This is a genomic window from Arthrobacter sp. TMS2-4 (genome assembly GCF_054511075.1).
In genome coordinates this window covers 457392-506747 of the sequence record NZ_JBTNDI010000002.1, presented here as the reverse complement: position 1 = coordinate 506747, position 49356 = coordinate 457392, and the positions used below count along the sequence as shown (strand labels likewise).

General features: G+C 70.9%; 50 protein-coding genes (1 of these 50 cut by a window edge). 9 read left to right on the top strand and 41 right to left on the bottom strand.

Going from position 1 to position 49356, the window contains the following annotated elements; genetic code table 11:
• Positions 1-37: 37 nt before the first annotated feature.
• A complete protein-coding gene (locus ACX80F_RS05475; RefSeq protein WP_459335352.1) occupies positions 38-463 on the bottom strand; it encodes a LysM peptidoglycan-binding domain-containing protein in 426 nt (141 codons plus the stop codon).
• A gap of 386 nt (positions 464-849) precedes the next feature.
• Between ACX80F_RS05475 and lexA the strand changes: the two genes are divergently transcribed.
• Entirely contained in the window at positions 850-1560 is a 711-nt protein-coding gene (gene lexA, locus ACX80F_RS05470; protein WP_459335384.1) for a transcriptional repressor LexA, read from the top strand.
• Positions 1561-1585: 25 nt separating this feature from the next.
• Here lexA and ACX80F_RS05465 read toward each other — a convergent pair whose 3' ends face one another.
• Together ACX80F_RS05465 and hflX are read right to left on the bottom strand one after the other, a co-directional pair.
• A complete protein-coding gene (locus ACX80F_RS05465) occupies positions 1586-3658 on the bottom strand; it encodes an ATP-dependent DNA helicase (RefSeq protein ID WP_459335351.1) in 2073 nt (690 codons plus the stop codon).
• Entirely contained in the window at positions 3651-5234 is a 1584-nt protein-coding gene (gene hflX, locus ACX80F_RS05460) for a GTPase HflX (RefSeq protein ID WP_459335350.1), read from the bottom strand. Before hflX ends, ACX80F_RS05465 begins: the two co-directional genes overlap by 8 nt.
• Before the next feature lie 122 nt (positions 5235-5356).
• Between hflX and ACX80F_RS05455 the strand changes: the two genes are divergently transcribed.
• The gene (locus tag ACX80F_RS05455; RefSeq protein WP_459335349.1) at positions 5357-5965 is read left to right on the top strand and encodes a class I SAM-dependent methyltransferase; all 609 of its coding nucleotides are present in this window, start codon (positions 5357-5359) and stop codon (positions 5963-5965) included.
• A gap of 38 nt (positions 5966-6003) precedes the next feature.
• On the opposite strand, the gene dapF is transcribed toward ACX80F_RS05455, so the two are convergent.
• The 6 genes from dapF to ACX80F_RS05425 form a co-directional block, all read right to left on the bottom strand.
• Entirely contained in the window at positions 6004-6951 is a 948-nt protein-coding gene (gene dapF, locus ACX80F_RS05450) for a diaminopimelate epimerase (RefSeq protein ID WP_459335348.1), read from the bottom strand.
• On the bottom strand, positions 6948-7868 hold the full coding sequence (gene miaA, locus ACX80F_RS05445; RefSeq protein WP_459335347.1) for a tRNA (adenosine(37)-N6)-dimethylallyltransferase MiaA: 921 nt from the start codon (positions 7866-7868) through the stop codon (positions 6948-6950). Before miaA ends, dapF begins: the two co-directional genes overlap by 4 nt.
• Positions 7865-9427 (bottom strand): tRNA (N6-isopentenyl adenosine(37)-C2)-methylthiotransferase MiaB, encoded by a 1563-nt coding sequence (gene miaB, locus ACX80F_RS05440; protein ID WP_459335383.1) that lies wholly within the window; start codon positions 9425-9427, stop codon positions 7865-7867. Before miaB ends, miaA begins: the two co-directional genes overlap by 4 nt.
• A 63-nt stretch (positions 9428-9490) precedes the next feature.
• Positions 9491-10450: a regulatory protein RecX gene (locus ACX80F_RS05435; RefSeq protein WP_459335346.1), complete on the bottom strand. Its 960-nt coding sequence runs from the start codon at positions 10448-10450 to the stop codon at positions 9491-9493.
• A gap of 5 nt (positions 10451-10455) precedes the next feature.
• The gene (gene recA / locus ACX80F_RS05430; protein ID WP_459335345.1) at positions 10456-11499 is read right to left on the bottom strand and encodes a recombinase RecA; all 1044 of its coding nucleotides are present in this window, start codon (positions 11497-11499) and stop codon (positions 10456-10458) included.
• A gap of 209 nt (positions 11500-11708) precedes the next feature.
• Positions 11709-11927, bottom strand: a complete 219-nt coding sequence (locus tag ACX80F_RS05425; RefSeq protein ID WP_459335382.1) for a DUF3046 domain-containing protein — start codon at positions 11925-11927, stop codon at positions 11709-11711.
• A gap of 203 nt (positions 11928-12130) precedes the next feature.
• On the opposite strand from ACX80F_RS05425, the gene ACX80F_RS05420 reads away from it, so the two are divergent.
• The gene (locus ACX80F_RS05420) at positions 12131-12640 is read left to right on the top strand and encodes a MarR family winged helix-turn-helix transcriptional regulator (protein ID WP_459335344.1); all 510 of its coding nucleotides are present in this window, start codon (positions 12131-12133) and stop codon (positions 12638-12640) included.
• Positions 12641-12701: 61 nt separating this feature from the next.
• Here ACX80F_RS05420 and ACX80F_RS05415 read toward each other — a convergent pair whose 3' ends face one another.
• From ACX80F_RS05415 to dapA, 6 genes are all read right to left on the bottom strand, one after another.
• Positions 12702-13142: a helix-turn-helix domain-containing protein gene (locus ACX80F_RS05415; RefSeq protein WP_043447546.1), complete on the bottom strand. Its 441-nt coding sequence runs from the start codon at positions 13140-13142 to the stop codon at positions 12702-12704.
• 123 nt (positions 13143-13265) lie between these two features.
• Positions 13266-13763, bottom strand: a complete 498-nt coding sequence (locus tag ACX80F_RS05410; protein ID WP_459335343.1) for a CinA family protein — start codon at positions 13761-13763, stop codon at positions 13266-13268.
• Positions 13760-14347: a CDP-diacylglycerol--glycerol-3-phosphate 3-phosphatidyltransferase gene (gene pgsA, locus ACX80F_RS05405; RefSeq protein WP_459335342.1), complete on the bottom strand. Its 588-nt coding sequence runs from the start codon at positions 14345-14347 to the stop codon at positions 13760-13762. The genes ACX80F_RS05410 and pgsA overlap by 4 nt, the downstream gene beginning before the upstream one ends.
• A gap of 9 nt (positions 14348-14356) precedes the next feature.
• Entirely contained in the window at positions 14357-17248 is a 2892-nt protein-coding gene (locus tag ACX80F_RS05400) for an FtsK/SpoIIIE family DNA translocase (protein ID WP_459335341.1), read from the bottom strand.
• 75 nt (positions 17249-17323) lie between these two features.
• Entirely contained in the window at positions 17324-19024 is a 1701-nt protein-coding gene (locus ACX80F_RS05395; RefSeq protein ID WP_459335340.1) for a ribonuclease J, read from the bottom strand.
• Positions 19021-19959, bottom strand: coding sequence for a 4-hydroxy-tetrahydrodipicolinate synthase (dapA, locus tag ACX80F_RS05390; RefSeq protein WP_459335339.1), 939 nt, complete (start codon positions 19957-19959; stop codon positions 19021-19023). The genes ACX80F_RS05395 and dapA overlap by 4 nt, the downstream gene beginning before the upstream one ends.
• A gap of 133 nt (positions 19960-20092) precedes the next feature.
• On the opposite strand from dapA, the gene ACX80F_RS05385 reads away from it, so the two are divergent.
• Positions 20093-21274 carry a heparan-alpha-glucosaminide N-acetyltransferase domain-containing protein gene (locus ACX80F_RS05385; protein ID WP_459335338.1) on the top strand — a complete coding sequence of 394 codons (1182 nt, stop codon included), beginning with the start codon at positions 20093-20095 and terminating at the stop codon, positions 21272-21274.
• 10 nt (positions 21275-21284) lie between these two features.
• Here ACX80F_RS05385 and ACX80F_RS05380 read toward each other — a convergent pair whose 3' ends face one another.
• Genes ACX80F_RS05380 through ACX80F_RS05350 form a run of 7 tightly spaced genes read right to left on the bottom strand, consistent with a single transcriptional unit; the run spans position 21285 to position 26861 of the window.
• Positions 21285-21764: a hypothetical protein gene (locus ACX80F_RS05380; protein ID WP_459335381.1), complete on the bottom strand. Its 480-nt coding sequence runs from the start codon at positions 21762-21764 to the stop codon at positions 21285-21287.
• A 17-nt stretch (positions 21765-21781) separates the two neighbouring features.
• Positions 21782-22555: a 4-hydroxy-tetrahydrodipicolinate reductase gene (dapB, locus tag ACX80F_RS05375; protein WP_459335337.1), complete on the bottom strand. Its 774-nt coding sequence runs from the start codon at positions 22553-22555 to the stop codon at positions 21782-21784.
• A 10-nt stretch (positions 22556-22565) separates the two neighbouring features.
• Entirely contained in the window at positions 22566-23003 is a 438-nt protein-coding gene (locus ACX80F_RS05370; protein ID WP_459335336.1) for a molybdenum cofactor biosynthesis protein MoaE, read from the bottom strand.
• Entirely contained in the window at positions 22990-23475 is a 486-nt protein-coding gene (locus tag ACX80F_RS05365) for a MogA/MoaB family molybdenum cofactor biosynthesis protein (RefSeq protein ID WP_459335335.1), read from the bottom strand. The genes ACX80F_RS05370 and ACX80F_RS05365 overlap by 14 nt, the downstream gene beginning before the upstream one ends.
• Positions 23472-23957 carry a cyclic pyranopterin monophosphate synthase MoaC gene (gene moaC, locus ACX80F_RS05360; protein WP_459335334.1) on the bottom strand — a complete coding sequence of 162 codons (486 nt, stop codon included), beginning with the start codon at positions 23955-23957 and terminating at the stop codon, positions 23472-23474. The genes ACX80F_RS05365 and moaC overlap by 4 nt, the downstream gene beginning before the upstream one ends.
• On the bottom strand, positions 23954-25267 hold the full coding sequence (locus ACX80F_RS05355) for a molybdopterin molybdotransferase MoeA (protein ID WP_459335333.1): 1314 nt from the start codon (positions 25265-25267) through the stop codon (positions 23954-23956). Before ACX80F_RS05355 ends, moaC begins: the two co-directional genes overlap by 4 nt.
• 46 nt (positions 25268-25313) lie before the next feature.
• On the bottom strand, positions 25314-26861 hold the full coding sequence (locus tag ACX80F_RS05350) for a molybdopterin-dependent oxidoreductase (protein WP_459335380.1): 1548 nt from the start codon (positions 26859-26861) through the stop codon (positions 25314-25316).
• 197 nt (positions 26862-27058) lie between these two features.
• Here ACX80F_RS05350 and moaA point away from each other — a divergent pair, with 197 nt between their 5' ends.
• Both moaA and ACX80F_RS05340 read left to right on the top strand, forming a co-directional pair.
• On the top strand, positions 27059-28129 hold the full coding sequence (moaA, locus tag ACX80F_RS05345) for a GTP 3',8-cyclase MoaA (protein ID WP_459335332.1): 1071 nt from the start codon (positions 27059-27061) through the stop codon (positions 28127-28129).
• A 1-nt stretch (position 28130) separates the two neighbouring features.
• The gene (locus tag ACX80F_RS05340) at positions 28131-28382 is read left to right on the top strand and encodes a MoaD/ThiS family protein (protein WP_459335379.1); all 252 of its coding nucleotides are present in this window, start codon (positions 28131-28133) and stop codon (positions 28380-28382) included.
• Here ACX80F_RS05340 and ACX80F_RS05335 read toward each other — a convergent pair.
• From ACX80F_RS05335 to truB, 14 genes are all read right to left on the bottom strand, one after another.
• The gene (locus ACX80F_RS05335) at positions 28379-28702 is read right to left on the bottom strand and encodes a hypothetical protein (RefSeq protein ID WP_459335331.1); all 324 of its coding nucleotides are present in this window, start codon (positions 28700-28702) and stop codon (positions 28379-28381) included. The two genes, ACX80F_RS05340 and ACX80F_RS05335, sit on opposite strands and share 4 nt — an antisense overlap.
• Before the next feature lie 15 nt (positions 28703-28717).
• A complete protein-coding gene (locus tag ACX80F_RS05330; protein WP_459335330.1) occupies positions 28718-30235 on the bottom strand; it encodes a CYTH and CHAD domain-containing protein in 1518 nt (505 codons plus the stop codon).
• A 120-nt stretch (positions 30236-30355) separates the two neighbouring features.
• Positions 30356-30745, bottom strand: coding sequence for a DUF7793 family protein (locus tag ACX80F_RS05325; RefSeq protein WP_459335329.1), 390 nt, complete (start codon positions 30743-30745; stop codon positions 30356-30358).
• A gap of 60 nt (positions 30746-30805) precedes the next feature.
• The gene (locus ACX80F_RS05320) at positions 30806-31192 is read right to left on the bottom strand and encodes a DUF7793 family protein (RefSeq protein ID WP_459335328.1); all 387 of its coding nucleotides are present in this window, start codon (positions 31190-31192) and stop codon (positions 30806-30808) included.
• A 230-nt stretch (positions 31193-31422) separates the two neighbouring features.
• Positions 31423-32064, bottom strand: a complete 642-nt coding sequence (locus ACX80F_RS05315; RefSeq protein ID WP_459335378.1) for a vitamin K epoxide reductase family protein — start codon at positions 32062-32064, stop codon at positions 31423-31425.
• Positions 32061-32759, bottom strand: coding sequence for a DsbA family protein (locus ACX80F_RS05310; RefSeq protein ID WP_459335327.1), 699 nt, complete (start codon positions 32757-32759; stop codon positions 32061-32063). Before ACX80F_RS05310 ends, ACX80F_RS05315 begins: the two co-directional genes overlap by 4 nt.
• Before the next feature lie 5 nt (positions 32760-32764).
• On the bottom strand, positions 32765-34144 hold the full coding sequence (locus ACX80F_RS05305; protein WP_459335326.1) for a M16 family metallopeptidase: 1380 nt from the start codon (positions 34142-34144) through the stop codon (positions 32765-32767).
• Positions 34145-34258: 114 nt separating this feature from the next.
• On the bottom strand, positions 34259-36511 hold the full coding sequence (locus ACX80F_RS05300) for a polyribonucleotide nucleotidyltransferase (RefSeq protein WP_459335377.1): 2253 nt from the start codon (positions 36509-36511) through the stop codon (positions 34259-34261).
• A 242-nt stretch (positions 36512-36753) separates the two neighbouring features.
• Entirely contained in the window at positions 36754-37023 is a 270-nt protein-coding gene (rpsO, locus tag ACX80F_RS05295; protein WP_043447493.1) for a 30S ribosomal protein S15, read from the bottom strand.
• 103 nt (positions 37024-37126) lie between these two features.
• Complete coding sequence (locus tag ACX80F_RS05290) at positions 37127-38122, bottom strand: bifunctional riboflavin kinase/FAD synthetase (protein WP_459335325.1); 996 nt, start codon at positions 38120-38122, stop codon at positions 37127-37129.
• A 125-nt stretch (positions 38123-38247) separates the two neighbouring features.
• Positions 38248-38883 carry a DUF4345 domain-containing protein gene (locus ACX80F_RS05285; protein WP_459335324.1) on the bottom strand — a complete coding sequence of 212 codons (636 nt, stop codon included), beginning with the start codon at positions 38881-38883 and terminating at the stop codon, positions 38248-38250.
• Positions 38884-38928: 45 nt separating this feature from the next.
• Positions 38929-39294 (bottom strand): hypothetical protein, encoded by a 366-nt coding sequence (locus tag ACX80F_RS05280; protein ID WP_459335376.1) that lies wholly within the window; start codon positions 39292-39294, stop codon positions 38929-38931.
• An 86-nt stretch (positions 39295-39380) separates the two neighbouring features.
• On the bottom strand, positions 39381-39749 hold the full coding sequence (locus ACX80F_RS05275) for a hypothetical protein (RefSeq protein WP_459335323.1): 369 nt from the start codon (positions 39747-39749) through the stop codon (positions 39381-39383).
• Positions 39750-39751: 2 nt separating this feature from the next.
• On the bottom strand, positions 39752-40654 hold the full coding sequence (gene truB / locus ACX80F_RS05270) for a tRNA pseudouridine(55) synthase TruB (RefSeq protein WP_459335322.1): 903 nt from the start codon (positions 40652-40654) through the stop codon (positions 39752-39754).
• Between the two features lie 55 nt (positions 40655-40709).
• On the opposite strand from truB, the gene ACX80F_RS05265 reads away from it, so the two are divergent.
• The gene (locus ACX80F_RS05265) at positions 40710-41888 is read left to right on the top strand and encodes a pyridoxal phosphate-dependent aminotransferase (protein WP_459335321.1); all 1179 of its coding nucleotides are present in this window, start codon (positions 40710-40712) and stop codon (positions 41886-41888) included.
• Positions 41889-41966: 78 nt separating this feature from the next.
• Here the strand turns inward: ACX80F_RS05265 and rbfA are convergent, their stop codons facing one another.
• From rbfA to ACX80F_RS05240, 5 genes are all read right to left on the bottom strand, one after another.
• Positions 41967-42404 (bottom strand): 30S ribosome-binding factor RbfA, encoded by a 438-nt coding sequence (gene rbfA, locus ACX80F_RS05260; RefSeq protein ID WP_055772560.1) that lies wholly within the window; start codon positions 42402-42404, stop codon positions 41967-41969.
• A gap of 109 nt (positions 42405-42513) precedes the next feature.
• Positions 42514-45468, bottom strand: coding sequence for a translation initiation factor IF-2 (infB, locus tag ACX80F_RS05255; protein WP_459335320.1), 2955 nt, complete (start codon positions 45466-45468; stop codon positions 42514-42516).
• Positions 45469-45578: 110 nt separating this feature from the next.
• Complete coding sequence (locus ACX80F_RS05250; RefSeq protein ID WP_459335319.1) at positions 45579-45878, bottom strand: YlxR family protein; 300 nt, start codon at positions 45876-45878, stop codon at positions 45579-45581.
• Between the two features lie 168 nt (positions 45879-46046).
• Positions 46047-47036, bottom strand: coding sequence for a transcription termination factor NusA (gene nusA, locus ACX80F_RS05245; protein WP_459335318.1), 990 nt, complete (start codon positions 47034-47036; stop codon positions 46047-46049).
• Positions 47037-47046: 10 nt separating this feature from the next.
• Positions 47047-47718 (bottom strand): ribosome maturation factor RimP, encoded by a 672-nt coding sequence (locus ACX80F_RS05240; protein WP_459335317.1) that lies wholly within the window; start codon positions 47716-47718, stop codon positions 47047-47049.
• Positions 47719-47781: 63 nt separating this feature from the next.
• Here ACX80F_RS05240 and ACX80F_RS05235 point away from each other — a divergent pair, with 63 nt between their 5' ends.
• Together ACX80F_RS05235 and ACX80F_RS05230 are read left to right on the top strand one after the other, a co-directional pair.
• Positions 47782-48933 (top strand): DUF4439 domain-containing protein, encoded by a 1152-nt coding sequence (locus ACX80F_RS05235; protein ID WP_459335316.1) that lies wholly within the window; start codon positions 47782-47784, stop codon positions 48931-48933.
• Positions 48926-49356 carry the 5' end (the start) of an aminoglycoside phosphotransferase family protein gene (locus ACX80F_RS05230; RefSeq protein WP_459335315.1) on the top strand. Its footprint extends 619 nt past the window's final position, so 431 of the gene's 1050 nt are visible here — the first part of the coding sequence; the start codon lies at positions 48926-48928; its stop codon lies off the right edge, out of view. The genes ACX80F_RS05235 and ACX80F_RS05230 overlap by 8 nt, the downstream gene beginning before the upstream one ends.

Here is a 49356-nt window from a genome sequence, read left to right as displayed (position 1 = left end):
TTTCCTCTCTCTTTTCTCTTTTTTCCCGCTTTACCAGTCACCCCGCGGCGGGTACCGCGATGCTCTGCCCTGCCTGCACCACGGAGCTGCGCAGGTCGTTGAGCTCCACGATCTCCGCGACGACGTCGCGCGGATCGCGCTCCGGCGCGTAGTGCACGGCGAGGTCCCACAGGGTCTCCCCGGTAGCGACGCTCACCTCGACCGTGGCCGTGGAGGTCGGTGCCGACTCCCCTGCCTGCGCCTGGGAGGTCAGGAACGCCGCGAGGAGGATCAGGGCCGCGACGCCCAGGGCGATCGGCAGGCCGACCAGCAGCAGGCGCCCTCGCCGGGTCAGCGTCAGGGGTCGGTCCGCACTCCGCTGCGTGGAGGTACGGGCCGTGTCGGGCGTGGGGAGGAGCCTGAGGTGGGTTTCGGGCCGAGCGGGCGTCCACAGCGAGCTGCCATGCAGTGCGGGTGTAACCATTGCCGTTCCTCTTTCCTTCGAATGCCCTACCCGGAAATTCTGTCCGGTTCGAACACACGTTCTAATGAGCGTCTGCCTATTTCTAGCATCTACGAACGATCCGTGTCGAGACTCGGTCGAACATATGTTTGAAAAGTGCCCTCGACTGTCCTAGCGTGGAGAGATCAGGACATCGTCCGCGAATGCCGCCCCCTACGGGCGGTTCCGTGGCCGATACACCCCACACAACCAGCCGCCTCTGACATAACGGCTTCCCGTCCACGGAAGCGCACCGGCGGCGACAACCGGATCAGTGATCCAAGGCGAAAGGCGCACCAGTGGCGGAATCACCAGCCGCGGGCCGGCAGGAATCGAACACTGCCGACGTTCCGGCACCTGCCGTACCCATCTCCGCGGGCCGGGGCAGGCCGCGCGGGCGCTCCGCGTCCAAGGGACTGACCGCCCGGCAGCTGACGATCCTCGAGACGATCCAGCGGTCGATCGCCGACAAGGGCTACCCGCCGTCCATGCGGGAGATCGGCGACACGGTGGGCCTGGCCAGCCTCTCCAGCGTGACCCATCAGTTGTCGCAGCTCGAGCGTCTCGGCTACGTGCGCCGGGACCCCAAGCGTCCCCGCGCCATGGAGGTCCTGCTCCCGCTGACCCTGGCGCCGGACACCTCGGGCGCCCAGGCCGGACCGTCCGAGGACGGCAAGCCCGCCGTCGAGCACCGGATCGCGGTCGACACCGCCCTGGTACCGCTCGTGGGGCGCATTGCTGCCGGCGGGCCGATCCTCGCGGACCAGGTGGTCGAGGACGTCATGCCCCTTCCCCGCCAGCTCGTCGGGCACGGGGATCTGTTCATGCTCAGGGTCTCGGGGGACTCCATGGTGGATGCCGCCATCTGCGACGGCGACTGGGTGGTGGTTCGCCGGCAGCAGAGCGCCCAGAACGGCGACATCGTCGCGGCACTGCTCGACGAAGAGGCCACCGTCAAGACCTTCCGCCAGCGGGACGGCCACACCTGGCTCCTGCCGCAGAACACCCGCTACGAGCCCATCCTCGGTGACCATGCCAGCATCATGGGCAAGGTCGTCTCGGTGATGCGCGCGCTGTGACCGCCGCGTAGCCGGAACTGGAGCGTCAGCGCGCGGAGAGGCGCTCCAGGATCCCGGTGACGGTCGCGCGGTCCGTCGTGGCCCAGAAGGGCGGGAGGGCCGCCCGGAGGAAGCCGCCGTACCGTGCCGTGGCGAGGCGGCTGTCCAGGACGGCCACCACGCCTCTGTCCCCCGCCGCCCGGATCAGGCGCCCCGCGCCCTGCGCGAGCCGGACGGCCGCGTGCGTCGCGGACACGCTCATGAAGCCGTTGCCCCCGTTGCGGGCCACCGCCCTGGTGCGGGCGGTCATGAGCGGGTCGTCCGGGCGAGGGAACGGGATGCGGTCGATCACGACCAGTCGGCACGAGGACCCCGGTACGTCCACGCCCTGCCAGAGGGACATGGTGCCGAACAGGCAGGTATCCGGTTCGTCTGCGAACCGGGTGACCAGCGCATTGAGCGAGGAATCCCCCTGGCACAGGATCTCGAAGTCGACCTTCGGTCGCAGCGCCTCCGCCGCCTCCTCTGCGGCTCGCTTCGACGAGAACAGCCCCAGCGCGCCTCCTCGGGACGCCGTGAGCAGCCCCAGCAGTTCCTCGAGCTGCGCGTCGGAGGTCCCTCGCTCGGGCTTCGGCAGGTCCTTCGCCACGTAGAGCACTCCCTGCCGCGGATAGTCGAAGGGACTGCCGACGTCGACGCCTGTCCAGGCGGGCGCGCCTGGACCGCTGAGGCCCAGGGACCCGGCCACGGGACCGAACTCCGAGCCGATCGCCAGGGTCGCGGAGGTCAGGATCACGGTGTGGTCCTCGAACAGGCCTTCCCGCAGCCGGCCGGCGACGGACAGCGGCGCGACGTTCAGGGTCGCGGGTGCGCTCTCGTCGGGCTGCGCGTAGCCCGAGCCCGGCGTGAAGGCACTGGGACGCGACGCCCACACGACCTCGTTCAGGTCCGAGGCGGCGAGGATCCGCTCGGCGAGCTCGAAGATCAGCGTGGTGCGGGACCGCGCGACCTGCCGCCCGCCGTCGACGTCGGCCTCCGACTTTCCCTCCGTCTTCGTGTCCGACAGCGCGGCACGGGATGCGTCCCGGACCTGCACGAGGGCCTGCCCGAGATCCTCCGGGAGCCCTCCGGGCAACAGGCCCGAGGGGACGAGCTCGGCGGCCGCCTCGAAGGCGTCGGCGGCCGTGTCGAGGGCACCCGTGCTGATCGAGGCATGGCGGCGGAGCGCCGTGGCCGCCGCGGTGACCATCGAGGCGGAGAGCTGGCCGGACACGGCACCGGTGACCCGGTCGTGGAGTTCGTGGGCCTCGTCGATGACGACGACGTCGTACTCCGGCAGCACGGCGAGCCCCTCGAAGGCACTGATGGCGAGCATCGCGTGATTGGTGATGATGATGTCGGCGTCCGCTGCCGCGGCGCGTGCCTTCTCGCTGAAGCACTCGGAGGCCACGGGACAGCGGGCAGCGCCGAGACACTCCATGCTGGAGACGGACACCTGGCGCCAGGCGCGGTCGCTCACGCCGGGGACGAGGTCGTCGCGATCCCCGGTCGCGGTCTCCTCGGCCCACTCGCGCAGCCGGACGACGTCCCTGCCGAGCGCAGAGGACGGGCCGTCCGTCGCCGGGGCAGGGTGCGGGGCGGCATCCTCGCCGAGGCTGAACAGGGTGCCGGGCGCATCCTCCTCCGGGAATCCGCCGCCGGTCTCGTGGAGGCAGACGTAGTTCGACCGACCCTTGAGCAGGGCCACGTCGACGGGGCGCGTCAGCGCGGGCTTCACCGCGTCGAGCAGGCGCGGGAGGTCCCTGCCGACGATCTGCGCCTGAAGGGCGAGCGTCGCCGTCGAGACGACCGAGGGCCGGTCGCTGTCCATCGCGTGGGCGATCAGCGGGACGAGGTACGCGAGCGATTTCCCGGTGCCGGTGCCGGCCTGGACGAGCAGGTGCTCGCCCGAGCGGATCGACTCGCTGACCTGGCGGACCATCTCGTGCTGGCCGGACCGCATCTCGCCGCCCATCGCACCCACGGCGGCGTCGAGCAGCTCGAGGGCCTGCCGGGCTTCATCGGAGTGGCGGGACGCGTCCGGTGCCGCCACGGCGCCGGACCGCGTGCTCTCACTCATGCCGGACGTACGCCTCCAGTTCGGCGGCCAGGCCCTCCCGGACCATCACTTCGAGGCGCGTCCCCTCACCGACGTGCTCCATGCCGAGGATCTCTACGTCCTCGTCGTGGAGACGGCTGAGGATCTCCCCATGCTCGTACGGCACCATGAGGTCGAGCTTCACGCCCGGACGCGGGATGCTGGTGCTGATCAGCTGGCGCAGCTCGGTGAGCCCCGCACCTGTTCGCGCGGAGACGACGACGGTCCGGGGTTCGCGCTGCCGCAGCCGCTCGATGACGAAGGGGTCGGCGGCGTCGGCCTTGTTCAGCACAATGATCTCGGGCACCTTGCGGGCGTCGACCTCCGTCAGCACGGCGCGGACTGCAGCGATCTGCCCCTCGGGATCGGGGTGCGAGGCGTCCACGACGTGCAGGATCAGGTCGGAGTCGGCGACCTCCTCGAGGGTCGAGCGGAACGCCTCGATCAGCTGGGTGGGCAGCGAGCGGACGAACCCGACGGTGTCGGCGAGGGTGTAGCCGATGCCGTCCGGTGTCTCGGCCTTGCGGACCGTGGGGTCCAGCGTGGCGAACAGGGCGTTCTCGACGAGCACTCCGGCATCGGTGAGCCGGTTCAGCAGGGACGACTTGCCGGCGTTGGTGTACCCGGCGATGGCCACGGACGGCACCTGGTTCCGACGGCGGTTGGAGCGCTTCGTCTCCCGCGCCGGCTTCATCGCGGCGATCTCGCGGCGGAGCTTCGCCATGCGGGTGCGGATCTTCCGCCGGTCGAGTTCGATCTTCGTCTCACCCGGGCCGCGGGAGCCCATGCCGGCGCCGGCGCTGCCGACCTGGCCACCGGCCTGGCGGGACATCGATTCGCCCCACCCGCGGAGGCGCGGGAGCAGGTACTCGAGCTGGGCGAGTTCGACCTGCGCCTTGCCCTCGCGGCTCTTCGCGTGCTGGGCGAAGATGTCGAGGATCAGGGCGGTCCGGTCGATCACCTTGACCTTCACGATGTCCTCGAGGCCGCGGCGCTGTGACGGGGACAGTTCGCTGTCGACGATCACGGTGTCCGCTCCGGTCGCCTGGACGATGCCCTTCAGCTCCTGGGCCTTGCCCGAGCCGAGGAACGTGCCGGGGTCCGGCTTGAGGCGTCGCTGCACGATGCCGTCCAGCACCTCGGATCCGGCTGTCTCGGCCAGGGCGGCGAGCTCCTGGAGCGAGTTCTCGGCGTCCTGCGCGGTGCCTTCGCTCCACAGACCGGCGAGGACGACCCGTTCCAGCCTCAGCTGCCGGTACTCGACCTCCGTGACGTCCTCGAGTTCGGTGGACAGGCCCGCGACGCGTCGGAGCGCCCTGCGTTCGGCCAGATCCTGCTGGTCGCCGTCGGCGTCCGACGGCGTCCCGTCCTGGGAGAGGGCCTGCGCCTTCGATCGCCAGGTCTTCTCGATCGGCGCGGGGGTCTCCCCCGGCCCCGGTGTCCCTCTCGTCGCCTTGGCCACGGCAGCTTCGTCGCTGGCGAGGATCCGGTCGATGACGGCCTGGATCTCCTCCGGGCCCATGTCGGCGCCGGTGGAATGTCCGTTGTTCTCGGTCATGGTCTCCCTAGGTGAGTGTCCGACAATCCTACGGCGACCGCGCCGGTGCGCTCCAGCGTATTCTCCCAGCGCGAAACCGGCCGGCTCGGGCGAGCCCCGGGCGTGCCGTTAGGCTCGTGGGTATGGAGTCCCAGCACTATTTCAGCCCCCAGCCGGCAGGGCCGGACACACGCCGGCCCCTCTCGGTCGTCCTGGACGGCGTGCGCCGTGACCTGGTGACCTCCTCGGGCCTGTTCAGCCCCGACGGTGTCGACAAGGGCACCGCGATCCTGCTCGACGCCGTCCCCGACCCGCAGGGACGCCGCATGCTGGACATCGGCAGCGGCTGGGGGCCGATCGCCCTGACTCTCGCCTTGAAAGCTCCCGACGCCGAGGTCTACGCCGTGGACGTCAACGAGCGGTGCGTCGCACTGACTGCGGAGAACGCCGCCCGCCTCGGACTGGGCAACGTGGTGGCGTGCACCCCGGACGCGGTGGACGACGCCCTCGACTTCGACACCATCTGGTCCAATCCGCCCATCCGCATCGGCAAGCAGGAACTGCATGCACTCCTTCTGCGCTGGCTCCCGCGCCTTGCTCCGGGCGGCCGGGCCTGGCTCGTGGTGCAGAAGAACCTCGGCGCGGACTCGCTGCAGCGCTGGCTGGCCGAGGAGCTGCCGTCCGGCTTCCTGGTCCGGCGCGCGGAGACGTCCAAGTCCTTCCGCATCCTCGAGGTGCACCGGGCGGACTGACCGCACGTCGGCGACGGCCGGCGACCCGATCGGTGCGCTCAGCCCGGCCGGAGCACGCCGTCCGCCACGAGGGCCGCGGGACCGCTGAGCAGCACGTGCTCCCGGCCCTCGGGCCCCTCGACGAAGGTCACCCCGACGACGCCGCCCGGGACGGTGACCTGCCACCGCGCGGGAGCGCCCTGGCCGGCCCAGTAGCGTGTGGCCGCCGCCGCGGCGCACGCTCCGGTGCCGCACGACTGGGTCTCACCGACGCCCCGCTCGTGGACGCGCATGCTGAGCCGGCCCACGCCGTCGTCGCCCACCAGCGGATCGGAGGGCACCACGAGCTCCACGTTCGTCCCCTGCGGCGGCACCGGCTGGACGCCCGGGGCCCGGTGCAGTTCCGTGCTCTGCAGTTCGGCCGCCTCGGCCAGAGCCACGACGGTGTGCGGGTTGCCCATGCTGATCGAAAGGCCCGGCCGGTCGACGTCGAGCCCGCCGATCTGCACCAGCGAGTCCATGCCGCGGGCGACGGCCGCGTCGGGGTGGATGAACTCCCAGGGGCCCATGTCCACGGCGTAGCCGTCGTGCGAGCGGGTCACGCGCTTGACGCCCGCACGGGTGGCGATGGCGAGCTCGCCGCCGTCGGGCAGGTCGGCGGCGAACGACGCGAGCAGGAAGTGGGCGAACACGCGCACGCCGTTGCCGCACATCTCGGACACCGAACCGTCGGCGTTGCGGTAGTCCATGAACCATTCGGCGGCGGGCTCGGTCTGCAGGAGCGCCCGCCCCTCGGGCAGGGCGGACGACCGCACGGCCCGGATGTAGCCATCGGCGCCGATACCGCGGTGGCGGTCACAGAGCGCGGCGACGAACGCGGGGTCGTCGGGAGCGGTCCCGTCCGGGTCGAGCGTCAGGACGAAGTCGTTGCCGGTGCCGTGGCCCTTGGTGAAGGAGAGGCCGGCGGATCGCCCGGGGGCGGGGACGGAGGAGCGGTGGTCGGTCACAGTCCCAAGGATAGGTCCCCGGGCCGCTGCACGAGCCCCATCGCCCGGTCGAGGAGTCCGGGAGCCTGCCAGTCCGTCCACGCCACGCGCGGGTCACCCCGGAACCAGGTGAGCTGGCGGCGGGCGAAGCGTCGGGTCGCCGCGATGGTGTCCTCGACGGCGTCCGCCTCGGTCATGGAACCGTCCAGCACCCGGAGGAACTGCCCGTACCCGAGGGCGCGCGAGGCCGTCCGCCCGTCCCTGAGCCCGGCCGCCGCGAGGCGCTCCACCTCGGCGGCCAGCCCGGCGCGCACCATGGCCTGCACGCGGTCGGCGAGCCGGGTCCGCAGGACGTCCCGGTCGACGGCGAGGCCGATCTGCACCGCGGGCTGGTGGTACTCGCGGCGCGGCATGAACGCGCTGAAGGGCCGCCCGCTGATCTCGTACACCTCGAGCGCGCGGACGAGGCGGCGATCGTCGTCGATCCGTTCCGCGGACGCGGGGTCGACCGCCCGGAGCCGGTCGCGGAACGCCGCGCTCCCGAGGGCGTCGAGTTCTGCCTCGAGCCGGGCACGGACGCCCGCGTCGGTCGGCGGGAACTCGAGCCGGTCAAGGGCCGCGCGGATGTACAGGCCGGATCCGCCGACGAGGATGGGCACCCGCCCGCGGGCGCGGATGTCCCCGACGATCCGCCGGACGTCCTCCTGGTAGGCGGCGACGCTCGCCTCCTGCGTGACGTCGAGGACATCGAGGAGATGGTGCTCGATGCCCTGCCGTTCCGCCGGGGTCAGCTTGGCCGTCCCGATATCCATGCCGCGGTAGAACTGCAGGGCGTCCGCGTTGACGATCTCGCCGTCGAGGCGTCGGGCCAGGGCGATGCCGAGCTCGGACTTGCCGGACCCCGTGGGTCCGACGACCGCGACCACGGGAAGGGTCAAGAACGCCCTCCGCGGACCGGCAGGGACGGCATGCCCAGGGAGACCGGGCGCGGAGCGCCGTCGGACCCGGCGGCACCGTCCGTCGGGGCGGGAACCCCGCAGCTGTCGGCCTGGCTCCTGTCCCACGCGTCACCGGCGCGGGAGCGACGCACGGCGTACTGCTCCGGGGCGGGGTCCGACAGCAGGTGGAAGGACGCCGCCTGGGTGACGGGGAGGGTCACGACGTCGCCCGGCCGGGGCACGGCCGCGCCCTCGGGCACGGAGAAGTGGACGAGCCGCTGGTCCCGGGCACGTCCCGTGAGCCGGTGCGTCTCGCCGCCCTTGCGTCCCTGCTGGTCGGTGACGAGCACCTCGACGACGGTCCCGACCTGCCGTGCGTTCTCCTCGCGGGCGATGCGGTCCTGCAGCGCGGTCAGCCGCTCGAACCGCTCCTGCACCACGGCCTTGGGCAACTGGTCGGGCAGATCCGCCGCCGGGGTGCCGGGGCGCTTCGAGTACTGGAAGGTGAAGGCCGTGGCGAAGCGTGACTGCTCGACGACGTCGAGGGTGGCCTGGAAGTCCTCCTCCGTCTCGCCCGGGAAGCCCACGATGATGTCGGTGGAGATGGCGGCGTGGGGCATCCGGTCACGGACCCGCTCGAGGATGCCGAGGAAGCGGCTCGAGCGGTAGGACCGGCGCATCGCCTTCAGGATGCGGTCCGACCCGGACTGCAGGGGCATGTGGAGCTGCGGCATCACGTTGGGCGTCTCGGCCATCGCGTCGACCACGTCGTCGGTGAACGCTGCGGGGTGGGGACTGGTGAACCGGACCCGCTCGAGGCCCTCGATGGACCCGCAGGCGCGCAGCAGCTTTGCGAAGGCGCCCCGGTCGCCGAACTCGACCCCGTAGGAGTTCACGTTCTGGCCGAGGAGCGTGACCTCGACGGCGCCGTCGGCGACGAGGGCCTCGATCTCCGCGAGGATCTCCCCGGGCCGGCGGTCCCGCTCCTTGCCGCGCAGGGACGGCACGATGCAGAAGGTACACGTGTTGTTGCAGCCGACGGAGATCGAGACCCAGCCCGCGTAGACCGATTCGCGCCGCGTCGGGAGGGTGGAAGGGAAGACATCGAGGGATTCCAGGATCTCCAGCTGCGCGTCCTGGTTGTGGCGTGCACGCTCGAGCAGGGCGGGCAGGGCGCCGATATTGTGCGTCCCGAAGACGGCGTCCACCCAGGGGGCTTTCCGCAGGATGGTCTCCCGGTCCTTCTGTGCTAGGCACCCGCCGACGGCGATCTGCAGGTCCGGCCGGGCCTCCTTGACCGCCTTGAGGATCCCGAGATTGCCATACAGCTTGTTGTCCGCGTTCTCGCGGACCGCGCAGGTGTTGAAGACGACGACGTCCGCCTGTCCGTTCTCCACCCGCGCGAGCCCGGCGCCCTCGAGCAGCCCGGAGATCCGCTCGGAATCGTGCACGTTCATCTGGCAGCCGAAGGTCCGCACCTCGTAGGTGCGCTGGTCAAGCCCACCGCCCACTGCAGGCGCGGCGCGGGGTGTCTCGTCGAGGGAAGCTGGAAGCGTCATACTCACGTCGTCAAGCGTACGGCTGGGACGCCGGGCACCCACAATTCCGGCGCTCCGGTGCGGTCACTCCGCGTCGATGACATCCTTCACGATGGAGAACGCGGTCCCTGGGCTGTACCCCTTGCGGGCGAGGACCCCGACGAGGCGCCGCACCTCCTTGTCCCGGACCGCACGATCCGAGAGATCAGCGCTCCGGCGGAGCTTGCGGCGCACGACGTCCCTGGCCTGCTCGTCCTCGTCCTCGGCGGAGAGCTGCAGCAGCGCGTCCTCCGCCAGCTCCGCGTCGATGCCCTTGTCCGCGAGTTCCCGCCGGAGCGAGGAACGGGAGAGCGCCTTGGCGGCCGTACGGGTCCGTACCCACATGCGCGCGAACTCCGCGTCGTCGATCAGCTGCACTTCCTCGAACCTGTCGAGAAGGGCCGCGGCGATCGGCGGCGGAACGTCCTTCTCGGCGAGCTTGCGGTCGAGTTGATGCCGGCTCCGCGCTCCGAGGGCCAGCTGGCGGAGCAGGACGGAGCGTGCCAGCGACGTCCACTCCTCCTCGCTCCTGACGGGTACCTCCCCCGCCGCGGCGTCGTCACCGGTGTCACTGGTCTCGCCAGACCCGGCATCCCCGCGACGTCCGCGCCGACCACCCGCAGAGGAGGAGGACGACCGGCCGCCGCCGGCGCGGGCCCGGCGCCGCTCGCTGCTGTCCCTGCCGCCCGTCCCCACACCGTCCGGTGATGCGAGCGATGGGTCATCGGCCGGGGCGGCGTCGGCCGAGGCGCCCACGACCGGCCCGAACGGATCGTCGAAGGACGCCCTGCCGGTCGCGCCCTGGCGTCGCCGCTTCCGTGGGGCTCCCCTTCCCTGGCCGGAGGTCGACCGACCGAAGGAGGACGTCGACCGCGACGCTCCCCGGCGGGCGGGCCGGGCCTGCTCCGGGAACCCCGACCCCCCGGGCTCGGCGGAACTGTCCGAGCCGAACCGGCCGTAGGAGGTTCCCCACCCGGCCGGGTCCGGTCCGGTCTCCGACGTCACGCCGCCTACTCGCCGCTGACGGCCTTGAGCTTGGGCGCCTCGGGCTCTTCCGGTGGCACGCCGATACCCAGCTTCGTCCTGATCTTCTGTTCGAGCTCGTCCGCCAGACCCGGGTTGTCCTTCAGGAACTTCCGGGCATTCTCCTTGCCCTGTCCCAACTGGTCGCCGTCGTAGGTGAACCAGGCGCCGGACTTCTTGACCAGGCCGTTCTCGACACCGACATCGATCAGGCCACCCTCGCGGGAGATTCCGTACCCGTAGAGGATGTCGAACTCGGCCTGCTTGAACGGCGGGGCCATCTTGTTCTTGACGATCTTCGCGCGTGTCCGGTTGCCGACCGGGTTGACGCCTTCCTTCAGGGTCTCGATGCGTCGCACGTCGATACGGACCGACGCGTAGAACTTCAGCGCCTTGCCGCCCGTGGTGGTCTCGGGGCTTCCGAAGAACACGCCGATCTTCTCGCGGAGCTGGTTGATGAAGATGGCCGTGGTCTTGGTCTGGCTCAGCCGGCCGGTGATCTTCCGGAGGGCCTGGCTCATGAGCCGGGCCTGCAGGCCGACGTGGCTGTCGCCCATCTCGCCCTCGATCTCGGCGCGCGGCACGAGTGCAGCGACCGAGTCGATGACGACGATGTCGATCGACCCCGAACCGACGAGCATGTCCATGATCTCGAGCGCCTGCTCACCGGTGTCAGGCTGCGAGACGAGGAGCGCATCCGTGTCGACGCCCAGCTTCTTCGCGTACTCGGGGTCCAGCGCGTGCTCGGCATCGATGAAGGCGGCGATCCCACCGTTGCGCTGGGCGCTGGCTACGGCGTGGAGGGCGACCGTGGTCTTGCCCGACGACTCGGGACCGTAGATCTCCACGACCCTGCCGCGGGGCAGACCGCCGATGCCGAGCGCTGCATCAAGGGCGATGGAGCTGGTGGAGATGGTCTCGATGGGCGCCCGGGTCTCGTCGCCGAGGCGCATGATCGAGCCCTTGCCGTACTGCTTGTCGATTTGGGCGAGAGCAGCTTCTAGGGCTTTCTCGCGGTCTGGAGCGGCCATTCTTCACCTCGGTTGTTCATGGCCAACTGGCCTGTGTGTACGTGTTCGATTCGACTGTAGGGGCCCGCACCGACAGTTTGCGGAGGGACCGTCGCCATGTGCATAACAGCGTTCGAGCCGTCCACCCATCATATCCCTGTCCGAACAGGTATTCGATTATTCAGGGTTCCTCTGTGTGTCCCGGTGTCCTCGGTCTGCGGGCCGCCAGGTCAGCGGGGTTTGACGTCGCGGCCGAGCCAACGGGCCGGCGGGACGTCCTGCGCCCGGCACACCGCCTCCCAGACCGTCTTCGGATCCGCTCCCGCACCGAGCGCCTCGGCCGCCGTCCTGTCGCCCAGCTGGTCGACGACGAGGTCACGCGCGAGAGTCCGGGAGTACCGTTCCCCGAACTCGTCGTCCATCAGTCGCCAGAAATCGCTCAGCCGCATGCACTGTTCCTTGCTCTCGTCGTCGGCGGTCATCCGTCCCGCCCCTCCCATTCTGGGTCCTGGGCGCTGCCTCCCGCACCACCCATAGGACGACCGCCGCCGGAATCGCCCGGGAGGATGACGTGGGTGCCGCATTCGGGGCGCGGTCGAGGAATCGGGCGCTGTGGCATGGCGATTCCGCCACGGCGCCCTAGAATGGCCCCATGAACGCGAAGCCGAGCACCACCGACGCCGACGCGGGCCGTGCAGGCTACCCCGGGGAGGATCCCGACACCGACGCGGCCATCGAAGCCCTGGAGCAGCAACTGAGCATGCTGTGGCGCCGCGCCCGGTCGAACTCCTACAAGGTCGCCCGCCGGGTGCATCCCGACATGGAACCGGCCGCGTACGGGCTCCTCGTGATCCTTCAGCGCGAGGGCTCGATGCGCCTCACGGACATCGCGGCGAGCGTCGGAGTGGGCAAACCCTCCGTGAGCCGACAGATCGCGATGCTGGAACAGCTGGGCCTCGTCTGGAAGGAAGCGGACCCGCTCGACGGGCGTGCACAGTCGATCTCCCTCACGGACGCCGGCACGCGGCAGCTCGTCGCAGCGCAGACCGCCCGCAAGCAGGCCTTCCATCAGCTGATGGAGGACTGGGATGTCGAGGACCTGACGCGGCTGGGCACGCTCATCGCCCAGCTGAACAACACCTACACCAAGGACAACTGGTAGCAGACGCAAGGAAGGCCCGTCCCTCTGTTCTGCCGGGACGGGCCTTGCTCGTGTACGGGACCTAGCGGTTGGTGGCCGCGAGCCCCCGACGGAAGTCGTCGTTCAGTTCGTCGGTGAGGTCGTCCCCGAATTCGCGGGAGAACTCCTGGGGGATGGTGTCCGGGATGGACACGCCTTCTGCTTCTGCCAGGCGGTCGCTGACTTCCCGCAGCATCGAGGAGAGCGGCACCTCGAGTGCACTGCAGATTGATGAGAGGAGTTCGGAGGATGCTTCCTTCTGTCCACGCTCGACCTCGCTGAGGTATCCGAGGGAAACCCTCGCACTGTGCGACACCTCGCGCAGGGTGCGGCCTTGGCGCTGGCGGACGTCCCGGAGGACGTCGCCGATCTCATGGCGGAGAACCACCAGTTTGCGCTCCTTGGGCCTGCGTTGTGCATCATCCGCCAACCCCACATCACGCCAACGGACCACGCCGTTTACGGATACGGGCTGCTTTACCATCTGTATCGCCTTGCTCCCTCATAATGTGGCGGCGTCCGGTGGACGTCCGCCCCGTGATGATGACCTGCCCGTTCTGCTTGAGCCTGAGTCGCCAACCCTATCAACGGCTGACAGTGTTTATAACTACCCCGGGTGGTTGTTTGTTCCCCCGGTCAGGGCGTCGCGGAGCTCGACGAGTACCGCATCGCGGGCGGCGGCCCTGATCGCCGCGCGGTCCCCGGCGAAGTGATGCTCGAACGTCGTGGTGCCCGACGGCGTGGAAATCGCCGTGAATACGGTCCCCACGGGCTTCCCCTCGTGCGGCGAGGGGCCGGCCACGCCGGTCGTCGCCGCGCCGACGTCCGCGCAGAGCGCGCTCCGGGCGCCCTCCGCCATCGCCGCTGCGACACGCGGGTCGACGGCGCCGGCGCTCGAAAGAAGTCCGGCGTCCACGTTCAGGAGGTTCTGCTTGACAGAGATCTGGTAGGCGATTATCCCGCCCTGCAGGACGGCGGACGCCCCCGGGACGTCGGCGAGCGACGCGGCGACCATGCCCGCGGTCAGGGACTCGGCCGTGGCCACCGTGAGGCCTTGCCGTGCGGCGAGGTCGATGATGTCGGTGGCCGGTCCCGCGCCGGTCACGAGTGGGCGGCGGCGCGGAGGCGGATGGCCTGGACCACGTAGTCGACGCCGGTCACCACGGTGATGACGACGGCGGCCGCCATGACCGTCGCGGCAGGCCACCAGGCCCAGGGGCCGGCGATGGACTGCAGCGGGATGAGGAACAGCAGGATCGCGACGGTCTGGACGACCGTCTTCAGCTTGCCGCCGCGCGACGCCGGCATGACGCCGTACCGGATCACCGCGAACCGCATCAGCGTGATCCCGATCTCACGGGCCAGGATGACGATCGTCACCCACCACCAGAGTTCGCCCAGCACCGACAGCATGATCAGGGCGGAGCCGATGAGCAGCTTGTCGGCGATCGGGTCCGCGATCTTCCCGAAATCCGTGATGAGGCCTCTGCTGCGTGCGAGGTCGCCGTCGAGCTTGTCGGTGTAGATCGCCACGACGAAGACGAGGACGGCGAGCCAGCGGAACAGTCCGTCGCTGCCGTGATCGAGCAGGAGGAACCAGACGAAGAACGGCACCAGCAGGATACGCACGACCGTGAGCACGTTCGCGATGTTCAGGACCGGCACGGCCGGGCTCGGGGAGCTAGTCACCCTCTCAGGCTACCTGCCGGTGAGGTTCCAGGCGTCGGTGTTCTCGCCGTCGTCGTCGGAGTCGCCGGACACGTCGGCGCCGTCGTAGTAGTCGACGGCCTGCGCACGGGAGGCGAGGTCGTCCGCGACGAGGTCGACCGGAGCCTGGGGCTGCGGCTGGGCCGGCACGGGTGCCGACGGCTCGTCGCCGCGCATGGCGGCGAGCACGGGCGCGAGGTCGTCGGGCTTGACCAGCACGTCGCGGGCCTTCGACCCCTCGGACGGTCCGACCACCCCGCGCGACTCGAGGAGGTCCATGAGGCGCCCTGCCTTGGCGAACCCGACGCGCAGCTTGCGCTGCAGCATGGACGTGGACCCGAACTGGGTGGTGACCACGAGTTCCGTCGCCTGGAGCAGCACGTCGAGGTCGTCCCCGATGTCGTCGTCGATCTGCTTCTTCGGGGCATCGACCGCGACGTCCTCGCGGTACACGGCCTGGAGCTGGCCCTTCACATGCTCCACGACGCGGTGGATCTCGGATTCGGTGACCCAGGCGCCCTGGACGCGCATGGGCTTGGACGCGCCCATGGGCAGGAACAGCGCATCGCCCTGGCCGATCAGCTTCTCGGCGCCCGGCTGGTCCAGGACCACGCGCGAGTCGGTGACCGAGGAGGTCGCGAACGCCATGCGGGACGGGACGTTCGCCTTGATCAGGCCGGTCACGACGTCCACCGACGGCCGCTGCGTGGCGAGGACGAGGTGGATGCCGGCGGCACGCGCGAGCTGGGTGATGCGGACGATCGAGTCCTCGACGTCGCGCGGGGCGACCATCATCAGGTCGGCGAGCTCGTCCACGATGACCAGCAGGTACGGGTAGGGGCGGACGACGCGCTTGGAGCCCTCGGGCGGCACGACCTTCCCGTTGCGGACGGCCTTGTTGAAGTCGTCGATGTGCTTGTAGCCGTAATTCGCCAGGTCGTCGTAGCGCGTGTCCATCTCGCGGACCACCCACTGCAGCGCCTCCGCGGCCTTCTTCGGGCTGGTGATGATGGGCGTGATGAGGTGGGGCACCCCCTCGTACGCGGTGAGCTCCACGCGCTTCGGATCCACCATGACCATGCGCACCTCGTCCGGGGTGGAGCGCATGAGGATCGACGTGATCATGGAGTTCACGAACGAGGACTTGCCCGCGCCGGTGGCGCCGGCCACGAGCAGGTGGGGCATCTTCGCGAGGTTGGCGACGACGAACCCGCCCTCGACGTCCTTGCCCACACCCATCACCATGGGGTGGTCCGTCTTGCGGGCGTTCCCGGAGCGCAGCACGTCGCCGAGCGAGACCGTCTCGCGGTCGGTGTTCGGGATCTCGATGCCGATGGCCGACTTGCCGGGGATCGGCGAGAGGATACGCACGTCCGAGCTGGCGACGGCATAGGAGATGTTCTTCGACAGCGCGGTCACGCGCTCCACCTTGGTCCCCGGCGCCAGCTCGATCTCGTAGCGCGTGACGGTCGGGCCGCGAGAGAACCCGGTGACCTTCGCGTCCACGTTGAACTGGTCCATCGTGTGGGTCAGGGCTGCGACGACGGCGTCGTTGGCTTCCGAGCGCTCCTTGGGCGGGGTGCCCGCGGGCAGGTAGTCCGACGGCGGCAGCGTGTAGGCGACGTCGCCGGCGAGCTGCAGCTGCTCGGTGCGCTGCGGGATCGGCGTGGGCGGGACCTGCGGCTGGACCGGCGTGGACGGGACGATGAGCGCCTTCGCGGCGGGGACGACGTCGATGGCCTCGGTCGCGCCCTCCGGTTCGCGCTCGGGCGCACGGTCCGGCGAGCCGATGCCCTGCGACCGCTTGAGTTCCTCTGCGGCCAGTTCCTGCCGCGTAGGACGCCGGACGCCGGGCGGGACGGCGGCCTCGGCCTCCCGGGCACGCCGCTCCTCGTCCTCGATGACGGCACGCTCGAACGCTTCGTCGCCGACGTAGCCGTCACCGTCGTCGTGCTGGTCGTGGTCGTTCTCCGGCGCTTCGTGCCTGTCCTTGCCGAACAGGCGCTTGCGGCGCTTCGGCGCGGGCTTCGCGGTGGCGCCGTGGGTCTCGTACAGGTAGCTCTGGTCGTGGCCGTCCTCGCGCCGGGCGTCGGTGTCCGGGGCCTGGCCCATCAGGCGCTCGTACAGGGACCGGAGGCGGGCCGGGATGTGGCGGAACGGGGTGGCCGTCACGATCAGCAGGCCGACGAAGATGGCCGCCGCGAGCAGGACACCGACGGGCCAGCCCGTCAGGACGCTGCTGAGCGGCCCTGCGACGAGGAACCCCGCGACGCCGCCCGCGCGCCAGAGGGCGTCGAGGCCGTCGGAGAGTCCGGGCATGCCGCCGACGAGGTGGGCGATGCCGGACCCGGCGAAGAGGAGCACGAGCAGCCCGATGGCGACGCGGTTGTTGGCCTGGTGCCGCTCCGGGTACCGGAACAGGCGGACGGCTCCGATGCCGAGCAGAAAGGGGACGAGCAGGGCCATCCAGCCGAAGGTGCCTCCGGCGGCCGCGTGCACGAGGTCGGCGGCGGTCCCGCTGAGGGCCCACCATTCGACGGCGGCCACGGCCAGGGCCACCAGAAGGAGGAAGAAGCCGGAGCCGTCACGGCGGAGCTCACGGTCCGGGTTGACGTCGTGGCCGAAGGTGCGGACCCCGGAACCGACGATGCGCGCGGTACCCATCCAGACCGCCCGGACGACCCGCAGCGGAAGGGCGAGATGGTCCTCGTCCCGCGGCTCCGGCGTCACCGGGGTCTCCCGTGTCCTGGCCGGGGCGCGGCCGCTTCCGTTGGCGGGCGGCTTGGCCGACGCCTTGCCCCGGGAGGGTGCCGCCACGGCGGACGCTCCCTTGCTGCGGGTCTGGTGCTGGCCCCGCGGGGCAGGGGAAGTTCGAGTGGCCATGCTCCTCACGGTACCGGACCACAACCCCGATCCGTCGAATGTCCGCGTGCTGGCAGGCATCCGGACCCGCCGCCGTCAGGCCTCCAGGACCACCGGGATGATCATGGGACGCCGCCGGAAACCCCTGTTGACCCAGGTGCCGACGATGCGCCGGACGACCTGCTGCAGCTGGTAGGTCGTGTGGTCCGGCGACGTGGTCACGGCCTCCTCGAGGGCACGTGCGATCTTCGGCCTGATCTCGTCGAACACGGCGTCGTCCTCGGCGAACCCGCGCGCATGGATGTCCGGACCGGACACGATGGTCCCGGTGCTGCGGTTCACCACCGTGATGATCGAGATGAAGCCCTCCTCCCCCAGGGTCCGCCGGTCCTTGAGATCGGCGTCGGTGATCTCCCCGACGCTCGAGCCGTCCACGTACACGTAGCCGCACTCGACGGCGCCCACTACGCGCGCCCGGCCGTCCACAAGGTCGATGACGGAGCCGTCCTCCGTGAGCAGGACGTTCGACGCCGGGACACCGGTCAGCTGCGCGAGCCTGCCGTTGGCGATGAGGTGCCGGATCTCGCCGTGCACCGGCATGACGTTCCGCGGCCGCAGGATGTTGTAGCAGTAGAGGAGCTCGCCCGCTGCCGCGTGGCCGGACACGTGCACCTTCGCGTTGCCCTTGTGGATCACGTCGGCTCCGAGCTTCAGGAGCCCGTTGATCACGCGGTACACGGCGTTCTCGTTGCCGGGGATGAGCGAGGACGCCAGGATCACCGTGTCACCCTTGCCCACGGTGATGCGGTGCTCACCGTTGGCCATGCGGGACAGCGCCGCCATGGGTTCACCCTGGGATCCGGTGGACATGAGGACCACGCGGTCGTCCGGGAGCTCGTCGACGTTCTTGATGTCCACCAGGATGCCGTCCGGCACCTTCAGGTAGCCGAGCCGCGCGGCGATCGCCATGTTGCGCACCATCGACCGGCCCGCGAAGCACACGAGCCGGCCGTGGGCGTGGGCCGCGTCGAGCACCTGCTGGACGCGGTGCACGTGGGAGGAGAAGGAGGCGACGATGATGCGCTTGCGGACCTGCCCGAAGAGGGTCTCGAGCACCGGACCGATCTCGCGTTCGGCCGTCGTGAAGCCGGGGACGTCGGCATTCGTGGAGTCGACCATGAGCAGGTCCACCCCCTCCTCGCCGAGGCGCGCGAAGGCCCGCAGATCGGTGATGCGCCCGTCGAGCGGCAGCTGGTCCATCTTGAAGTCGCCCGTGTGGAGGACGGTGCCGGCTTCGGTCCGGAGGAACACGGCGAGGGCGTCCGGGATCGAGTGGTTGACGGCGACGAACTCGCACTCGAACGGCCCGAGCTGTTCGATCTGCCCCTCGGACACGGTGAGGGTGTAGGGACGGATCCGGTGTTCCTGCAGCTTCGCCTCGACGAGCGCGAGGGTCAGCTGGGAGCCGACGAGGGGGATGTCGGCCTTCAGGCGCAGGAGGTACGGCACGGCGCCGATGTGGTCCTCGTGGCCGTGCGTGAGCACGAGGCCGACGACGTCGTCGAGCCGGTCCTCGATGGAGGAGAAGTCGGGCAGGATCAGGTCCACGCCGGGCTGGGTGTCCTCGGGGAACAGCACACCGCAGTCGACGATCAGGAGTTTGCCGTTGATCTCGAACACGGCCATGTTGCGGCCGATCTCGCCCAGCCCGCCGAGCGGCACGATCCGCAGCGTGCCCGGCTCCAGCGGCGGCGGCACCGTACCCGGGCCGGGACCGGCGTCGGCCGCGGTCCTCATGCCGGGGCGCCCGGACGGGCTCCCAGGGAGCTGATGTCCCAGCCGGCCTCCGCCAGGTCGACGAGGACGGGCTCCAGCTCGTCCGCGTCCGGTTCGACGAGGGGAAGGCGCACGAGGGCGTTCGTGAGCACTCCCTGCAGGCGCAGGATCTGCTTCGCGGAGACCGCGCCCGGGATGTGGGTCATCACGGCCCGCACCACGGGGTCGAGCTCGAAATGGATCCGGCGGGCCTCGGCGAGATCGCCGGCCGCCGCGGCGTCGACCAGCGCACGGAAGGCGGCGGTGGCGACCTGCGCACTGACGCTCACCACCCCGACGGCGCCTGCGGCCATCCATGGGAGGGTGAGGCCGTCGTCGCCCGCGTACACGTCCAGGTCCGTGGAGGCGAGCACCCGCGTAATGGCGCTGAAGTCCGCCTTCGCGTCCTTCAGCGCACCGATCCTCGGGTTCTCCGCCAGCCGGAGCATCGTCTCGGTGGCGATGGGGATCCCGGACCGGCCGGGGATGTCGTAGATCATGATCGGCAGGTCGCTCGCCTCGGACACCGCCGCGAAGTGGGCCAGCACACCGGACTGCGTGGGCTTGTTGTAGTAGGGCGTCACGACGAGCTGCGCGTGGGCTCCGGCACGCTCGGCGCGGCGTGCCATCTCCACCGAGTGCGAGGTGTGGTTCGTGCCCGTCCCGGCGATGACCCGGGCGCGGTCCCCCACGGCGTCGACGACCACGCGGTAGAGGTCCTCCTTCTCGGAGTCCTCGAGCGTCGACGTCTCGCCCGTCGTGCCCGAGACGACCAGGCCGTCGCAGCCGTCGTCGACGAGCTTCGCGGCGAGGGCGGCGGTGGCGTCGAAGTCGACGGCGCCGTCACCGGTGAACGGCGTGACCATGGCGGCCACGAGCGAACCGAACGGGAGGATGCGGGAGGGGGTGTCAGCCATGGGGAAGACGTTACCCGGTCGGGCGGGACCCCGTGGGACCCGGCCGGACCCGGCGGGACCTGGCGCCGCGGCCGGTCCCGGGTCCGCTGCACCTCGCCGGGGAGGCCGAAGGTGCCTGTGGGACCATGGCTGGATGCACACGACGTCCGCGCCACGCCGCCTCACCGGGATCGACGCGGCGCGCGGCGTGGCCCTCTTCGGCATGATGAGCACCCACATCCTGCCCCTCTACACCCCGGGCACCGCGGAGGCCACATGGACCGCCCTGCTGTTCTCGGGCCGCGCATCCGGCCTGTTCGCCGTCGTCGCCGGCATCGGCCTGGCCCTGCTGACGGGAGGGCGCTCCCCGCACCGCGACCGGACGCTCTCCGCGGACCGCACCGGCATCGCGGTCCGGGCCGTCGTGATCACCCTCATCGGGCTCGTCCTGGGCGGCGTCGAGACGAACATCGCGATCATCCTCGTCCACTACGGCGTGCTGTTCCTCCTCGCCCTGCCGTTCCTAGGGCTGCGGCTGCGGGCGCTCGCGGCGTGGACTGCGGGCTGGCTGCTGCTCGCCCCGGTGGCCGCCTACCTGTTGCGGCCCCTGGTGGGCGAGGCCGTCGACCCGCCCAGCGTCGGGGGCAACCCCGTCTTCGAGCACTTCCTCGAGCCGGCGACCCTCGCGGCCGACATCTTCCTCACGGGGTACTACCCGGTGCTGCAGTGGCTCGGCTTCATCCTCGTGGGCCTGATGATCGGGCGGCTGGACCTGTCCCGGCTCGGCGTGCAGCTGGGGCTCCTCGGGGCGGGCGTGGTCGCGGCGGTCGGCGCCAGGCTGCTCAGTGCACAGCTCCTCGGGCCGGCCGGCGGACTCACCGCGCTCCTGGCGACGCCGGACGGCAGCCGCTACCCGCTGGAGGCGATGCTCGACGTCGGACTGGCCGGTGTGGACCAGTCGGGGTCGTGGTGGTGGCTCGCGGTCAGCGCACCCCATTCCGGGGCGACGCCCGACCTCGTGCACGTGGCCGGATCCGCGGCAGCGGTCGTCGCCGTCTGTCTCCTGCTCACGCGCCGGTTCCCGCAGGCGCTCCTGCCGCTCTCGGCGCCGGGCGCCATGACGCTGACCCTGTACGCGCTCCACATTTGCGTCATGAGCTGGACGGACAAGCTGGTCCCCCTGCCCGACCCGCTGCTGCTGTTCTGGCTGCAGGTCGCCGCCGCGGTCGCGATCGGCATCCTGTTCCAGCGCCTGCGCTCCCGCGGGCCCCTGGAACTGCTCACCTCCGGTGCGGCGAACGCGGCGCGCGACGGACGGACCGAGGCGCGGCGCTGACCCGGTACCGCTAGTGCGTGGCGTCCGCTCCGTGCTGCCGGTACAGCTTCGCGGCGTCGCGCATCGCCCGCCGGGCACGCTTGCGGTCGCCCGCCGCGTCGTACGCGCAGGAGAGCCTGAACCAGCTCCGCCAGTTCTCCGGGTCGGCCTCCACCTCGGCCTGGAACGCGGGGAAGGCGGCATCGGCGGCCGACCGCACGATCCGCCCGGCGGGGGTCCGCGGGAGATCGTCGACGGGCAGCCCGCCCTCGGCGTCGAGCCGGCGGGCCATCTGCTCGGTCCGGGCGCCGAAGAGCAGTTCCCGGACCAGGGCCCACGCGCCGATGCACGGCAAAAGCAGGTACCCGGCGCCGAGCGCCCTGGCTACGGGCTCGGGGTCGCCGAGGAGCAGGAAGCTGCGCTGGAAGGCGACCACGAGCCAGAAGACGAGGAGCGCCGTGATGAGGAGAACACCGACCTTGACCTTGTGCCGCCGGTAGAACCCGACCACAGGATTCGTCGACGAAATCACGACCCCGTCCCGCCGGTCTGCAGGTCCAGGTAGCCGTCCAGCCCGACGGTCAGCCCGGGGTGCCCGGCCACCGAGCGGATGCCGAGGAGGACGCCGGGCATGAACGAGGCACGGTCGAAGGAGTCGTGCCGGATGGTCAGCTGCTCCCCCGCGCTCCCGAACAGGACCTCCTGGTGGGCCGTCAGTCCGCGGAGGCGCACGGAGTGCACGGGGACGCCGTCCACGCTCGCACCGCGCGCGCCGTCGAGCTGGTCCCGTGTCGCGTCCGGGGCGTCGGGCACGCCCGCGGCGGTCCGTGCCGCCGCCACGAGCTGGGCGGTCCGCACAGCGGTGCCCGAGGGGGCGTCGACCTTGTCCGGGTGGTGGAGCTCCACGATCTCGACCGAGTCGAAGTAGCGCGCCGCGGCGGCGGCGAACGCCGTGGCGAGCACTGATCCGAGCGCGAAGTTCGGGGCGATCAGCACGCCCGTGGCGGGTGTGGCGGCCAGGAGGGACTCCAGATGGGCCAGGCGTTCGGCGGTCCACCCCGTGGTCCCGACGACGGCGTGCATCCCGTGCTCGACGGCGAATCCGACGTTCCCGACGGTCGCCTCGGGGACCGTGAGGTCGACGACGACGCGCGCGCCGGCGGAGACGAGGGACTCGAGGGAGTCACTGCTGCCGAGGGCCGCGACGAGCTCGAGGTCGTCCGCCGCCTCGACCGCGCGGACGGCCTCGGCCCCCATGCGTCCCTTGGCACCCAGCACGGCCACCGGCATCAGTTCGGTCATGCGGTCCAGCCTACTGTTCCGTCCCTGCGCCGACCCATTCCACGCTGCCGTCCGTGAAGAACTGCTCCTTCCAGATGGGGACGCGCTCCTTCACGAGGTCCACCAGGTCCGAGCAGGCCCGGAACGCCTCACCGCGGTGCGCGGCACCGACGGCCGCGACGAGCGCCTGGTCGCCGATCGCGAGGGGTCCCACCCGGTGCGCCACCCAGATCCGGACACCGTCGTGCCGGGCGGCGATCTCCTCGGCGACCTCCCGGATCACGCGTTCGGCGCTCGGGTGCGCCGAGTAGCTCAGCGACCTGACGTCGCGCCCGCCGTCGTGGTCCCTCACCACACCGCTGAAGCCCACCACGGCACCGCAGGACGGGGAGTCGACGCCGGCGTGCGCCTCCTCGGGGGTGATCGGGGTGTCGGCGACGGCGGCGTGGACGACTTCACCGGTGGTCATGATGGCCCTCCAGCTGCGAGCAGATGTGGTCGATGAGCGGGGAGAGGACAGCGAGGCCGTCCCGCACTCCCCCGGGTGATCCGGGCAGGTTGACGACGAATGTCGGGCCGGCCGCGCCTGCCAGCCCGCGGCTGAGGACCGCGGTCGGGACGGCGTCAGCCCCGGCGCGGCGGATGGCCTCCATCACGCCGGGAAGGCTGCGTGTCAGGTACGGCGCCGTCTGTTCGGGCGTGGCGTCGTCGGGGCTGAGCCCCGTCCCCCCGCTCGTGATGAGGACCGCGGGGCGGGCCTCCAGTGCGGCGCCGATCGCGGTCCCGACGGCGTTCCCGTCGGGGACCACGACGGCGTCGGCGACGGCGTAGCCGTGGTCGTAGAGCCAGCGGGCGATGGCCGGGCCGCACTCGTCCTCGTAGGTGCCGGCGGCGGCGCGGGTGGAAGCGATGACGACGGCGGCCGTGCGCAGGGGTGTCATACGGTCCAGTCCCCGCTCTTGCCGCCGGACTTCGAGAGCACTCGCGTGCCGGTGATGACCGCGTGCTTGTCCACGGCCTTGATCATGTCGTAGAGGGTCAGCGCGGTGACGGACGCGGCGGTCAGCGCCTCCATCTCGACCCCGGTGAGCGAGGTGGTCTTCACGAGCACGACCACGCGCACGCGGCCGCCGTCGGGCTCGAAGTCGACGGTCACCTTCGACAGCGGCAGCGGGTGGCACAGCGGGATCAGGGTGGAGGTCTGCTTGGCCGCCATGATGCCGGCGACGCGGGCGACGGCGAGGGCGTCCCCCTTCGGCAGGCTGCCGTCGGTGATGAGGGCGACGACGTCGGGCGTCGTCTCGAGGGTCGCCTCGGCGACCGCCTGGCGGACGGTCGCCTGCTTGCCGGAGACGTCGACCATGTGGGCGGTGCCGTCGGAGCGGACGTGGGAGAGCCCCTCGGTGGGGGGTGGAGTGCTCATGTCGGAGTCCTTTCTGCGGAGTCCATTCCACCAGATCCTGCCCGCTCCCCGGTGATCGGGGTCCCGGTTGCCGCGGGCCCCGCCGGGACGGGACCGATGAGCGTGACCTCGACGCGGCTGCCGGCGGCGAGCGAGGCGACGCCCTCGGGCAGGTGCACGAGGCAGTTCGCGGCGGCCAGCGCGTGGAGCAGGTGGGACCCGGGGCCTCCGACGAGCGTCACCCTTCCGTCGCGGTAGACGCCGCGGCGTACCTGGTGCTTGGCGGGAGGACTGTCGACTCCCTCGGCGAGGACCGCCTCCAGCACGGGGCGGGACGCCGGGACCCCGGTGAGCCGGGAGAGCGCCGGCCGGAGGAACATCTCGAAGGAGACGATCGCGCTCACGGGATTGCCGGGGAACCCGAGGAACGGGACGCCGGAGATGGTGCCGTGCGCCTGAGGTCCGCCCGGCTGCAGGGCAACCGAGGAGAACTCCACGCGGCTCGCCGCCAGAGCCTGCTTCACCACCTCGTAGGCGCCCTGGCTGATGCCCCCGGTGCTCAGGACGAGGTCCGTGCTGCCTTCCGTGACCGCGGCGAGGTCCTGCCGGAGGACGGCGGGATCGTCCCCGAGCAGGCGGTGACGGGTGACCTCGGCGCCCGCCTCCCGCAGCGCCACCTCGAGGAGCGTGGTGTTGGCGTCGTAGATGCGTCCCGGGGCGAGGACCGAGCCGGGCTCGGCCACCTCGTCGCCCGTGGAGAGGAGCAGCACGCGGAAGCGCGGTGCCACGCGGACCTCGCCCACGCCGCAGGCGGCGAGGAGTCCGAGCTGGGCGGCGCCGAGCAGCGTGCCGGCCTGTAGCGCCAATCCGCCCTCGGCGATGTCGCTCCCGGCGCGCCGCACGAACTGTCCGGGGTCGAGGCCGCCGGGGAGCCGCACCGTCGCCGTCCCGTCCGCCAGGTCCGCCGCGGAGTAGAACCGGTCGGGCTCGGCACGCTCGATGGGCACGACCGCCGCGGCGCCCTTCGGCAGCATGGCCCCGGTCATGATCGGGGCCGCGCTCCCCGGCTCGAGCGGCGGCGGCACCGTGCCCGCCGGGATGGGATCGGCCACCGTCAGCGGGACCGTCCCGGCGAGGTCGTCCGCGTGGACGGCGTACCCGTCCATCTGCGAGTTGTCGAACGGCGGGAGGTTCACGGGGGCGTGCACGTCCTCCGCCAGAGCCCGACCGAGGGCGTCGCGGAGGGCGAGCACCTCGGCGGCGGCGGGGTGGTACCCGCTGCGTAGGAGCCCGGCCACGGCTGCCTGGTGTTCGGCGACGGTTCGTCTCATGGGTGCCTTCCGCGCGCTGGTGCCATGGCCGCCCGGCGGGCGTGGCCTAGGTCACCGAGAACGTTACCGTGTGCAGTCCTTCGGCGCCGTCGGGGGCCGGCGCGACCGTGTCCTCGGACTGCACTCCGCCCTCACGGTCCACCGCCCGCACCTGGAGGGTGTGCTCCCCGGCCGGCAGCCGCAGCGTGGCGCTGTACTGGCACCAGGTGTCGTCGGAGATCGGCGTCGCGAGGGTGGCGCGCTGCCACGCCCCGCCGTCGGCCCTCACCTCGACGGCCCGGACCCCCCGGTGCTGGGCCCAGGCCACCCCGCCCACGACGACGTCGCCGGCGCCGACGCTCGCGTTCGCGCGCGGCACGTCGATCCGGGAGGAGGTCTTGACGGGACCGCGCTCGGACCAGCCCCGGGTGGACCAGTACGCCGTGTCGTCGGCGAAGCGGGTCACCGTCAGCTCGGTCACCCACTTCGTCGCGGACACGAAGCCGTAGAGGCCCGGGACCACGAGCCGGACCGGGAAGCCGTGCTCCACGGGCAGCGGCTCCCCGTTCATGCCGACCGCAAGGAGCGCGTCCCGCGCATCGGTCAGCGCCCCGAGGGGCGTGCCGGCGGTGAAGCCGTCGACGCTCCGCGACAGCACCATGTCGGCCTCCGGCCGCACACCGGCCCGGGCGAGGAGCTCGCGCACGGGCCAGCCCAGCCACCGCGCGTTGCCCGTCAGGTCTCCGCCGACGGGGTTGGACACGCAGGCCAGGGTCACGTGGCGCTCGATCAGGGGCAGGGCGAGCAGGTCGTCGAGGGTGATCTCGATCTCGCGGTCCACGAGCCCCGTGACCTTCAGGGACCATTCGGCGGCGTCGACGACGGGCACCACGAGCGCGGTGTCGATCCGGTAGAAGTCGGCGGTCGGCGTCACGAGGTCGCTGATGCCCTCGATGCCGAGCTCCGCGCCCTCGGGGACGAAGGACCCCTCTGCGGGCGGCACCGCCCGGGTGGGAGCGGGCAGCGTGATCGACGAGCGCTGCTGCGTCACGGCCGACTGGGAGGAACGCACCCCGGTGGCAGCGGCGCCGGCGGCGACGGCGACGACGGCCGTGCCTCCGGCGCCCTGGAGGAACCGGCGCCGGGCCGGGAGCGGGTCCTCCCCGCCGACGTCGGCCGTCCACGCCCAGGTGCGCAACGCCCGGACGAGCGCGGCCAGGACGAGGATCGCGACCAGCGCGGCGACCGCGGGGGCCACGAGGGAGACGGTGGAGGACTGCGGCCGCGAGGCGACGGCGAGGGCGCCCAGGATCCCGAACCCGACGATGACGGCCCGGCCCGCGAAGGCCCGCCGGTACTCGAGCACACCGGCGGCGAGGGCGATCCCGACGATGACCGCCGCGATCGTCGCGAGGAGGACGGCTTTGTCCGCGGTCCCGAACCAGGCGATCGCCCAGTCCTTGACGGCCGGGGGCACGACGTCGATGACGGCGGACCCCACCGCGCCGACCGGGGTGACGGAGGGGCTCAGTGCGGCTGCCGCCAGTTCCCCGCCGATGACCCCGAGCACCACCGCCAGCGCACCGGAGACGGCTGCCCACGCGGGGCGTCGCATGCTCACTGGGGGAACTCCTGCCTGTCGGTCGCGGCCCGGCCGGTCCGCTGTGCGGGCCCGGCGGGTCCGTTCCTTACACGACCGCCGACGGCGCGGGGTTCCCCGCCTTCTACAGGGTCGCGGTGCAGCGTGGAACCCCGCACGCCCGCGCGCTCCCCGGGTAGGTCAGGGCCGTCGGAGGGCGTAGCCTCGTCTCCATGGGAATTCAACTGGGAATGCCGCGTACTGCCCGCGGGCGCGCGATCGAGGGCCTCCTGGACACCCATGGCCGGCAGGCGACGGACATGCGGCTGTCGCTGACCGACAAGTGCAATCTGCGGTGCACCTACTGCATGCCGGCGGAGGGGCTGAACTGGCTGCAGAAGGACCAGGTCCTGTCGCGCGAGGAGATCGTCCGGCTGGTACGCATCGGCGTCGATCTGCTCGGCATCCGTGAGCTGCGCCTGACCGGCGGCGAGCCCCTCGTCCGGGCCGACCTGCTCGACATCATCCGGGACATCCGTGCCAACCACGCCGACCTGCCGATCTCGATGACGACCAACGCCCTGGGCCTGGACCGCCGTGCGGTGCAGCTGAAGGAGGCCGGACTCACGCGCATCAACGTCTCGATGGACTCCCTGCACCCCGAGACCTTCGCCCAGCTCACACGTCGACCGTTCCTGGACCGCGTGCTCCGGGGCATCGAGGCGGCCGCCGACGCCGGGCTGGGCCTCGTGAAGATCAACGCCGTGCTGATGCGCGGCATCAACGACCACGAGGCGCCCGATCTCGTGGAATGGGCTGTGTCCCGCGGGTTCGAACTGCGCTTCATCGAGCAGATGCCCCTCGATGCCGACCACGGGTGGACGAAGGAGGGCATGGTGACCGCGGCGGAGATGCGCGCGCTGGTCGAGACCCGTTTCGTTCTCACCCCCGACCCCCGGAACCGCGACGGCGCGCCCGCCGAACGGTGGGAGGTCAGGGCGAAGGCCGCACCCGACGTCGTCCTCGGGACCGTCGGCATCATCGCGTCGGTCACGGAACCGTTCTGCGCCGACTGCCGACGGACGCGGGTGACGGCCGAGGGCAAGATCATGAGCTGCCTGTTCTCCCACGAGGAGACGGACCTGCGCGACCTCCTTCGCTCCGACGCGGACGACGAGGCCGTGGCGCAGCGGTGGCGTGACGCCATGTGGCTGAAGCCGCGGGCGCACGGCATGAGCCACACGGGGCTCGGCGCCGACGACTTCGTCCAGCCCGACCGGTCGATGAGCGCCATCGGTGGCTGAGGTGCTGGTGAGATATTTCGGAGCGGCGAAGGCCGCAACCGGCGTCGGTGAGGAACGACTGGCCGGGAACCGCACGCTCGGGGCCGTGCTCGACGAACTGCGCGCGCGCCCGGCCTCGCCCGGTGCGCCGTCGCTGACGACGGTCCTCGACCGGAGCAGTTTCCTGCTCAACGAGATCGCGCTGCGGGACAGCTCGACCGTCCTCGGCCACGACGACGTGCTGGACGTCCTGCCGCCCTTCGCCGGCGGCTAGGGAGCGGCGGAGCCCTCGATCAGCGTCTGGTCGCGGCCCTCGGGGGCGTCGCCTGCCGGCGCGAGCACCCCGTCGACGGTGACGCGGTACCAGTAGATGGCCTTGTGATCGATGCTCAGGTCCACCGGATGCCCCCGGTGGTAGCTCATGCCGCAGGTCTCCTCCCCCCAGACCTCGACGTGGACGACCCGCTCATGGGCGGCGAGCCCGCGGTCCTCGACGGCCTTCTGCGCGTAGCGCATCAGGACCAAACCTTCGATGTAGCCTGCTCCCGCCGCACGCAGGAAGCTGACGGTCTCGTACCGCGGGTAGGCCGTCATGGCGTGGCACCGTCCCTATGTCGGGCCGAGCGCCGTGGGGAAGTACTTCCATTCACGGCGGAACCGCTTCTCGGCACGCAGGGCAGCGATCTGTTCGAAGGCGTGCAGCCGGCCGTAGGTGAAGCCGTTCTCGCCCTGCTGGGCGGCTGCGGCGCCCAGACGGCGCAGCAGGTCACGGGTCACGACGCTGTCCTGGTGCTCGCCGAGGATCTTCTGGATCCCCACGGCGGCATCGGTCACGCGCGCGATCTTCTTCCGGCCGAGCGGGGCCGCGGCTTCGGCCGCGTGCCGCAGCCGTTTCGCCTCCTTGCGCGCCTCGTGGAGGGCGGGGTGGTCGCCCATCCCGGCCGGATGGTGCCTGGCCTCGTGGACCGCCGCGCGCAGTCGGCGCATGTCGTGGTGGAGGAGATCCGGGATCACTCCGGCCGCCGGTTCGGCGGCCCGGGCGGTCAGTGCCGGGGCTGCGAGCAGCAGCTCGAAGGCGTCGATCAGCCGGAGGTAGCGCTTCCCGTCCAGCGCCTTGAGAGCCCGTGCGTGGGCCTTCCGGTAGTCGCCCCCGAGCTCGAGGTCCACCCGGCGCTCGACCGGCCCCAGCAGGAGTTCGACCGGCTCGTCGGCGAGCATCTTCCGGAGGCGCGCGTGCATGACCTCCGCGTCCCGCGCCCTGCCGAGAACCCCGGCGACCCATTTCAGTTCCTCGCGCAGATGCTGGACTGCGTCGGCGTCGTCCAGCAGGGACCGGTAGGTGCCCAGGACCGACCGCGCGCGTCGGGTGGCGACCCTCATGCGGTGAATCGCGTCGGGCGCGTCCTGCCGCACCAGGGGATCCTGGTGCTCGAGCGCCGTCAGCTGCTCGTGGAGGTAGGCCAGCAGGACGTCCCCGGCCGTACCGTCCGGCGCGGGCGCGGGGCGTCCCTCCCTGGCGGGGAGCAGGGAGCCCAGGGTCCGCTCCAGCTTGGAGGTGTGCGCGGCGGGCCGGGCACCGGCACCGGTCACCCGGGCCTGCGCGGCGTCGAGCAGGTCCCTCGACCCGTCGACGAGCTCGATCTCCCATTCACGCCAGTGCGCACCGGTCGATGCGGGACGCAGGACCTCCGCCTCCACCCGGTCGTCCGAGAGGTCGGCGAGGACGGTGTTCCCCTCACCGTAGAGGCGGTGCACGATGCGTCGCGTCGTCAGGCGCGCGACGGGCACCAGCGGCTTGTCCCTGATGTGCACCCGGACGAGGTCCAGCAGCGACGCGGGGACGCCGTCGGCCTTCCTGCCCAGCGGCGCGTGGTGTTCGTGCCGTTCGTCGGGACCGGCAGGGAGTTTCAGATGCCACCCGGCATCCTCGCCCCCGGTTCGTCGTCGCACCGTGATGCGCCGCGAGGCGAGCCGGAAGTCCTCGGTGTCGAAGTACTCGGCCTGGAGTGTGTGCTCGACAGGCTGGTCGACCTTCCCGATCCCGGGCAGGTCGTGCAGTACGGGAACCGCGGCGTCGTCGTCGACGTCGAATTTCCGCTCGATCTCTATCGCGGGATCGGAACCCATAGGGCACTGTATATCGGCACACCCGGGGGCGCCAGCAGGCCGGAAGCCCGTATGTCGCCCGACGCCGTGGGCGCTGCTCCCGTCCTGGGCCTGCCTGGGGGGAGGGCGACGGATCCGCCGTCAGGATGCGTGCGGGCACCCCGTCAACCAGGGGAGGGCGTGGGCCCGGTGCAGGAAGTACCGGGTGGGATACGGTGGATCGTGGACCTCGGCGAAGAACGCCGCGAGCGCCTTGTCGACGGCGGTCGGTCCGACGATCGCCATCGCCGCGATGTTCAGTTCCCGGGCGAACCGGAGGAGGGCGGTCCTGCTGAGGGTCACCATGCCGTTGAGCTCGACGAGCATCGGTGGGCACACGTTCCGGCTGATCGCGTCGGCGCGCTGGATGAGCGCGGTGGCATCCGTGTCCCCCACACTCGTGCCGGCGAACCATTCGACCCAGAGGACGCCGTCCCGCATCGTCGCCGTGAAGGCTGTCTCCGCCGCCTGCGGTTCCTGATCGATCATCATTGCTTCCCCTCCGTCACCATGGTCGGCCTCCGTCGCAGACTATCGGCTTCGTCAGCGCGGCTACGCGAGGCGGGACACCGGGTCGGGCAGATGACCTGTCAGCCAGGTCAGCGCCGCCTCCTCGTCCGTGAAGAACCGGACCTCGTGCACCGATTGCTGCACGGATGCGGCGATGACCCGGTCCACGGGGGTAGCGCCGAGCATCGCAGCGGCCAGGACCCTGAACTCCGAGCCGTAGGCGGCCCGCGCGCCGGCAGTGATGGTCAGGATGTGGCGCATGTCCACCAGGACCGCGTACGGGACATGTCCTACCAGCTCCAGGCTCTGCGCGAGGACGTCCCTGGCGTCGGCCTCCTGTACTTCGGTCTCCGACGCCCAGGTCAGGCGGACGAGTCCCGGGCGGAGCAGCCGGAGCGTGGCCCTGCCGTCGGCGGCGGATACCTGCACCGTCCGGCCGTAGCCGGTCGTCAGCACCGGGCCCGCGCCAGGGCGCGCTGCTTGCTCGATCCCACGATCGTCGATACGTATCAGCTCCCAGGCCGCAGTGGTGGTCAGGTTCTCATCCTACGAACCCGGGAGGTCCGTGATGACCTAGGCACCCGCAGCTTATCCGCAACTTGTCCGCACGGTCGTGGGCGGTCGGCAGCCCTGCCCGCCCGGCGTCCCGCTGGGCTCTCTCACGTGAAGACGTGGAGGAACCGGAGGACCACGGAGGCGGCGACGCCGATCCAGGTCAGGACGACGATGGGTCCTACCCAGGCTGCGAGGGTGCGCGTGAGTCCGGCGGGTGCGGGGATGATGCCGTGGACGAGGTTGCGGACGGTGGTGAGGACGACCAGGGGGATCATCGCCGTCCACACGACCATGCAGTAGAGGCACAGGATGTAGATGTCGAAGAGGGCCTGGCTCCACAGCCAGGCCGCGAAGACCCCGCCGAGGGTGACGCCCGCCTGCAGGCCCACCCAGTACCAGCGGCTGAAGCGGGCTCCGGCGAGCAGGGCCATGCCGGTGGTGATGACGACGGCGAAGCCCACGAGGCCGATGAACGGGTTGGGGACGCCGAAGACTTCGGACTGCCAGGTCTCCATGACCCGCCCGCAGGAGACCCACGGGTTGATGTCGCACCTGGTGACGTGGTCGGGGTTCCGGTAGAGCTCGAGCTTCTCGAGGATCAGGATGCCGGCTGCACCCCAGCCGATGGCCCCCGTGACCACGAGCATCACCCCGAACGGGATGCGGCGTGCGAAATCGGGCAGCGAGGCCACGTCGTCGTGCCCCGGTGCCGGACCCTGATCGCTGATGGGCGCCACGGTGCTCAGTCCGCGATGGCGGTCTCGATGAGGCTACGGAATTCCTCGATCGTGGCCGGCTGGATCTTCCGTCCCTCGAGGAAGAACGTCGGGGTCCCCTCGACGTCCAAGGCCATCCCGTCGGCCTTGTCCGCATTGACGCGCTCCATGGTGGCCGGGTCCGCGATCGCCGCGTCGTAGGCGGCCATGTCCAGGCCGAGGTCCTCGGCGTAGCTCCTGAAGAGCGGGGACCTGTCCTCGTCGGTGTGGCTCCACTCGGTCTGCGTCTCGTACATGCGCGCGTGCATCTCCTTGAAGCGCCCCTGCTGCGCGGCAGCCTCGACGGCCGCGGCTGCGGCCCCGGAGTTCGGGTGGCCGGGCAACGGGAAGTACCGGGAGACGACCGTCAGGTTCTCGCCGTACTCCTCGGAGAGGTCCTCCACCACCGGGTACGCGGCCAGGCAGGCTTCGCATTCGAAGTCGAGGAACTCGACGAGGACGGCCTTCTCGTCCGGCGCTTGGGACAGGCGGTGGCTGTCCGGACGGACGATCTCCGCGGCGCCTGCCGCCGTCCCGGTCGTCCCGCCCTCGTCCTCGCCGGGCGCGTTCACCAGGATCAGCAGACCGATGACGACGGCGACGACGGCGAGCATCCCGATCGCGATCCGGTTCGGGAGGCTCAGGCCCTTCGTGGCGGGCGTCCCGGTGGGAGCGGGGGCCGTCATGCCCGTCAGGCGCCCTGGACGGCGAGGTCCGCCTCGGAGTCGAAGGGCCCGACGACGACGGTGGTGCGCGGCGCGGCGGCGAGCTCCCGCGCCAGGGCCTGCACGTCCTCGGCGGTGACGGACCGGATGCGGTGCAGGGAGGCGTCCATGTCGACGAACTCCCCCGAGACGAGCTCCGAGCGGCCGAGCCTGGACATGCGGGAACTGCTGTCCTCGAGGGCCATGACCAGCCCGCCCGAGAGCTGCCCCACCGCCTTGCGGAGCTCCTCGGCATCGATGCCGTCGGCGGCGAGGCGGTCCAGTTCGGCGCCGAGCAGGTCGATGACCTGGGCGGTCTTGGCCGGCGAGCACCCGGCATACATGCCGAAGTAGCCGGCATCGGCGTAGGCGGCCGAGAAGGAGTAGGTGGAGTAGACCAGTCCCCGCTTCTCGCGGATCTCCTGGAACAGGCGCGAGGACATGCCGCCGCCGAGGACCGCGTTCAGGACGCTCATCGCGAACCGGCGCTCGTCCGTCGCCGTCAGGGAGGGGCAGCCGATCAGGATGTTCGACTGCTCGACGGCGCGCCGGATCACGTGGACGCCCGTCGACCCCTGGACAGGGACCTCGGTCGTCCGGCGGCGTGGGACGGGCAGCGCGCCCTCGTCGAGGGTCCACCCGGCCGTCTCGAGCGCTTCCTGGACGAGGCGGCAGACGACGTCGTGATCCAGCCCGCCCGCGGCGGTGACGACCAGCTCGGAGGGGGTGTAGTAGCGGCGGTAGTGCGCGAGCACGGAATCGCGCGGCACGGCGCGGATCGCCTCGGGCGTCCCGCCGATCGGCCGGCCGAGCGGGTGCTCCCCCAGCACCAGCTCGACGAATCGCTCGTGCGCCACGTCCGCGGGATCGTCGCTGTCCATCGCGATCTCCTCGAGGATCACGTCCCGCTCCTGCTCGAGCTCTTCCGGGTCGAGCACGGCGGAGGTGACCATGTCGGCGATGACGTCGATGGCCATCGGCAGGTCCGAGTCGAGGACCCGGGCGTAGTAGCAGGTGTTCTCCTTCGCGGTCGCGGCGTTGGATTCGCCGCCTACCTCGTCGAAGGCCGACGCGATGTCCATCGCGCTGCGGCGCGTGGTGCCCTTGAACAACAGGTGCTCGAGGAAGTGGGTGGAGCCGTGCTGGCCGTCGGCCTCGTCGCGGGATCCGACGCCGACCCAGAAACCGATCGTCGCGGACCGCTGGCCCGGCATGGCCTCGGTGAGCACGCGGACGCCGCCGGGCAGCACGCTGCGCCGCACCACGTTGCCGCCCGGATCACCGGCCACGAACGTGGGATCGGAGCCCTCCAGACCGGTATGGAGGGTGGGGAGCAGGGGCAGGGACACTACGGAGGACAGGGACATCCTGGACTTTCTGATCTGTCGACTGGTCGGGAAACGGCAGACGGCCCCGGCGCCGATCGAATGGATCGGAACGCGCCGGGGCCGTACGGTGCTCAGGAAGAGCGGGGCAACAGGTCAGTCGTCGCCCTCGGTGGCCTCGGGCAGCTCGATGCCGGCGTCCTCGGAGAGATCCTCCGCGACGACGGGCGAGAGCGAGAGCTTTCCGCGGTCGTCGACCTTGGTGATCTCGACCTGGACCTTCTGGCCCACGGAGACGACCTCGTCGACGTTGTCGACGCGCTTTCCACCGGCGAGCTTGCGCAGCTCGGAGATGTGCAGCAGGCCGTCCTTGCCGGGGGTCAGCGAGACGAAGGCACCGAAGGTCGTGGTCTTGACGACCGTGCCCAGGTAGCGCTCACCGATCTCGGGGACCTGCGGGTTGGCGATGGCGTTGACGGCGGCGCGCGCGGCTTCCGCCGACTCGCCGTTCGTCGCGCCGATCAGCACGGTGCCGTCGTCCTCGATCGAGATGTCCGCCCCGGTGTCCTCCTGGATCTGGTTGATCATCTTGCCCTTGGGGCCGATGACCTCGCCGATCTTGTCCACGGGGATCTTCACCGAGATGATCCGCGGTGCGAACTCGGAGAGCTCGTCCGGGGTGTCGATCGCGGCCTGCAGCACGCCCAGGATGTGCAGGCGTGCCTCGCGGGCCTGCTTCAGGGCGGCGGCGAGCACGGACGCGGGGATGCCGTCGAGTTTCGTGTCCAGCTGGATCGCCGTGACGAACTCGGACGTTCCGGCGACCTTGAAGTCCATGTCGCCGAAGGCGTCCTCGGCACCGAGGATGTCCGTCAGGGCCGCGTAGCGGGTCTGTCCGTCGACGACGTCGGAGACGAGGCCCATCGCGATACCGGCCACCGGGGCGCGCAGGGGGACACCGGCGTTGAGCAGCGACAGCGTGGAGGCGCAGACCGAGCCCATCGACGTCGAGCCGTTGGAGCTCAGCGCCTCGGAGACCTGGCGGATCGCGTACGGGAACTCCTCGCGGCTCGGCAGGACGGGCACGAGGGCGCGCTCTGCGAGTGCTCCGTGGCCGATCTCGCGGCGCTTCGGCGAACCGACGCGGCCGGTCTCACCGGTGGAGTAGGGCGGGAAGTTGTAGTTGTGCATGTAGCGCTTGCGCGTGACAGGCGACAGCGAGTCGATCTGCTGCTCCATCTTGAGCATGTTCAACGTGGTGACCCCGAGGATCTGGGTCTCGCCGCGCTCGAAGATCGCGGAGCCGTGCACGCGCGGCAGGACCTCGACCTCGGCGGTGAGCTTGCGGATGTCACTCAGGCCGCGACCGTCGATGCGGACCTGGTCCTTCAGGATGCGCTGGCGGACGACGGCCTTGGTCAGCGAGCGGAAGGCTGCGGAGAGCTCCTTCTCGCGTCCCTCGAACTGGCCGCCGAGGGCGTCCATGAGCTCGGCCTTGAGGGCGTCGGACGCACTCTCGCGCTCCTGCTTGTCGCCGATCTGGAAGACCTGTCCGAGCTTCTCGGCTCCGGCGGACTCCACGGCGGCGTAGACGTCGTCCTGGTAGTCGAGGAAGACGGGGAACTCGACGGTCGGCTTCGCGGCGCGGGCGGCGAGGTCGGCCTGCGCCTCGCACAGCGCGCGGATGAACGGCTTCGCGGCCTCGAGGCCGTCGGCGACGATCTCCTCGGTGGGAGCGGTCGCGCCGTTCTCCTTGATGAGGTTCCACGAGTTGTCGGTCGCTTCGGCCTCGACCATCATGATGGCGACGTCGTCACCGGCGATGCGTCCGGCGACGACCATGTCGAAGACGGAGTTCTCGAGCTCGGAGTGCTTCGGGAAGGCGATCCACTGGTCGGTGCCGCTGCCGTCGGAGACGAGGGCGACGCGGACGCCACCGATCGGGCCCGAGAAGGGCAGGCCGGAGAGCTGCGTGGACATGGACGCGGCGTTGATGGCCACGACGTCGTAGCGGACGTCGGGATTGATCGCGAGGATCGTGACGACGACCTGGACCTCGTTGCGGAGTCCCTTGACGAAGGCGGGGCGCAGCGGGCGGTCCATGAGGCGGCAGGCGAGGATGGCCTCCGTCGAGGGGCGGCCTTCGCGGCGGAAGAACGAACCCGGGATGCGGCCCGCGGCGTACATGCGCTCTTCGACGTCGACGGTCAGCGGGAAGAAGTCGAAGCCTTCGCGCGGGTGCTTGCCGGCCGTGGTGGCCGAGAGCAGCGCGGTGTCCTCGTCGATGTAGACCATGGCGGAGCCGGCGGCCTGCTGGGCGACGCGACCGGTCTCGAACCGGACGGTGCGTGTTCCGAAGCGACCGTTGTCGATCACTGCTTCGGCGAACTGAATTTCGGGACCCTCCAAGAGAGTCACCTCCGTTTCCTGGTAGACGGAGGCAATCGGCACCCGACGTGGGCCGTCCCTCATGGACGCCCCACAGCACCCGGTCTTCGATCGAGATCCACGGAACGGCGTTCCGGAGATCACTACCGAGGACCGCGAATGCGTGGTGCCGATCGACTCCTGTTGTGCGTGGGGTACTTCCTGCTATTACCAGCGAGAAGGCGGCTCCCCTCGGTGGAGAGGATGCCGCCTTCTGATGCTACTTATCGACGCAGACCCAGGCGCTCGATGAGCGTCCGGTAGCGCGTGATGTCCGTGTCCCGCAGATAGTCCAGCAGGCGACGGCGGCGACCGACGAGAAGAAGCAGGCCACGACGCGTGTGGTGGTCGTGCTTGTGCATCTTCAGGTGCTCGGTCAGGTCGAGGATACGGCGGGAAAGCATCGCGATCTGGACCTCGGGTGAACCGGTGTCACCTTCGGCCAGGGCGTACGCCTTGATGATTTCCTGCTTGATGGCGGCGTCAAGGGCCACGAGTAACTCCTAGAGTTGTACCGTGAACAGGTGCTGAGCATCGTTTGCACGACGACACAGAAAAATCCAGCCACCACGGACTGCAGCCGGATCTGCGACAAGTCTAGCGTCTGGGCTGATGTTCTGTCGAAAGCAGGCCACGCGCGCGGTCGACGTCGAGCCTCATCTGGTCGATGAGCGCTTCGGGCCCGGTGTAGGTCACCTGTCCGCGCAGCCGTTCGACGAACTCGACGACGACGGACTGCCCGTACAGGTCGAAGTCCTGCACCCGCTCCGGCGGCCGGTTGATGACGTGCGCCTCGACCTGGCGGTCGACGCCGTCGAAGGTGGGGTTCGATCCGACGGAGATGGCGGCGGGCCACCGCGTCCCGGCCTGGTCGGTGAGCCAGCCGGCGTAGATGCCGTCGGCGGGAGTGAATCCCTGTGCGGAGGCGCCGAGGTTGGCGGTCGGATAGCCGAGCTCCCTGCCGCGGGCCGCGCCGTGCACCACGACGCCGCGCACGCGGTGGAGCCGGCCGAGCACGCGGGCCGCGGTTCCCACGTCCCCGGCCTCGAGGGCCTCCCGGACCCAGGTCGAGGAGCAGCGACGGTCGCCGTCGGCGGCCGTGACGTCCGCCGGATAGCCGGCCCCGAAGTCGTCGATGGTGATGACCTCGAAGCCGAGCGTGCGGCCGAGCTCCCGCATGGTGTCGAGGTCCCCGCTGTTGCCCCGGCCGAACCGGACGTCGTGGCCGATGACCACGGCCTTGGCCCGGAGCGCCCGCACGAACACGCGCTCCACGAACTCCTCCGGCGAGTTGGCGGCCAGATCGAGCGTGTAGTGCATCATCAGCAGGGCGTCGATGCCGGTCTCGGCGAGGGTCTCCACGCGGTCGTCGAGGCCCATGATCAGTTCGGGCGCCGTGTCCGGCCGGTGGACCTGCGAGGGGTGCGGATCGAAGGACACGACGACGGCCGCGGCGGATCGTTGCCGCGCCGCCTCGACGACCTGCTGCAGGACGTGCTGGTGTCCCCGGTGCACGCCGTCGAAGTTGCCGAGCGTCAGGACGGAGGGCCCGAAATCCTCGGGCACACTGTCCAGGTCTCTCCAGTAGTACACGCATCTCCTTCGCGGTTCGGCCGATACCCGGAACCGCGGGTGTGGTCCGGCGGGTCGATCGCCGATCCCATTATGGCCGAAGGCCCCGTCACCCATGGCATCCCGGGCCCGGACACCGGCACCCTCTAGCCGCGCTGGGAGAACTCCTTGCGGAGCTCGCTGGTCTTCGCGATGTACTTGTGCCAGACGAGCAGGGCCGCCGGGAAGGCGAGTTCGATGACCATGAGGATGATCAGCAGGTAGTGGGGGGTGCCGGAGAACGCCCACGACAGGACACGCCCGATGCCGCCGACGAACACCATGAGGCACACGAGCCAGAGCATGTTGGCCCACTGGAACTTGATCGCGATCGTGACGAACGCCGCGCCGACACCCACCATCATGGCCGAGTAGAAGCGGAACTGGCTCTCGAGGGTGGGATTGACCGGTGCGCCGTCGGTGTCCGGCAGGCCCGCCGTGCCGAGGATCAGGTAGTAGACGCCGAAGGCGGCGAGGGCCAGTCCCAGCAGGACGACGACGGTACGGAACACGTTCCAGTCACCGCCCGTGGACGCGGCCCGGCCCGCCTTCTTCCCCTTGGCGGGGGCGCCGGTCCTGGCAGTGCCGGCTTTGGGGGTGCTCGCCGTCGTGCCCGACGCCGCGGACGCCGCACCCGCCGTGCCGGACGCCGGGGTCGAGGCTCGCGACGAGGACGGTGCCGGCCCGGCGGGTCGTCCGCCCGGCGCGGAGGAGTCGTCGTGCTCGGGGCTGTTGCTGGTCATGTCGCTCCCTGGGGGCCGGGTGGATGGTGCTCTTCCGTCATACTCTCACGGCGTGCCCGGCCGGTTCCTGCGCAGCCAGAGAAGTCCGAGGACCGGCAGGACGAGCGGGACGAACCCGTAGCCGCGGCCGAAGGCCGACCACACCGTCTCGCTCGGGAACGCCTCCGCGTCGAACACACTGAGCAGTCCCACCGCGATGACTCCCACGAGCTCCGTGGTCACGGCGACGACGGAGACGAGGTAGGCGCGGGCGCCGGGCCGGGCGAGCGAGACGGTGGCGACGATGTACACGACGGCGGCGAAGGCCGACAGCAGGTATGCCAGCGGCGCCTCGTCGAACTTCGTCACGATCTGGAACGCCGCCCTGGCCGTCGCGGCGAGGGCGAACACGCCGTACACGGCGATCAGCAGCCGCCCGGGGCCGCTCGCGCGGTGCGTGCCGTCCGCGTGGTGCGTGCCGTCCGCCGCGGCGGGGACCGACCCGTGCCTCTGCCTGCTCACAGTCCGGCCACCCCGTCCCAGATCTGCTCCATGCGGAAGAGCATGACGAACACGGTCAGCCCGGCCGCCCCCAGCACGAAGTTGCTCCAGCGCGTCTTCTCGAGGATCGCCCACCAGAACGCCCCGACGGGCACGAGCAGTGCGGTGAGCAGGTAGCCCCAGAACTCCCAGGCCTCCCCGAGCACCGGTTCCCCCGCGAGCTGCCGGATCACGGCGCCGACGCCGTAGGCGAGGAGGAAGAGCTCGACGGCCGCGACCGACAGGATCGTGATGTCGTTCGGGGGGCGGCGCAGCACGCCCGCCCCGATGCACAGCAGGGCGGAGACGGCGCACACGAGAGCCCCGATGAGGAAGAAGGGATCCACGCCTATTCCTTGCCCCCGGGCGCGAACACCAGGACGGTCCGGGCGGCGTCCCCGCGGTTCTCGAGCAGCGCCACGAGGGTGCCGTCCGGCGCGTAGGCCGCGACCGGGCCGTCCGGGTCGGCGTTCGGCGCCACCTTCCGGCCGTGGGACACATCGGCGGTCTCGGTGTCCGAGAGGTCGCGGACGGGGAACAGGGCCCGTCCGGCGTCGTCGAGGGACAGCACCTCGAGCTCCTCGGCGAGCTGCTCCAGCGTGCGTGCCTGTCCGATGGTGTACGGGCCCACCTGCGTCCGTCGGAGCGCCGTGAGGTGACCGCCGACGCCGAGCGCCGCGCCGAGGTCGCGGGCGAGGGCGCGGATGTACGTCCCGGAGCTGCACTCCACGGTGACGTCGACGTCCTGGAGGCGGCCGTTGCTCACGCGCCGGATCGCGTGGACGGCGAAGCGGTGGATGGTCACGGGACGCGCTGCGAGGTGGACCTCCTCGCCGGAGCGGACCCGCGCGTAGGACCGCTCCCCCTTGACCTTGATGGCGCTCACGCTGCTGGGGACCTGCTCGATCTCGCCCGTGAGCGCGGCGACGGCGGTGCGGATCTCCTCCTCGGTCACCGCGGCGGCGATGCTCCCGCCGGTGACCTCGCCCTCGGCGTCGTCCGTGAGGGTGGACTGGCCCAGGCGGATCGTGGCGGTGTAGGTCTTCGTGGTGCCCACGATGAAGGTCAGGAGGCGGGTGGCCCGGTTGATGCCGACGACGAGGACGCCGGTGGCCATCGGGTCGAGGGTGCCGGCGTGGCCGACCTTCCGGGTACCTGCGAGGCGGCGCAGGCGACCGACCACGTCATGACTGGTCCAGCCCTGCGGCTTGTCCACGATGATCAGCCCGGAGTGGACCTGCCCCTCATTCACGCCTCCCAGTATATGGTCCGCACCGGGACCGGCCGTGCGCGATAGCATCCTGCGTATGCCCTCCGCTCCAGCCCACGTGGTGAACGTCCCGGTCAACCAGATCCGCGAGATCACGCAGGCGGCGTGGGCTACCCCCGACGCCATCGTGCTCAGCATCGGCGAACCGGGCTTCCCGGTGGCACGCCACGTGCTCGAGGCGGGCATGGCCGCGCTGGACCGGGACGACACGAACTACACCCCCAACGCCGGGATCGCGCCGGCCAGGGCGGCGTTCGCGGAACGGTTCTCACGGCTGGCGGGGGTCGACGACGATCCCTCGCGCGTCTTCGTCGTCGCGGGCGCCCAGCAGGGGCTGCACCTGGCGCTCAGCACGCTCATCGGAGCCGGTGACGAGGTGCTCCTCCCCGATCCGGGCTACCCCACGTTCGCCATGACGGTCGGCCTCCTCGGCGGTGTGCCGGTGCCCTACCCGCTGATGCCCGAGCACGGGTTCCAGCCGCGGATCGAGGACCTGCAGGGCCTGGTCACCGGACGCACGAAGGTCCTCCTGCTCAACTCCCCCTCGAATCCCCTCGGTTCGGTGTTCGACCACGAGCTCACGCGTGAGCTCGTCCGGTTCGCGCACGAGCACGATCTGTGGGTCGTCTCCGACGAGTGCTACGAGGCGTTCACCTACGACGTCCCGCACGTCAGTCCGGCACGCTTCGACGCCGGCGGTCCGGAGGCGGTCCCGGAGGCCCGGGAGAAGCGGGTGATCACGTCGCTGACGCTCTCGAAGACCTATGGGCTGACGGGGCTGCGCATCGGCGCGCTCGTCACGCCCCCGGGCATGGAGCCGCTGCTCAGCAACATCATGGAGGCCACGGTGTCCTGCGTCTCGGCGGCGTCGCAGTACGCCGCCGTCGCGGCGCTCACCGGCCCCCAGGACTACGTCTCGACGGCACTGCGGCACTACCGGGCCAACCGGGACGCGGCGACGGCGGTCCTCGACGGGCTCGGGATCGACTACCTCGACGCCCGCGGCGCCTTCTACCTCTGGGCCGACCTCTCGCACGCGACCGGCGGCGACGTCCGTGCCTGGACACGCTCGTTCCTCGCCGACCGGGGGGTGGCGCTGGCCCCGGGGACGGCTTTCGGCGCCCGCGGCGAGGGCTGGGTGAGGATCGCCCTCTGCGGCCGGACCGGGGATCTCGTCGAGGGACTCTCCCGGCTCCCCGCCCCGCCGAGGACCTGACCCGGCGGGAGTACGCGAAAGGCAGCCGACCCGTGGGGTCGGCTGCCTTTTCCGTTCGGTGCCGGACGGGGTCCGGGACTAGCGTGCCGCCTCGTCGTCCTCCGACGTGCGGTACGGGTCCGCGTCACCCGCGAAGTCGGCGCCCTGCGCGATCGCCGCCACTTCGGCGTCACGCTCGCGTGCCTTCTGCAGGAGTTCCTCGAGGTGGCTGGCGTTGACCGGCACCTCGTCGGGGACGAACTCGAGGGTGGGCGTGAGACGCGCCGTGATGTTCTTCCCGACCTCCGACCGCAGCACGCCGCGGGCGGACTCGAGTGCCATCCGGGTGGCCTGCTGCTCCTCCGGGTCGCCGAGCACGGTGTAGTACAGGGTCGCGTGCTGGAGGTCGTTCGTGACGCGGGCGTCGGTGATGGTCACGGCTTCCAGCCGGGGGTCCTTCACGCGGCGCCGCAGCGCCTCGGCGACGATGACTTTGATGCGCTGCGCGAGTCGCGCGGCGCGAGCCGGATCTGCCATTGCTGTTACTCCTACTGAAGCTGGTCTGGGGAGGAACCCTCGACGGGTTCCGGCGGTCCCGACAGGTCGGGCACCCCGGAGGACCGGGGCGCCCGACCTGCCCTACCTGCTAGGCGCGGGGCTTCTCCCGCATCTCGAAGGTCTCGATGGTGTCGCCTTCCTTGACATCGTTGAACGAGCCGAGGCCGATACCGCACTCGAAGTCGGTACGGACTTCGGTGGCGTCGTCCTTGAAGCGCTTGAGCGAGTCCACGGAGAGGTTGTCCCCGATGACCTTGCCGTCACGCAGGACACGGGCCCTGGTGTTGCGTCGGATGATGCCGGAACGGACGATCGAACCGGCGATGTTGCCGAACTTCGAGGAACGGAACACCTCGCGGACCTCTGCGGTACCGAGCTGCACCTCCTCGTACTCCGGCTTGAGCATGCCCTTGAGGGCGAGCTCGATGTCGTCGATCGCGGCGTAGATGACCGAGTAGAAGCGCATGTCCACGCCCTCACGATCGGCGTAGTCCGCCACGCGCTCCGCCGGCTTCACGTTGAAGCCGATGATGATCGCGTTGTCGACCGTCGCCAGGTTGACGTCGTTCTGCGTGATGGCACCGACGCCACGGTGGATGACGCGCAGCTGCACGCCTTCTCCGACGTCGATCTTGAGCAGCGAGTCCTCCAGGGCCTCGACGGCACCCGATACGTCACCCTTGAGGATGAGGTTGAGGGTGTCGACCTTGCCTTCGGCAACGGCCTGGTCGAAGTCCTCGAGGCTGATGCGCTTGCGGCGCTTCGCGAGGGCCGCGTTGCGGTCCGCCGCTTCACGCTTCTCGGCGATCTGGCGGCCGGTGCGCTCGTCGTCGGTGACGAAGAACGTGTCACCTGCACGGGGCACGTTGGACAGGCCCAGGACCTGGACCGGACGCGAGGGTCCCGCCGTCGTGACGACGTCGCCGTTCTCGTCGAACATCGCACGCACACGGCCGTGGGCCGTACCGGCGACGATCGTGTCGCCGACGTTCAGCGTTCCGGACTGGACCAGCACGGTCGCGACCGCGCCGCGGCCCTTGTCCAGGTTCGCCTCGATGGCGATGCCGCGGGCGTCCTTGTTCGGGTTGGCCCGCATGTCCAGCGCGGCGTCCGCGGTGAGCAGGACGGCCTCGAGGAGTTCGTCGATGCCCATGCCCTGCAGCGCCGAGACGTGCACGAACATGGTGTCGCCGCCGTACTCCTCGGGGACGAGTCCGTACTCGGTGAGCTGGCCCTTGACCTTGTCCGGGTTCGCGCCTTCCTTGTCCATCTTGTTGACGGCCACGACGATCGGCACGTTGGCCGCCTGGGCGTGGTTCAGCGCCTCGACGGTCTGCGGCATGACGCCGTCATCGGCTGCGACGACGAGCACCGCGATGTCCGTGACCTTCGCGCCACGGGCACGCATGGCGGTGAACGCCTCGTGGCCCGGGGTGTCGATGAACGTGATGGCGCGGGGCGCATCCTCGTGGACGTGCTGGATCTGGTAGGCACCGATGTGCTGGGTGATGCCACCGTGCTCGCCCTCGACGACCTTCGTGTTGCGGACGGCGTCGAGCAGTCGCGTCTTACCGTGATCGACGTGGCCCATGACCGTGACGACCGGCGGACGTGCCTCGAGCTGCTCGTCGCCCTCGGCTTCCAGCTCGGCATCGAAGTCGATGTCGAAGCTGCTGAGGAGCTCGCGCTCCTCGTCCTCGGGCGAGACGACCTGGATGAGGTAACCCAGCTCCGTGCCGAGGACCTGGAAGGTGTCCTCGTCGAGTGACTGCGTCGCCGTTGCCATCTCACCGAGGTGGAACAGCACGGTGACCAGCGCGGCCGGGTTCGCCTCGATCTTGTCGGCGAAGTCGGTGATCGACGAACCGCGACGCAGGCGGACGACGGTGTTGCCGTCTCCGCGGGGTACGCTCACGCCGCCCAGCGACGGAGCTGACATCTGCTCCAGTTCCTGCCGCTTCGCGCGCTTCGACTTGCGCTGCTTGCCACGTCCGGCGCCACCCTTGCCGAAGGCACCGGCGGTGCCGCCGCGTCCGCGGCCGCCCTTGCCGAAACCGCCGCCGGCGGGTGCCCCGCTGGGGCTGTTCGGTGCTCCACCGGGTCCGCGGCGCGGACCGGCACCCGCGCCGGGCGCTCCGCGGCCGGGGGCGGCGGGACGTTCGGTGCGGTTGGGCATCATGCCGGGCGTGGGACGCGAGCCGGGGGCTCCGGCGGGCCGGGGCGCACCCGGACGCGGTGCGCCCGGACGGGGTCCACCGGCACCCGCTGCGGGACGGGGTCCACCGGCACCGGCAGCCGGGCGGGGTCCGCCGGCGCCGGCAGCGGGACGCTGCTGGGGATCGTCACGGCGACCCGGCCGGGGCATGCCCTGCGACGGGGCGAACGGGTTGTTGCCGGGACGCGGGGGACGATCCGAACCGCGCTCGGCACCACGGTCGGTGTCGCCACGGCGTGAACCCATGCCCTGCGAGGGCGCGAACGGGTTGTTCCCGGGGCGGGGTGCGCCGCCGGGACGAGCACTCGACGGGCGGGTCGTCCCCGCCGGCGGTGCTGCTGGAGGGGTCGCCGGGCGGGGCGCAGGGCGGGTGCCCTCGCCGGAGCCCTCGGTCTCGCTGTTCTGCGGTGCCGGCGCGGGAGTGTCCTGCGCCGCCGGCGCAGGGGTGCTCGGTGCTGCAGGAGCCGGGGCGTCCTGGGCAGCCGGAGCGGAGCCGTTGGAGAACGGCGATGCCTGCGGTGCGACCGGGGCTTCCGGTGCGGGGGTGCTCGGTGCTGCGGGCGCAGCCGGGGCGGGTGCCTCGGGCGCTGCCTGCGCGGCACCCGGCTTCGGGCCCGGCGAGGGCGCCGACGGGCGTGACGGTGCGGGGGGCGCCGCAGCCGTGGGGGCGGCGTTCGGGAAGGCGCCGCGAAGCTTCTTCACGACGGGGGCTTCAATGGTGGATGACGCTGAACGGACGAACTCGCCCAGTTCCTGCAGTTTCGCAACTGCGTCTTTCGAGGTGATACCGAGCTCTTTCGCGAGCTCGTGTACGCGGACCTTGGCCACATTTCTCCTGTCTCGGTCCGCACCGAGTCAGGCACGAACCGTCTATTTCCTACTGCTGATCCCAGTCGCAAGCGCGTCTGGCAGATCAAAGATCGAGCGCAACGGATTGGTCATCGTTGCGCACTCATCGCTGGGTGCTCATCGGGTTTCCATGAGGGTACTGACCCGCTTTCAGGGAGGACGGTGGGTGCGGAGCGTCCGTCTCGACGCTCCAGGTGTGCCTGGAAGGACGCTGCCAACTGGGCAGTGTCCACCGGCCCGCGAAAGGCCCTCGAGAAGGCTTTCCGCTTGACGGCTGTCTCCATGCATGCCGGGTCGGGATGCAGCCAAGCACCCCGTCCGGATAAGCGGCGCCGCTCATCGATCACGACCGTCATCTGGCCGTCGATCGGTCGTGCAACAACCCGCATCACGTGTGACTGGCGGTCCCGCCGACGGCATCCCACGCACGTGCGTATCGGATGTGCGTCCGTCGTCCGGTGCCCGGAATCGTGTCCACGTGCAGCCTTTTCCGGGCACGACCGGGCGGCAGTCTCGTCCATTCTACCCCTTCTGATCCTGCCGCCGGACCCGCAGGCCTAGGCCTTCGCCGGGGAGGCCTGCTGCGCGGCGTCGGACACAATGTCGATGCGCCAGCCCGTGAGCTTCGCCGCGAGCCGGGCGTTCTGGCCTTCCTTGCCGATCGCGAGGGAGAGCTGGTAATCGGGGACGACGACGCGCGCCGACCGGGTGGCCTCGTCGGTGATCGTCACGGAGGTCACGCGGGACGGCGAGAGGGAGCTGGCGATGAAGGCCGCGGCGTCGTCGTTGTAGTCGACGATGTCGATCTTCTCGTCGTTCAGCTCGTTCATGACCGCGCGGACACGGCTGCCCATCTCGCCGATGCACGCCCCCTTGGCGTTGACACCCGGGACGTTGGCCTTCACGGCGATCTTTGTGCGGTGCCCGGCTTCACGGGCGAGGGCGACGATCTCGACGGTGCGGTCGGCGATCTCGGGGACCTCCAGCTCGAAGAGCTTGCGCACGAGCCCGGGATGCGACCGGGACAGGGTGATGGAGGGTCCCTTCATCCCACGGTGCACATCGACCACGAAGGCGCGCAGCCGGGTGCCGTGCAGGTACTTCTCCCCCGGCACCTGCTCCGGCGGCGGCAGGACCGCTTCAACGGACCCGAGGTTGACCTGGATCATGTGCGGGTTGTTGCCCTGCTGGATCATGCCGGCGACGAGTTCGCCCTCCTTCCCGCGGAACTCCCCCAGGATGTTGTCGTCCTCGGCATCCCGCAGGCGCTGGAGGATGACCTGGCGTGCGGTGCTCGCCGCGATGCGCCCGAACCCGGTGGGTGTGTCGTCGAATTCGCCGACGAGCGCGCCGTCCTCGTCCTTCTCCGTGGCCCAGATGGTGACGTGCCCGGTCCGCCGGTCGAGCTCGGCGCGGGCGGTCTCGTGCGAGCCCGGCGAGCGATGGTAGGCGATGAGCAGAGCCTGCTCGATCGTGGGAACCAGCTTGTCGAGGGGGATCTCGCGCTCGTGCTCGAGCAGTCTCAGCGCGCTCATATCGATATCCATGGGGGTCTCCTTACGCGTGGTGCACGGCGCCGGAGATCTCCGGATCGGCCCCATCGTTGTCGTCGTGGTGTTCATCCTCGAGATGCGCGAATTCGACCTGGACGGTCCCCTTGCGGATCCTGGAAAACTCGAGGGCGAGCAAATCGCCCTGCTTTGGCTTCATGCCCTTCTTGACCGGCAGTTGCGGGATCAGCCGGACCCCGGTGTCCGACACGTCCTGCAGGCGGCCGAGGATCACGTCGCCGGTCACGGGCTTCACCTCGATCAGACGCCCCACGTTGCGGCGCCAGTGCCGCGGTTCGGTGAGGGGGCGTGAGACCCCGGGCGACGAGACTTCGAGATTGTACGGACGATCGTCGTCCTCCAGGTCGTCCATCGCCGTGGAGAGGTCCGTCGAGATGGCGGAGATCACATCGAAACCGACGCTTCCCGTGGTGTCCTCGGGCAGGTCCACGACGACGTGGACCGTGCGGTGGGACCCTGCGACCCTGACCTCGACGTCCTCGAGGAAGAGGTTGTGTTGGTCGACGACCGGCTTCAGCCGTGTCCTGAGACGCTGCGCTTCGTCCCGCAGTTCGGCCTCTGAGGCCGACCTGCTGGTCGAGGCATGATTTTCGTTCCCGGACCGGACCGCCATGGCTGCCTCCCACTCGATGATGTTGTGCTCCAAGAGTAGCGACATTCCGCGGCACCCGGTGTATCGGCCGGGCAAACGGGAAGCTCCGTGACATCATCGGGAACTGTGATGAAGCAGGCGGAGACGGACGGGCGGCAGGCCGGTGCAGGGCGCCGTGGATCCCGTGCCGGACGCCTGGCGCGGCGGGCCCTGGGCCTCGTCGGCCTCTTCATCGGGATGCTCCTCGTGGTCGGCGTCGGGCTGGGCGTCACCTCCCCGGACCCGCAGGAGCGCACCTACTCCGTCTCCGAACAGGCACAGCTGGACGCCGAGGACCGCTACCGCTCCGCGGCCGGTCAGGCGCGCGCCGTCGCGACCGATCCCGCCCTGGCCCCGGAGATCGTGGCGGGACTGGCCGCGGCCGCCGCCGACCTCGACGAACAGGCGGACGCCGTCGCCCTGCCGCGTCCCCCCGGTCCGACGGCGGGGTCCGACGCCGGTGCCGCGGCCCACACCGCACGTGCCACCGACACTGCGACCGCCACCGACACCGCCACCGACACCGCCGACCCGGCGCCGACCGACGTGCTGGCGACCCTCCGCGAGAGCGCCGTGCAGAGCCTTCAGGACGCGGTCCGCGTGGACCCCGGTCCGGGCCGCGTGCTCGCAGCGGCCGGGGCGAACCAGTGGCGGCACGCCCTGCATCTCGGCGGCGCCCTGGGCGTGGACCCGGAGTTGCCCCCGGCCGGCTCACTGACCGCCGCTGATCCGGCCACGGGCTCCGATGCCCCGGCGCCCCCCGAGTGCGCCGGGACCCCGCTGGGCCCCGTCGCCGACCGCCAGGCCCTCCTCGAGGCGAGGACCGCGGAGGACCAGGCACGGTACGCGTACGAGGTCGCTGCCGCGCTGCTCCCCGACCCCGCGCAGGCACTGGCCGCCGCGTCCGCCCATGCGGCGGCTGCGGAGGCGGCGACCCATCGCCTCGCCGCCCTGTGCGTGACCGCAGCCCCAGCCCCGGCCGGCTATGCGATCGGGCCCGACTTCCGCGCCGACCCCCTGGCCGCGACGCGCGCGATCGAACAGGAACGCACCGAGCTCTATGCGGGCCTCATCGCGATGGTGGGTCCGGACGCCCGCGCCTGGGCCGTCGCCTCGTTCAGCGCGGCCGCCCAGCGCAGCTTCGACGCCGGCACGCCGCTGGAAGCCCTGCCCGGCCTTGCCGGCAGCACGGAGGCACCGGACGCCGCCCCCGCGGATCCCACGGAGCATCCCGGTGGCTAGCGGATCACGAGGCGGCGGGAGCGGGCAGCCGTCGACCTCCGGTTCGCGCGCGGCGCTGCCCGAGCTCCCGCCGTCCCTCCTCCGGTCCGCGAGGACGATCGCGGGCGGCCTCCGGTGGACGCGCACCTGGCACCGCCTCCTCGTGGAGCGACTCGAGGACTGGAACCTGGATCTCGACCTCTGCCCGGGGCAGGCCGCGTGGGCGGGGCGGTGCGCCGTCGTCGTGCCGGTGCTGCGGCGCGACGGCGGGCCACCGGCCGTCCTCAAACTGACCATCCCCCACGACGAGGCCCTGCCCGAACCCGATGCGCTGACGCTGTGGGACGGCACGGGCGCGGTCCGCCTGCTGGCGTCGTCGCGGCCCGACTACGCCCTGCTGCTGCAGCGCCTCGACGGGAACCGCTCGCTGCGGGACGTGCCGCT

Bases quoted from the DNA above. Each gene is read 5' to 3' on its own strand.
- ACX80F_RS05310 (WP_459335327.1), bottom strand. From the start codon at position 32,759: ATGACGGCCCCCGCTCCCACCGGGACGCCCGCCACGAAGGGCCTGAGC.
- nusA (WP_459335318.1), bottom strand. From the start codon at position 47,036: ATGGATATCGATATGAGCGCGCTGAGACTGCTCGAGCACGAGCGCGAG.
- ACX80F_RS05265 (WP_459335321.1), top strand. From the start codon at position 40,710: ATGCCCTCCGCTCCAGCCCACGTGGTGAACGTCCCGGTCAACCAGATC.
- moaA (WP_459335332.1), top strand. From the start codon at position 27,059: ATGGGAATTCAACTGGGAATGCCGCGTACTGCCCGCGGGCGCGCGATC.
- dapA (WP_459335339.1), bottom strand. From the start codon at position 19,959: ATGGCTGACACCCCCTCCCGCATCCTCCCGTTCGGTTCGCTCGTGGCC.
- ACX80F_RS05370 (WP_459335336.1), bottom strand. From the start codon at position 23,003: ATGACCACCGGTGAAGTCGTCCACGCCGCCGTCGCCGACACCCCGATC.
- ACX80F_RS05240 (WP_459335317.1), bottom strand. From the start codon at position 47,718: ATGTCGCTACTCTTGGAGCACAACATCATCGAGTGGGAGGCAGCCATG.
- ACX80F_RS05425 (WP_459335382.1), bottom strand. From the start codon at position 11,927: ATGCGGCTGAGCGATTTCTGGCGACTGATGGACGACGAGTTCGGGGAA.
- ACX80F_RS05330 (WP_459335330.1), bottom strand. From the start codon at position 30,235: ATGGGTTCCGATCCCGCGATAGAGATCGAGCGGAAATTCGACGTCGAC.
- ACX80F_RS05385 (WP_459335338.1), top strand. From the start codon at position 20,093: ATGCACACGACGTCCGCGCCACGCCGCCTCACCGGGATCGACGCGGCG.
- hflX (WP_459335350.1), bottom strand. From the start codon at position 5,234: ATGACCGAGAACAACGGACATTCCACCGGCGCCGACATGGGCCCGGAG.
- rbfA (WP_055772560.1), bottom strand. From the start codon at position 42,404: ATGGCAGATCCGGCTCGCGCCGCGCGACTCGCGCAGCGCATCAAAGTC.
- ACX80F_RS05325 (WP_459335329.1), bottom strand. From the start codon at position 30,745: ATGATGATCGATCAGGAACCGCAGGCGGCGGAGACAGCCTTCACGGCG.
- ACX80F_RS05335 (WP_459335331.1), bottom strand. From the start codon at position 28,702: ATGACGGCCTACCCGCGGTACGAGACCGTCAGCTTCCTGCGTGCGGCG.
- dapB (WP_459335337.1), bottom strand. From the start codon at position 22,555: ATGACCGAACTGATGCCGGTGGCCGTGCTGGGTGCCAAGGGACGCATG.
- recA (WP_459335345.1), bottom strand. From the start codon at position 11,499: ATGGCCGCTCCAGACCGCGAGAAAGCCCTAGAAGCTGCTCTCGCCCAA.
- ACX80F_RS05365 (WP_459335335.1), bottom strand. From the start codon at position 23,475: ATGACACCCCTGCGCACGGCCGCCGTCGTCATCGCTTCCACCCGCGCC.
- ACX80F_RS05305 (WP_459335326.1), bottom strand. From the start codon at position 34,144: ATGTCCCTGTCCTCCGTAGTGTCCCTGCCCCTGCTCCCCACCCTCCAT.
- ACX80F_RS05420 (WP_459335344.1), top strand. From the start codon at position 12,131: ATGAACGCGAAGCCGAGCACCACCGACGCCGACGCGGGCCGTGCAGGC.
- ACX80F_RS05400 (WP_459335341.1), bottom strand. From the start codon at position 17,248: ATGGCCACTCGAACTTCCCCTGCCCCGCGGGGCCAGCACCAGACCCGC.
- ACX80F_RS05350 (WP_459335380.1), bottom strand. From the start codon at position 26,861: ATGCGACGCCCCGCGTGGGCAGCCGTCTCCGGTGCGCTGGCGGTGGTG.
- ACX80F_RS05355 (WP_459335333.1), bottom strand. From the start codon at position 25,267: ATGAGACGAACCGTCGCCGAACACCAGGCAGCCGTGGCCGGGCTCCTA.
- ACX80F_RS05475 (WP_459335352.1), bottom strand. From the start codon at position 463: ATGGTTACACCCGCACTGCATGGCAGCTCGCTGTGGACGCCCGCTCGG.
- ACX80F_RS05465 (WP_459335351.1), bottom strand. From the start codon at position 3,658: ATGAGTGAGAGCACGCGGTCCGGCGCCGTGGCGGCACCGGACGCGTCC.
- miaB (WP_459335383.1), bottom strand. From the start codon at position 9,427: ATGACGCTTCCAGCTTCCCTCGACGAGACACCCCGCGCCGCGCCTGCA.
- ACX80F_RS05395 (WP_459335340.1), bottom strand. From the start codon at position 19,024: ATGAGGACCGCGGCCGACGCCGGTCCCGGCCCGGGTACGGTGCCGCCG.
- ACX80F_RS05285 (WP_459335324.1), bottom strand. From the start codon at position 38,883: ATGACCAGCAACAGCCCCGAGCACGACGACTCCTCCGCGCCGGGCGGA.
- ACX80F_RS05415 (WP_043447546.1), bottom strand. From the start codon at position 13,142: ATGGTAAAGCAGCCCGTATCCGTAAACGGCGTGGTCCGTTGGCGTGAT.
- ACX80F_RS05455 (WP_459335349.1), top strand. From the start codon at position 5,357: ATGGAGTCCCAGCACTATTTCAGCCCCCAGCCGGCAGGGCCGGACACA.
- ACX80F_RS05235 (WP_459335316.1), top strand. From the start codon at position 47,782: ATGAAGCAGGCGGAGACGGACGGGCGGCAGGCCGGTGCAGGGCGCCGT.
- moaC (WP_459335334.1), bottom strand. From the start codon at position 23,957: ATGAGCACTCCACCCCCCACCGAGGGGCTCTCCCACGTCCGCTCCGAC.
- ACX80F_RS05250 (WP_459335319.1), bottom strand. From the start codon at position 45,878: ATGCGGGTTGTTGCACGACCGATCGACGGCCAGATGACGGTCGTGATC.